At 59.1% G+C, this 53,561-nt stretch carries 59 protein-coding genes and 3 pseudogenes (2 of these 62 running past the window's edge); 37 read left to right on the forward strand and 25 right to left on the reverse strand.

What is annotated here, in order from left to right; all coding sequences use genetic code 11:
* From zwf to ACA079_RS06370, 4 genes are all read left to right on the forward strand, one after another.
* Positions 1-547: the 3' portion of a glucose-6-phosphate dehydrogenase gene (gene zwf / locus ACA079_RS06355; protein ID WP_008151108.1), read on the forward strand. It extends 923 nt beyond the left edge of the window; only the last 547 of its 1,470 coding nucleotides appear in the window; its start codon lies off the left edge, out of view; its stop codon occupies positions 545-547.
* Positions 534-1,247, forward strand: a complete 714-nt coding sequence (gene pgl / locus ACA079_RS06360) for a 6-phosphogluconolactonase (protein WP_497702936.1) — start codon at positions 534-536, stop codon at positions 1,245-1,247. The genes zwf and pgl overlap by 14 nt, the downstream gene beginning before the upstream one ends.
* 17 nt (positions 1,248-1,264) lie before the next feature.
* Positions 1,265-1,930, forward strand: coding sequence for a bifunctional 4-hydroxy-2-oxoglutarate aldolase/2-dehydro-3-deoxy-phosphogluconate aldolase (locus ACA079_RS06365; protein WP_497702937.1), 666 nt, complete (start codon positions 1,265-1,267; stop codon positions 1,928-1,930).
* 334 nt (positions 1,931-2,264) lie between these two features.
* On the forward strand, positions 2,265-2,990 hold the full coding sequence (locus tag ACA079_RS06370) for an intradiol ring-cleavage dioxygenase (RefSeq protein WP_497702938.1): 726 nt from the start codon (positions 2,265-2,267) through the stop codon (positions 2,988-2,990).
* A 2-nt stretch (positions 2,991-2,992) separates the two neighbouring features.
* Here the strand turns inward: ACA079_RS06370 and ACA079_RS06375 are convergent, their stop codons facing one another.
* Positions 2,993-4,174, reverse strand: a complete 1,182-nt coding sequence (locus tag ACA079_RS06375; protein WP_497702939.1) for an aminotransferase class V-fold PLP-dependent enzyme — start codon at positions 4,172-4,174, stop codon at positions 2,993-2,995.
* A gap of 36 nt (positions 4,175-4,210) precedes the next feature.
* The gene (locus ACA079_RS06380) at positions 4,211-4,447 is read right to left on the reverse strand and encodes a DUF3820 family protein (protein ID WP_007949456.1); all 237 of its coding nucleotides are present in this window, start codon (positions 4,445-4,447) and stop codon (positions 4,211-4,213) included.
* 203 nt (positions 4,448-4,650) lie between these two features.
* Between ACA079_RS06380 and ACA079_RS06385 the strand changes: the two genes are divergently transcribed.
* From ACA079_RS06385 to ACA079_RS06400, 4 genes are all read left to right on the forward strand, one after another.
* Positions 4,651-5,118, forward strand: coding sequence for a ferritin-like domain-containing protein (locus ACA079_RS06385; RefSeq protein WP_282377269.1), 468 nt, complete (start codon positions 4,651-4,653; stop codon positions 5,116-5,118).
* Between the two features lie 196 nt (positions 5,119-5,314).
* Positions 5,315-7,303 (forward strand): FUSC family protein, encoded by a 1,989-nt coding sequence (locus ACA079_RS06390; protein ID WP_497702940.1) that lies wholly within the window; start codon positions 5,315-5,317, stop codon positions 7,301-7,303.
* On the forward strand, positions 7,290-7,496 hold the full coding sequence (locus tag ACA079_RS06395; protein WP_008151119.1) for a DUF1656 domain-containing protein: 207 nt from the start codon (positions 7,290-7,292) through the stop codon (positions 7,494-7,496). Before ACA079_RS06390 ends, ACA079_RS06395 begins: the two co-directional genes overlap by 14 nt.
* A gap of 10 nt (positions 7,497-7,506) precedes the next feature.
* The gene (locus ACA079_RS06400) at positions 7,507-8,367 is read left to right on the forward strand and encodes an efflux RND transporter periplasmic adaptor subunit (RefSeq protein WP_497702941.1); all 861 of its coding nucleotides are present in this window, start codon (positions 7,507-7,509) and stop codon (positions 8,365-8,367) included.
* Between the two features lie 102 nt (positions 8,368-8,469).
* Here the strand turns inward: ACA079_RS06400 and ACA079_RS06405 are convergent, their stop codons facing one another.
* Together ACA079_RS06405 and ACA079_RS06410 are read right to left on the reverse strand one after the other, a co-directional pair.
* A complete protein-coding gene (locus ACA079_RS06405) occupies positions 8,470-8,940 on the reverse strand; it encodes a MaoC family dehydratase (RefSeq protein WP_046049496.1) in 471 nt (156 codons plus the stop codon).
* A 41-nt stretch (positions 8,941-8,981) separates the two neighbouring features.
* Positions 8,982-9,926 carry an alpha/beta hydrolase gene (locus tag ACA079_RS06410; protein WP_497702942.1) on the reverse strand — a complete coding sequence of 315 codons (945 nt, stop codon included), beginning with the start codon at positions 9,924-9,926 and terminating at the stop codon, positions 8,982-8,984.
* A gap of 245 nt (positions 9,927-10,171) precedes the next feature.
* Between ACA079_RS06410 and fadD2 the strand changes: the two genes are divergently transcribed.
* Positions 10,172-11,860 (forward strand): long-chain-fatty-acid--CoA ligase FadD2, encoded by a 1,689-nt coding sequence (gene fadD2 / locus ACA079_RS06415; protein WP_497702943.1) that lies wholly within the window; start codon positions 10,172-10,174, stop codon positions 11,858-11,860.
* Positions 11,861-12,207: 347 nt separating this feature from the next.
* Positions 12,208-13,908, forward strand: coding sequence for a long-chain-fatty-acid--CoA ligase FadD1 (gene fadD1, locus ACA079_RS06420; RefSeq protein ID WP_497702944.1), 1,701 nt, complete (start codon positions 12,208-12,210; stop codon positions 13,906-13,908).
* 124 nt (positions 13,909-14,032) lie between these two features.
* On the opposite strand, the gene ACA079_RS06425 is transcribed toward fadD1, so the two are convergent.
* Positions 14,033-14,410 (reverse strand): hypothetical protein, encoded by a 378-nt coding sequence (locus ACA079_RS06425; RefSeq protein ID WP_033056806.1) that lies wholly within the window; start codon positions 14,408-14,410, stop codon positions 14,033-14,035.
* A gap of 198 nt (positions 14,411-14,608) precedes the next feature.
* On the opposite strand from ACA079_RS06425, the gene ACA079_RS06430 reads away from it, so the two are divergent.
* The 3 genes from ACA079_RS06430 to def all read left to right on the forward strand — a co-directional run bounded on the left by ACA079_RS06430 (position 14,609) and on the right by def (position 16,467).
* Positions 14,609-14,800, forward strand: coding sequence for a CsbD family protein (locus ACA079_RS06430; RefSeq protein ID WP_017340413.1), 192 nt, complete (start codon positions 14,609-14,611; stop codon positions 14,798-14,800).
* 171 nt (positions 14,801-14,971) lie between these two features.
* Entirely contained in the window at positions 14,972-15,931 is a 960-nt protein-coding gene (locus ACA079_RS06435; protein ID WP_497702945.1) for a YihY/virulence factor BrkB family protein, read from the forward strand.
* Positions 15,928-16,467 (forward strand): peptide deformylase, encoded by a 540-nt coding sequence (def, locus tag ACA079_RS06440; protein ID WP_497702946.1) that lies wholly within the window; start codon positions 15,928-15,930, stop codon positions 16,465-16,467. The genes ACA079_RS06435 and def overlap by 4 nt, the downstream gene beginning before the upstream one ends.
* A 137-nt stretch (positions 16,468-16,604) precedes the next feature.
* On the opposite strand, the gene ACA079_RS06445 is transcribed toward def, so the two are convergent.
* A complete protein-coding gene (locus ACA079_RS06445; protein WP_461961012.1) occupies positions 16,605-17,021 on the reverse strand; it encodes a GNAT family N-acetyltransferase in 417 nt (138 codons plus the stop codon).
* Between the two features lie 335 nt (positions 17,022-17,356).
* On the opposite strand from ACA079_RS06445, the gene ACA079_RS06450 reads away from it, so the two are divergent.
* From ACA079_RS06450 to ACA079_RS06465, 4 genes are all read left to right on the forward strand, one after another.
* A complete protein-coding gene (locus ACA079_RS06450) occupies positions 17,357-18,298 on the forward strand; it encodes a fatty acid desaturase (protein ID WP_497702947.1) in 942 nt (313 codons plus the stop codon).
* Between the two features lie 143 nt (positions 18,299-18,441).
* Complete coding sequence (locus ACA079_RS06455) at positions 18,442-19,233, forward strand: phosphate/phosphite/phosphonate ABC transporter substrate-binding protein (RefSeq protein ID WP_497702948.1); 792 nt, start codon at positions 18,442-18,444, stop codon at positions 19,231-19,233.
* 226 nt (positions 19,234-19,459) lie between these two features.
* On the forward strand, positions 19,460-20,002 hold the full coding sequence (locus tag ACA079_RS06460) for a sigma-70 family RNA polymerase sigma factor (protein WP_497702949.1): 543 nt from the start codon (positions 19,460-19,462) through the stop codon (positions 20,000-20,002).
* Positions 19,999-21,012, forward strand: coding sequence for an ABC transporter substrate-binding protein (locus ACA079_RS06465; protein WP_497702950.1), 1,014 nt, complete (start codon positions 19,999-20,001; stop codon positions 21,010-21,012). Before ACA079_RS06460 ends, ACA079_RS06465 begins: the two co-directional genes overlap by 4 nt.
* 111 nt (positions 21,013-21,123) lie before the next feature.
* Here the strand turns inward: ACA079_RS06465 and gstA are convergent, their stop codons facing one another.
* The gene (gene gstA / locus ACA079_RS06470) at positions 21,124-21,726 is read right to left on the reverse strand and encodes a glutathione transferase GstA (RefSeq protein ID WP_497702951.1); all 603 of its coding nucleotides are present in this window, start codon (positions 21,724-21,726) and stop codon (positions 21,124-21,126) included.
* A 99-nt stretch (positions 21,727-21,825) separates the two neighbouring features.
* Between gstA and ACA079_RS06475 the strand changes: the two genes are divergently transcribed.
* From ACA079_RS06475 to ACA079_RS06490, 4 genes and pseudogenes are all read left to right on the forward strand, one after another.
* On the forward strand, positions 21,826-22,698 hold the full coding sequence (locus tag ACA079_RS06475) for a LysR family transcriptional regulator (protein WP_497702952.1): 873 nt from the start codon (positions 21,826-21,828) through the stop codon (positions 22,696-22,698).
* A 475-nt stretch (positions 22,699-23,173) separates the two neighbouring features.
* A pseudogene (locus tag ACA079_RS06480) lies at positions 23,174-23,845 on the forward strand (PAS domain-containing protein); the annotation flags it as partial.
* A gap of 111 nt (positions 23,846-23,956) precedes the next feature.
* Positions 23,957-24,388 (forward strand): annotated as a pseudogene (locus tag ACA079_RS06485) (methyl-accepting chemotaxis protein); the annotation flags it as partial.
* Between the two features lie 198 nt (positions 24,389-24,586).
* Positions 24,587-24,757: a hypothetical protein gene (locus ACA079_RS06490; RefSeq protein WP_497704410.1), complete on the forward strand. Its 171-nt coding sequence runs from the start codon at positions 24,587-24,589 to the stop codon at positions 24,755-24,757.
* A 41-nt stretch (positions 24,758-24,798) separates the two neighbouring features.
* On the opposite strand, the gene ACA079_RS06495 is transcribed toward ACA079_RS06490, so the two are convergent.
* The 3 genes from ACA079_RS06495 to ACA079_RS06505 form a co-directional block, all read right to left on the reverse strand.
* Positions 24,799-26,223: an MFS transporter gene (locus tag ACA079_RS06495; protein ID WP_497702953.1), complete on the reverse strand. Its 1,425-nt coding sequence runs from the start codon at positions 26,221-26,223 to the stop codon at positions 24,799-24,801.
* Positions 26,224-26,366: 143 nt separating this feature from the next.
* Positions 26,367-26,999 carry a glutathione S-transferase family protein gene (locus ACA079_RS06500; RefSeq protein WP_046056179.1) on the reverse strand — a complete coding sequence of 211 codons (633 nt, stop codon included), beginning with the start codon at positions 26,997-26,999 and terminating at the stop codon, positions 26,367-26,369.
* A gap of 56 nt (positions 27,000-27,055) precedes the next feature.
* The gene (locus ACA079_RS06505) at positions 27,056-27,487 is read right to left on the reverse strand and encodes a PACE efflux transporter (RefSeq protein ID WP_497702954.1); all 432 of its coding nucleotides are present in this window, start codon (positions 27,485-27,487) and stop codon (positions 27,056-27,058) included.
* 121 nt (positions 27,488-27,608) lie between these two features.
* Between ACA079_RS06505 and ACA079_RS06510 the strand changes: the two genes are divergently transcribed.
* The gene (locus ACA079_RS06510) at positions 27,609-28,481 is read left to right on the forward strand and encodes a LysR family transcriptional regulator (protein ID WP_497702955.1); all 873 of its coding nucleotides are present in this window, start codon (positions 27,609-27,611) and stop codon (positions 28,479-28,481) included.
* A 103-nt stretch (positions 28,482-28,584) separates the two neighbouring features.
* Entirely contained in the window at positions 28,585-29,199 is a 615-nt protein-coding gene (locus tag ACA079_RS06515) for a DUF998 domain-containing protein (RefSeq protein ID WP_497704286.1), read from the forward strand.
* A gap of 57 nt (positions 29,200-29,256) precedes the next feature.
* On the opposite strand, the gene gntR is transcribed toward ACA079_RS06515, so the two are convergent.
* Positions 29,257-30,288 carry an HTH-type transcriptional regulator GntR gene (gntR, locus tag ACA079_RS06520; RefSeq protein ID WP_497702956.1) on the reverse strand — a complete coding sequence of 344 codons (1,032 nt, stop codon included), beginning with the start codon at positions 30,286-30,288 and terminating at the stop codon, positions 29,257-29,259.
* A 215-nt stretch (positions 30,289-30,503) separates the two neighbouring features.
* On the opposite strand from gntR, the gene ACA079_RS06525 reads away from it, so the two are divergent.
* Both ACA079_RS06525 and ACA079_RS06530 read left to right on the forward strand, forming a co-directional pair.
* Entirely contained in the window at positions 30,504-31,037 is a 534-nt protein-coding gene (locus ACA079_RS06525) for a gluconokinase (protein WP_046049516.1), read from the forward strand.
* 82 nt (positions 31,038-31,119) lie between these two features.
* Positions 31,120-32,472, forward strand: coding sequence for a GntP family permease (locus ACA079_RS06530; RefSeq protein ID WP_497702957.1), 1,353 nt, complete (start codon positions 31,120-31,122; stop codon positions 32,470-32,472).
* A 187-nt stretch (positions 32,473-32,659) separates the two neighbouring features.
* Here the strand turns inward: ACA079_RS06530 and alaC are convergent, their stop codons facing one another.
* Positions 32,660-33,877, reverse strand: coding sequence for an alanine transaminase (alaC, locus tag ACA079_RS06535; protein ID WP_415773597.1), 1,218 nt, complete (start codon positions 33,875-33,877; stop codon positions 32,660-32,662).
* Between the two features lie 139 nt (positions 33,878-34,016).
* Between alaC and ACA079_RS06540 the strand changes: the two genes are divergently transcribed.
* The 3 genes from ACA079_RS06540 to ACA079_RS06550 all read left to right on the forward strand — a co-directional run bounded on the left by ACA079_RS06540 (position 34,017) and on the right by ACA079_RS06550 (position 35,818).
* Positions 34,017-34,679, forward strand: coding sequence for a LysE family translocator (locus tag ACA079_RS06540; RefSeq protein ID WP_497702958.1), 663 nt, complete (start codon positions 34,017-34,019; stop codon positions 34,677-34,679).
* A gap of 67 nt (positions 34,680-34,746) precedes the next feature.
* Positions 34,747-35,232, forward strand: a complete 486-nt coding sequence (locus ACA079_RS06545; RefSeq protein ID WP_497702959.1) for a GyrI-like domain-containing protein — start codon at positions 34,747-34,749, stop codon at positions 35,230-35,232.
* 97 nt (positions 35,233-35,329) lie between these two features.
* The gene (locus ACA079_RS06550) at positions 35,330-35,818 is read left to right on the forward strand and encodes a GNAT family N-acetyltransferase (protein ID WP_497702960.1); all 489 of its coding nucleotides are present in this window, start codon (positions 35,330-35,332) and stop codon (positions 35,816-35,818) included.
* Positions 35,819-35,940: 122 nt separating this feature from the next.
* On the opposite strand, the gene ACA079_RS06555 is transcribed toward ACA079_RS06550, so the two are convergent.
* Both ACA079_RS06555 and ACA079_RS06560 read right to left on the reverse strand, forming a co-directional pair.
* Positions 35,941-36,546, reverse strand: coding sequence for a pyridoxamine 5'-phosphate oxidase family protein (locus tag ACA079_RS06555; protein WP_497702961.1), 606 nt, complete (start codon positions 36,544-36,546; stop codon positions 35,941-35,943).
* Positions 36,547-36,553: 7 nt separating this feature from the next.
* Positions 36,554-37,039 carry a GNAT family N-acetyltransferase gene (locus tag ACA079_RS06560; RefSeq protein WP_497702962.1) on the reverse strand — a complete coding sequence of 162 codons (486 nt, stop codon included), beginning with the start codon at positions 37,037-37,039 and terminating at the stop codon, positions 36,554-36,556.
* A 140-nt stretch (positions 37,040-37,179) separates the two neighbouring features.
* On the opposite strand from ACA079_RS06560, the gene ACA079_RS06565 reads away from it, so the two are divergent.
* From ACA079_RS06565 to ACA079_RS06575, 3 genes are all read left to right on the forward strand, one after another.
* Positions 37,180-37,605: a YybH family protein gene (locus ACA079_RS06565; RefSeq protein WP_008151160.1), complete on the forward strand. Its 426-nt coding sequence runs from the start codon at positions 37,180-37,182 to the stop codon at positions 37,603-37,605.
* 80 nt (positions 37,606-37,685) lie between these two features.
* Positions 37,686-38,036, forward strand: a complete 351-nt coding sequence (locus tag ACA079_RS06570; protein WP_497702963.1) for a YciI family protein — start codon at positions 37,686-37,688, stop codon at positions 38,034-38,036.
* Positions 38,036-39,271 (forward strand): RNA polymerase sigma factor, encoded by a 1,236-nt coding sequence (locus tag ACA079_RS06575; protein ID WP_497702964.1) that lies wholly within the window; start codon positions 38,036-38,038, stop codon positions 39,269-39,271. The genes ACA079_RS06570 and ACA079_RS06575 overlap by 1 nt, the downstream gene beginning before the upstream one ends.
* Positions 39,272-39,390: 119 nt before the next feature.
* On the opposite strand, the gene ACA079_RS06580 is transcribed toward ACA079_RS06575, so the two are convergent.
* Entirely contained in the window at positions 39,391-40,245 is an 855-nt protein-coding gene (locus ACA079_RS06580; RefSeq protein WP_497702965.1) for a LysR family transcriptional regulator, read from the reverse strand.
* Between the two features lie 90 nt (positions 40,246-40,335).
* On the opposite strand from ACA079_RS06580, the gene ACA079_RS06585 reads away from it, so the two are divergent.
* Positions 40,336-40,773 carry a multidrug/biocide efflux PACE transporter gene (locus ACA079_RS06585; RefSeq protein ID WP_497702966.1) on the forward strand — a complete coding sequence of 146 codons (438 nt, stop codon included), beginning with the start codon at positions 40,336-40,338 and terminating at the stop codon, positions 40,771-40,773.
* 110 nt (positions 40,774-40,883) lie between these two features.
* On the opposite strand, the gene ACA079_RS06590 is transcribed toward ACA079_RS06585, so the two are convergent.
* Positions 40,884-41,642 (reverse strand): SDR family NAD(P)-dependent oxidoreductase, encoded by a 759-nt coding sequence (locus tag ACA079_RS06590; RefSeq protein ID WP_497702967.1) that lies wholly within the window; start codon positions 41,640-41,642, stop codon positions 40,884-40,886.
* A gap of 121 nt (positions 41,643-41,763) precedes the next feature.
* Between ACA079_RS06590 and ACA079_RS06595 the strand changes: the two genes are divergently transcribed.
* The gene (locus ACA079_RS06595; RefSeq protein WP_497702968.1) at positions 41,764-42,660 is read left to right on the forward strand and encodes a LysR family transcriptional regulator; all 897 of its coding nucleotides are present in this window, start codon (positions 41,764-41,766) and stop codon (positions 42,658-42,660) included.
* Between the two features lie 105 nt (positions 42,661-42,765).
* Here ACA079_RS06595 and ACA079_RS06600 read toward each other — a convergent pair whose 3' ends face one another.
* Both ACA079_RS06600 and ACA079_RS06605 read right to left on the reverse strand, forming a co-directional pair.
* Entirely contained in the window at positions 42,766-44,379 is a 1,614-nt protein-coding gene (locus ACA079_RS06600; protein ID WP_497702969.1) for an inorganic phosphate transporter, read from the reverse strand.
* Between the two features lie 199 nt (positions 44,380-44,578).
* Positions 44,579-45,601: a transporter gene (locus ACA079_RS06605; RefSeq protein WP_008145929.1), complete on the reverse strand. Its 1,023-nt coding sequence runs from the start codon at positions 45,599-45,601 to the stop codon at positions 44,579-44,581.
* 365 nt (positions 45,602-45,966) lie between these two features.
* On the opposite strand from ACA079_RS06605, the pseudogene ACA079_RS06610 reads away from it, so the two are divergent.
* Positions 45,967-46,404 (forward strand): annotated as a pseudogene (locus ACA079_RS06610) (hypothetical protein).
* Positions 46,405-46,501: 97 nt separating this feature from the next.
* Here ACA079_RS06610 and ACA079_RS06615 read toward each other — a convergent pair.
* Together ACA079_RS06615 and ACA079_RS06620 are read right to left on the reverse strand one after the other, a co-directional pair.
* On the reverse strand, positions 46,502-46,807 hold the full coding sequence (locus ACA079_RS06615) for a PepSY domain-containing protein (protein WP_095130939.1): 306 nt from the start codon (positions 46,805-46,807) through the stop codon (positions 46,502-46,504).
* Positions 46,808-46,916: 109 nt separating this feature from the next.
* Positions 46,917-48,044, reverse strand: a complete 1,128-nt coding sequence (locus tag ACA079_RS06620) for a glycerophosphodiester phosphodiesterase (protein WP_497702970.1) — start codon at positions 48,042-48,044, stop codon at positions 46,917-46,919.
* Positions 48,045-48,278: 234 nt separating this feature from the next.
* Between ACA079_RS06620 and ACA079_RS06625 the strand changes: the two genes are divergently transcribed.
* Entirely contained in the window at positions 48,279-48,605 is a 327-nt protein-coding gene (locus ACA079_RS06625) for a DUF2025 family protein (RefSeq protein ID WP_056741447.1), read from the forward strand.
* A 125-nt stretch (positions 48,606-48,730) separates the two neighbouring features.
* On the opposite strand, the gene ACA079_RS06630 is transcribed toward ACA079_RS06625, so the two are convergent.
* Positions 48,731-49,054 (reverse strand): antibiotic biosynthesis monooxygenase family protein, encoded by a 324-nt coding sequence (locus tag ACA079_RS06630; RefSeq protein WP_497702971.1) that lies wholly within the window; start codon positions 49,052-49,054, stop codon positions 48,731-48,733.
* A complete protein-coding gene (locus tag ACA079_RS06635) occupies positions 49,051-49,758 on the reverse strand; it encodes a CTP synthase C-terminal region-related (seleno)protein (protein ID WP_497702972.1) in 708 nt (235 codons plus the stop codon). The genes ACA079_RS06630 and ACA079_RS06635 overlap by 4 nt, the downstream gene beginning before the upstream one ends.
* Before the next feature lie 15 nt (positions 49,759-49,773).
* Between ACA079_RS06635 and ACA079_RS06640 the strand changes: the two genes are divergently transcribed.
* Positions 49,774-50,715: a LysR family transcriptional regulator gene (locus ACA079_RS06640; protein WP_497704287.1), complete on the forward strand. Its 942-nt coding sequence runs from the start codon at positions 49,774-49,776 to the stop codon at positions 50,713-50,715.
* 7 nt (positions 50,716-50,722) lie between these two features.
* On the opposite strand, the gene ACA079_RS06645 is transcribed toward ACA079_RS06640, so the two are convergent.
* The gene (locus tag ACA079_RS06645) at positions 50,723-51,262 is read right to left on the reverse strand and encodes a DUF1003 domain-containing protein (RefSeq protein WP_497702973.1); all 540 of its coding nucleotides are present in this window, start codon (positions 51,260-51,262) and stop codon (positions 50,723-50,725) included.
* A gap of 123 nt (positions 51,263-51,385) precedes the next feature.
* The gene (locus ACA079_RS06650; RefSeq protein ID WP_497702974.1) at positions 51,386-51,997 is read right to left on the reverse strand and encodes a TetR/AcrR family transcriptional regulator; all 612 of its coding nucleotides are present in this window, start codon (positions 51,995-51,997) and stop codon (positions 51,386-51,388) included.
* 214 nt (positions 51,998-52,211) lie between these two features.
* Between ACA079_RS06650 and ACA079_RS06655 the strand changes: the two genes are divergently transcribed.
* Positions 52,212-53,270, forward strand: a complete 1,059-nt coding sequence (locus tag ACA079_RS06655) for an MBL fold metallo-hydrolase (RefSeq protein WP_497702975.1) — start codon at positions 52,212-52,214, stop codon at positions 53,268-53,270.
* A 51-nt stretch (positions 53,271-53,321) separates the two neighbouring features.
* Here ACA079_RS06655 and ACA079_RS06660 read toward each other — a convergent pair whose 3' ends face one another.
* Positions 53,322-53,561: the 3' portion of an XRE family transcriptional regulator gene (locus ACA079_RS06660; RefSeq protein WP_497702976.1), read on the reverse strand. Its footprint extends 21 nt past the window's final position; only the last 240 of its 261 coding nucleotides appear in the window; its start codon lies off the right edge, out of view; it ends in the stop codon at positions 53,322-53,324.

A 53,561-nucleotide genomic window follows, 5' to 3' on the forward strand; every position in this document is an offset into this window, starting at 1 on the left:
GAGCGACACCGAAACCTTCGTTGCGCTGCGTGCCGATATCCGCAACTGGCGTTGGGCCGGTGTGCCGTTTTACCTGCGTACCGGCAAGCGCATGCCGCAGAAGCTGTCGCAGATCGTCATCCACTTCAAGGAACCGTCCCACTACATCTTCGCTCCCGAGCAGCGCCTGCAAATCAGCAACAAGCTGATTATCCGCCTGCAACCGGACGAAGGCATTTCCTTGCGCGTGATGACCAAAGAACAAGGCCTGGACAAGGGCATGCAGCTGCGCAGCGGTCCGTTGCAGCTGAATTTTTCCGACACTTATCGCAGCGCACGGATTCCCGATGCCTACGAGCGGTTGTTGCTGGAAGTGATGCGCGGCAATCAGAACCTGTTTGTCCGTAAAGATGAAATCGAAGCCGCGTGGAAGTGGTGTGACCAGTTGATCGCCGGGTGGAAAAAATCCGGTGATGCGCCCAAGCCGTACGCGGCCGGGTCCTGGGGACCGATGAGCTCCATTGCTCTGATCACGCGGGATGGGAGGTCGTGGTATGGCGATATCTGAATTGAAACTGCCTCAGGGCGTCAGCGCCCATGAGTTCAAAAGCCCGGTGCTGCTGGCCGAAGGTTTGGCGCTGAATGTGGCCAAGCAACTGAGTGACGCGATCGACGCGCGCGGCACCGCGACCCTGGTGGTTTCCGGTGGACGCAGCCCGGTGGCGTTTTTCCAGCACTTGGCCAAACAGGCGCTGGACTGGTCGAACGTGGTGGTCAGCCTGGCCGACGAGCGCTGGGTGCCGGTTGAACACGCCGACAGCAATGCCGGCCTGCTCAAGCGTTACCTGTTGCAAGGTCCGGCGGCCAAGGCTCAGTTTTTGAGTTTGTACAGCGCCACGGCCAACCTTGAACTGGCGGCCGAACAGGCTGATCGCCTGCTCGCGGAATTACCGTCGATCGACGTGCTGATACTCGGCATGGGCGACGACGGTCATACCGCTTCGCTGTTCCCGAACAGCCCGAACCTGGCCGATGCCTTGAAAGTCGACGGCACACGTCGTTGCTACCCGATGCTGGCGCCCACCGTGCCGCATCAGCGCCTGACCATGAGTCGTGCGCTGCTGGCCTCGGCCAAGACCACCGTTCTATCGATTTCCGGTCAGTCCAAACTGACCACCTTGAGTGCCGCATTGGCCGGTGACGATGTCGCCGCCATGCCGATTCGCGCGTTTCTGCAACCTACGTTAGAGATTTACTGGTGCCCATGAGCCAAGGAACAGCCGCTATGACAACCCTATCCCCGACCGTTTCCATGGCGGACAAAGTTGCCCTGATCGACAGCCTCTGCGCCAAGGCGCGGATCCTGCCGGTGATTACCATCGCTCGCGAACAGGACATCCTGCCGCTGGCCGACGCCCTCGCGGCCGGTGGCCTGACAGCCCTGGAAGTGACCTTGCGTTCACAGTTCGGCCTCAAGGCTATCCAGATTCTGCGCGAGCAGCGTCCGGAACTGGTGACCGGTGCTGGCACTGTGCTGGATCGCAACATGCTGGCAGCTGCCGAAGCGGCCGGTTCGCAGTTCATCGTCACGCCGGGCATCACCCGTGACCTGCTGGAAGCCAGCGTCAACAGCCCGATTCCGCTGTTGCCAGGCATCAGCAACGCTTCCGGCATCATGGAAGGCTACGGCCTGGGTTATCGCCGCTTCAAGCTGTTCCCGGCGGAAGTCAGCGGCGGCGTTGCGGCCATCAAGGCCCTCGGCGGCCCGTTTGGCGAAGTGAAATTCTGCCCGACTGGCGGCGTCAGCCCGGCCAACATCAAGAGCTACATGGCGTTGAAGAACGTGATGTGCGTGGGCGGTAGCTGGATGCTTGATCCCGAGTGGATCAAGAACGGCGACTGGGCCCGCATTCAGGAATGCACCGCCGAGGCATTGGCGCTGCTGGACTGATCGGCTTTTTACCAAACACTTCGTTGTGTGTTCTACGGCTTTACGGTGCGCTTGGTCGGTGCACCGTTTTTTTTTGCCTACGAAAAACTGTGGCTGTCGACACGCTCTTTGTAGCAGCTGGCGAAGCCTGCGTTCGGCTGCGAAGCGGTCGTGAATCCGGCTGACGCGGTCTGCCTGACGTACCACAATCTCTGGTTTTACGACTGCTACGCAGCCGAACGCAGCCTCGCAGGCTCGGCAGCTGCTACAGATCGACGTCATGCGATACATAGTTACCGCATCTCGCAGCTCGGCCAGCGTTAACCTGCGTTCTTCTTATGGAAGAGAGAACGTCATGGACGACAACACTCCGGTTTCACCCGCACCAGCGGTTTACCTGCTTTCCCCCGAACAGATCGCCGGTCCTTATTTCCGAAATCCGAAATTGATCAGAAGAAACATCAGCGAAGGGATGGATGGCATTCCCTTGGTGTTGAGGCTGGCGATCGTCGATGCAATGACGGGGCAACCGGTGACAGACGCCCTGGTGGATATCTGGCATTGCAACGCACGCGGTGCGTATTCGGGCTGGAGCAAGGTCAATCCGGACAAGGAAATCGACGCCGATGACATCGGCTCGATCCCGCGAACCGACGACGACACTTACCTGCGTGGCGGGCAATTCACGGACAAGCACGGCATCGTGCGGTTTACCACGATCTATCCGGGGTTCTACGCCGGCCGTGCCCTGCACGTTCACGTCGTGGTACGCATTATGGAAGGCAACAACTACCTGGAAGAGCGGCATGTTGCCTGGGTCGGTCAGCTCTACCTTCCCGAGGTGGCCTCGCGCTCGGTACTCAACGCCAGGGAGTACCGCGGTCGAGCCGTTTCGCCGCTGACCAACGATCAAGACTTTTTCTATGAAAGCATGGGCGGCGAAGCCTCGACCCTGAACGTTCACACCCTGGGCCGAGACTCGAAAGAAGACGGCTTTTTCGGGCACATGACCATCGCTATCGACACATTCGCGGTATCGACGCAGATCAAGCCCGAGGACTTCGACAAACACACCGTGTGACGTCAGCGCAGTTCGCTCAACGCCCGTGCCAGCAAATCCATGTCTGCAGCGGTGGTGGTGAGCCCCGGGGTTATGCGAATGCACGGACCACTCGCGGCACCACTGCGCGCCACGGTAAACAGGTTGTAGTCCTTAAGCAGCCGCTCGACCATCGCCTGTTGATCGGCATGCCGGGTAAATCGCATCGAAGTGATGCCGCAATACAGTCGCGGGTCGTCCGGGGTCATGACTTCGATCCCCGGCAACTCACGTACCGCGTTTACCCAGCGGTTGCGCAGGTAATTGAGCCGAGCGCCCTTGGCGGCGGAACCGCCCATGGCCTGATGTTCCTCGAACACCAGCGGCAGGGTCAGCAGCGCCGGGATGTTGGGCGTGCTGTACGGCGTGCGGGCGCGAATGTCGGTGACCGGGAAATGCATCTCGCCCATGTCCGGGTCGATGTCGGCCAAGCGCTCGGGGGCGATGTAAATGAAGCCCAGAGTCAGCGGTGCACCGATCCATTTGTGCAGGTTGTAGCCAGCAAAGGCGATACCCAGTTTGTCGAGATTGAACTCGAGCTGGCCGAGCGCATGGGCACCATCAAGGATCACGTCGACGCCGTGCTCTTTGGCGGCCGCAGCGATCGCCTGCACCGGCATCACCAACCCGGAGCGATGGGTAACGTGGGTCAGGGCCATCAGTTTGAGTCGCGGATAACGAACGAAAGCTTCGCGGTAAGTGGCCAGCAAACTGTCGAAACTGGCGGGGTGCGAGTGTTCGATCTCGATCACCTCGACGCCCCGATTGCGCGCCAGCCAGCGCATGGCCCCTTTGACCGTGTCGTATTCCAGATCACATATCAGCACCTGATCGCCCGGCGTCAGACGGTTGTAGTTGCGGATCAGCGATTGCAGACCGTCCGAAGCGTTGCGCGTGAGGGCGACGGTGTCGGCGGGTACGCCCATCAGCTCGGCGAGCTGTTTGCGAATCTCCAGGCTTTCGCCCTGTTCGAAGCGTTGTCGCACGTGCACCGAGTTGCTGCGATTGATCAGTTCGATGTTGCGCTGATACTCCTCGACCACCGTGCGCGACATGCGCCCGAAGTACCCGTTTTCGAGGTTGACCGGGCCGGGTTCAACCGCGTATCGGTCGGCAAAGGTACGCCAGAAGGCTTCATCACGGGCGCGGCGGGTGTTATCGGGCATGGGCTACTCAATCAGGGGCCAGGTCTGGGTGTCGGGTCAATGGCGAGGGGCGGGTTTGCCATGTTTGGCGCGTAGCGGTTCGAGCAGCTCCGACAGGCCGTTATGATCGATTTCCTGCATCAATGCCAACAAGCCGCCGAGTTCGCCGTGGGGGAAACCTTCCCGAGCGAACCAGTTCAGGTATTGGCCGGGGAGGTCGGCAATGATTCGGCCCTTGTATTTACCGAAGGGCATTTCACGGGTAATCAGCAGTTCGAGCTTTTCAGGGTTCATCAATCAGTCGTCTTGATTCAAACAGTCTGGAAAATACAGGCATTCTGCATGCAGGCCAAATGACAGATCATGCAAATAAAGCGGATACAGTTTTCGCGTTAATCGATAAGCAATTGAAATATAAGGAATAGCGTATCAATTCAAAGCTGGCATGCAGGGTGCAATACCTATTGCATCTTTCATCAACCCGCGAGGAATTGAAAATGACTGACATGAATAAAGAAGCCATCTCTGTACTCAACGACCTGATTGAAACCAGCAAAGACGGTCAGGAAGGGTTCAAGACTTGCGCTGAAGACATCAAACACCCTGAACTCAAAAACGTGTTCGTGCAGCGCTCGGCTGACTGCGCAACGGCTGCTTCTGAGTTGCAGGCCGCCGTGCGTTCGATGGGCGGCGATCCGGAAACGTCCACCAGTGTCAGCGGTGACCTGCACCGCCGCTGGGTCGACGTGAAAGCGATGTTCACCGGCAAGGATGAAGAAGCCGTGCTGAACGAAGCCGAGCGGGGTGAAGACCATGCACTGAAGGCTTACAAAGAAGCCATCGAAAAAATCAACAAACACAATCTGGTGGGCATTCGTGACCTGGTTGAGCGTCAGTACCACGGCGTGCAACGCAATCACGATCAGGTAAAAGCCCTGCGTAACCAGGCGCGCGCACGCTCGTAAGCGTTCGTTGTCTGTCAAAAACGCCAGCCAGTCTGGCGTTTTTTTGTGTCCGGGAATTAGCACTGAAATCGGCACTTGTAGGAGCTGCCGAAGGCTGCGATCTTTTGACGGTATAGAGGTCGCCGGACAGCAAGATCAAAAGATCGCAGCCTTCGGTAGCTCCTACCGTTAAATCGTCTTTCCAAGAGTCCATTACGTGCCTATCACCCTGCAGGCTTTGTTTGCGCCTGACCGCCGCGCCTTACAGTTCGCGATCAAAACCCTGATCGGTGGCGGCCTGGCGCTGTGGCTGGCATTACGCTGGGGCCTGGAGCAACCGTCCTGGGCGTTGATGACGGCGTTTATCGTCGCCCAGCCCTTGTCGGGGATGGTGGTGCAAAAGGGCCTGGCGCGGTTGCTGGGCACTCTGATCGGGACGATCATGTCAGTGGTGTTCATGGGGTTGTTTGCCCAGACGCCTTGGCTGTTTTTGTTGGCCTTGGCGTTGTGGCTGGGGTTGTGTACGGCGAGTTCGACCTTGCTGCGCAGCGCCTGGTCCTATTCATTCGTGCTGGCCGGTTACACGGTGGCGATCATCGCGCTGCCGGCCATTACTCATCCGCTGACGGTGTTCGATCAAGCCGTGGCTCGCTGCACAGAAATCTGCCTGGGCATTCTTTGCGCCACCGCCGCCAGTGCGCTGCTCTGGCCGATGCGGGTCGAACGGCAACTGGCGGATCAGGCGCGAGCAGCGTGGCAAAGCGGTATGAACGCCGCGCGTGCGACGTTGGCCGGTGATGGTCAAGCGCGTAAAGGCTTGCTGGAAATCCTCGGGAGAATCGTCGCCGTCGATGCCCAGCGCGAGCATGCCTGGTTTGAAGGTGGCCTGGGTCGGCAACGAGCGCGGGCGATCAGCGGCTTGAGCCAAAAGCTGTTGATGCTGTTGCGTATCGCCCGTTCGGTGCGCCGTCAGTGGAAGCAATTGGAACCCCAGGAAGCCGAGCAACTGTTGCCCTGGATGACCGAGGTTCAAGAGGCGCTCAACAGCCCGGATACCGCGACCCTGCAAGCGCTGCGGCCGAGGTTGCTCGACGCTTCCCACGACCCGCACATCAGCTCCGCACAGAGTTACTGCCTGGCTCGTTTCGCTTTGTTACTCGATACCGCCATGGCGGCCAGCGCCGCGTTGAACGCCGTTGAGGAGGGCAAGGAAACGGTCGATCCACCGAGAACCCTGACACCACACCGCGACCTGTCATTGGCGCTGATGTTCGGTACCCGCAGTGCGTTGGCGTTTCTGGTGGTCTCGTGCTTCTGGTTGGCGACCGCCTGGCCCGCTGCCTCCGGGGCGCTGCTGTTGACGTGCGTGGTGTGTAGTCTGTTCGCCAGCCGCGAGAATGGCGCTCAGATCGGCATGAGTTTTATGCGCGGGATCTTCCTGGCGATTCCCGCCGCGTTTATCGTCGGGCAGATTCTGCTGCCGCAATGGAGTGGTTTTGCCTTGCTGTGCATGGGCATGGGCGTGCCGTTGTTCCTCGGCGCGCTGGGCATGGCCAAACCGCAGATCGGTGCGACGGCTACCTCATTTTGTCTGCACTTCATCGTGCTGGTCTCGCCGCTCAACGCGATGAAGTTCGATGTCGCGACGTTCCTCAACAGCGCTCAATCCATCGTGGTCGGTGTCGGCGCCGCAGTGCTGGCGTTCCATTTGTTGATCCTGCGCAACCCGACGTGGCATGGCCGACGTTTGTTGGCGGCAACCCTCGATGATCTGGTGCGCCTGACCCGGCGCAATCTGCGCGGTGCCGAAAGCTGGTTTGGCGGGCGCATGGCCGACCGCTTGCTGCAATTGGCGCGGCACTACCCCGAGTTGCCGGAACCGGCGCGCAGTCGCTGGGACGATGGCTTGCTCGGCCTGGACATCGGCGACGAACTGCTGCATTTGCGTTTAAGTCTGGCGGTGGCGCAGGTGCCGGTCAGTGCGCCTCAGCGGCGTTATCTCGAACAGCTGGAAAAAATCCTCGAGCAAGGCCCGGCCGGCAGTCACGCCGAGGCGTTGGCGCAGCCGAGCGAAGAATTCTTGAAGACCTTGTACGCATTGCCCCCCAGCGATGCGGTGAAACTGGCCCAAGGCGCGGTGCTGCAATTGCAAAGCAGCTGGCGCGCCTGGTGCCGTCAACAGGAGCAAAGCCATGGGCTTGCGTGAGTGGTCGGTGGGTGGCGTGCTGCTCAGTCCGTTTCTGATTTATGTGCTGCTGGCGCTGCTCGTCACTGGAGCCTTGCGCATGCTTTTGCGCCTGACGCCGGTGGGCCGCTGGATCTGGCACGAAGCGTTGTTTGATTGCGCCTTGTACGTCTGTGTATTGACCTTGATCACCGTCGTCCTCGGACCTTTATAAGGAGTTGAAAATGCGTACACCGATACGTGTCGCGGTGACCTTGTGCCTGGTGGCGGCGGCGATATTTGCCGGCTTCCATTTGTGGCAGTACTACATGCTCACGCCTTGGACTCGGGATGCGCGGATCCGCGCCGACGTGGTGGTGATCGCGCCTGACGTCTCGGGTTGGGTGCGTGAGCTCAAGGCTTTTGATAACCAGCAGGTCAAGGCTGGCGATTTATTGCTGAGCATTGATCGTGACCGTTTCGAAGCAGCGCTGGAGAAAGCCCAAGCGGTGGTGCAGACCCGTCAGCAGCAACTCAACCTGCGTGAACGCGAAGCCAGTCGCCGCGCTGCCCTCGGTCCGCAGGCAATCAGTGCCGAGCTGCGCGAGAACGCGCAAATCAACGCCGGAATCGCCCGTGGCGAACTGCGCGAAGCCCAGGCTGAAGCCAAGGTTGCGGAACTCAACCTCGCACGCAGCCAGGTTCATGCGCCACGCAATGGTCATATCACCAACCTGCGTCTGGCCGAAGGCAACTACGTGAATGCCGGGCAATCGGTGATGGCGTTGATCGACGATTCGACTTTCTACGTGCAGGCGTATTTCGAGGAAACCAAGCTGCCGCGGATTCGTGTTGGCGATCCGGTGAATATCTGGTTGATGAGTGCGGGGGAGGCGTTGCAGGGGCATGTGGAAAGCATCAGTCGCGGGATTACCGATCGCAATACCACGCCGGATGGGCAGTTGTTGGCGGAGGTGGAGCCGACGTTTAACTGGGTGAGATTGGCGCAGCGGATTCCGGTGCGGATCAAGATTGATAAGTTGCCGGAGGGGATGAATTTGAGTTCGGGGATGACGGCGAGTGTGCAGGTGCAGGAGGGGCATTAAGATCAAAAGATCGCAGCCTCGTTTCACTCGACAGCTCCTACAGGGGGTTGCGATACCTGTAGGAGCTGTCGAGTGAAACGAGGCTGCGATCTCTTAAGGCAATCAGCCGATGCTGATTGCCGGCAGCTTAGGCAACGTCACCGTCTGTTGCTTACGCGGCGCCAGAATCTCCGCCTCGCCATCCACTACCAATTCATCGCGCTGGTTAAACACGCGAGTGGCAATCCGCACACGAAACTTCGGCAGCTTCTCGAGAATCTCCAGACGCACGGTCAGCGTGTCGCCAATTTTCACCGGTTTCTGAAAGCTCATCTGCTGACCGATATAAATAGTCCCCGGCCCAGGCAACTCGCAGGCAACGGCAGCGCTGATCAACGCACCGCTGAACATGCCGTGAGCAATGCGCTCCTTGAACATGGTGCCGGCGGCGAATTCAGCGTCCAGGTGCACCGGGTTGTGATCGCCGGACATCGCGGCGAACAACTGAATGTCGCGCTCTTCTACCGTCTTGCTGTAGCTGGCGGTCTGGCCGACTTCAAGGGCTTCGTAAGGGGTGTTGGTAACCTGGGTCATCTGTTTCAATTCCTGTCACGAATAAATAAATTCAAAAAAAACTATTCCGACCTGGGTGGCCGACGGTGGCTCAGCGCCTGGGCGATCCAGCTCAACACGTCATTGATCACTTCATCGCGGTTGCTCTCGTTGAACAGTTCATGCCGTGCCTGCGGGTAAATAGTCAGTTGCAGGCTCTGGCTGCCGGCAGCGCGTAGCGCATGGGCCAGATCTTTCAGACGCTTGCCTTCGCTCACCGGATCACATTCACCGCCGATGACCAGCAACGGCAGGCCCGGATCAATCTGAGCGAGATTGGACGCTTTGCTGATTTGCTGCAACCCACCGAGCAAATCGATCCACAGTTGATTGGTGCAGCGAAAGCCGCAGAGCGGGTCGTTGGCGTACAGATCGACCTCCGCCGGATCGCGGCTGAGCCAGTCGAACCGCGTGCGTACCGGTTTGAATTTCTTGTTGAACGAACCGAACGACAGCCATTCGATCAGCGCGCTGCGACCCTTCGGACCCTGGCGCAAACGTTCTAACCGCGCAATCTGCCGCGCTGCGCGATAGAGCGCCACCGGTTGGAAGTTCGACCCGCTGAGAACGGCTCCGTGCAGGCTGGCGCTGTGATGCAGCAGATAAGCCTGGGCGATGTAGCTGCCCATACTGTGACCGAGCAACACAATCGGCATGCCCGCATGTTGTTGGCCGATGTGCTGGTTGAGGCTCGCCAGGTCGCCGACCACCTTGCACCAACCGTCATCGTCGGCGAAATGGCCGAGTGTCCCGTTTTCGGCAGTTTTGCCATGTCCACGCAGGTCCGGCGCATACACACCGTAGCCCTGATCACAGAGTTTTTCCGCCAGACGGGCGTAGCGGCCACTGTGTTCCGCCATGCCGTGGGCCAGCAGGATCACTGCTTTTAAAGGCACGGCGGGCAGCCACTGGTTGACGAAGAGGCGGCTGCGGTCGCTCGCGGTCAGCCAGAAAGTGTCGTGGATCATGGCGGTTCCTTTGCATAGGGCTGCATGTGGCATGGGCGTCGTTGCATTGTATAGCGCATCCAAAGCGTGCCGTCTGATCAGGCCACGCCACGGCAGCAAGATTCACACGATCAATGTCGACCGTGCGCATATTTGCCTGATTCGCCATAGCTGCTAGTGTCCGTGAAGCTCCGCTTTTCGCTTTTTGTTTTGAAGAAGGACAGAAAAGCGGCCCCGGATAGGTTCAGGTAAAGAGGACAAGAACAATGCAACCTGATTTCTGGAATGACAAACGCCCGGCCGGCGTGCCCCTGGACATCGATCAAGGGGCCTATAAGTCGGTGATCGAGGTGTTCGAGCGTTCCTGCAAGAAATTTGCTGACCGCCCGGCATTCAGCAACATGGGCGTAACCCTGACCTACGCCGAACTGGAACGCTACAGCGCAGCGTTCGCCGGTTACCTGCAAGCCCACACCGACCTGGTACCGGGGGATCGCATTGCGGTGCAGATGCCCAACGTCCTGCATTACCCGATTGCCGTGTTCGGCGCCTTGCGCGCCGGGCTGATCGTGGTCAATACCAACCCGCTGTACACCGCGCGGGAGATGCGTCATCAGTTCAAGGACTCCGGTGCCCGGGCGCTGGTCTACCTGAACATGTTCGGGGCCAAAGTCCAGGAAGTGCTGCCCGACACCGACATCCAGTACCTGATCGAAGCCCGGATGGGCGACCTGATGCCCACCGCCAAGGGCTGGCTGGTCAATACGATGGTGAGCAAGGTCAAGAAGATGGTCCCGGCGTACTCCTTGCCGCAGGCCACTTCCTTCAAGAGCGCGCTGCGTCTGGGCCGGGGCCTGGGCATCAAGCCGCTGAAAGTCGGGCTCGACGACATCGCCGTGCTGCAATACACCGGCGGCACCACCGGCCTGGCCAAGGGCGCGATGCTGACCCACGGCAACCTGGTGGCCAACATGCAGCAAGTGCGGGCGTGCCTGGAGCAGTTCGGCAATGACGGCCAGCCGCTGTTGCGCGAAGGGCAAGAGGTGATGGTCGCGCCGCTGCCGCTGTACCACATCTATGCGTTCACCGCGAATTGCATGTGCATGATGGTTTCGGGCAACCACAACGTGCTAATCACCAATCCGCGAGACATCGGCGGCTTCATCAAGGAGCTGAAGAACTGGCGGTTCTCGGCGCTGCTGGGGCTCAACACCCTGTTCGTCGCGCTGATGGACCATCCGGACTTCAAGACCCTGGATTTCTCCAGCCTCAAACTCACCAACTCCGGCGGCACCGCGCTGGTCAAGGCCACCGCCGAGCGCTGGGAACAGCTCACCGGTTGCCGCATCACCGAAGGTTACGGCCTGACCGAAACCTCGCCGGTAGCCTGCACCAACCCGTATGGCGACAAGTCGCGGCTCGGCACGGTCGGCCTGCCGGTGCCGGGCACCACCCTGAAGGTCATCAACGATGAAGGCGTCGAGCAGGCGCTGGGCGAGCGCGGCGAACTGTGCATCAAGGGCCCGCAGATCATGAAGGGCTACTGGCAGAAACCCGAAGCCACCGCCGAAGTGCTGGATGCCGAAGGCTGGTTCAAGTCTGGCGACATCGCGGTGATCGACCCGGACGGATTTGTGCGCATCGTCGATCGCAAGAAAGACATGATCATCGTCTCGGGTTTCAACGTGTACCCGAACGAGATCGAAGACGTGGTGATGGCTCACCCGAAAGTCGCCAACTGTGCGGTGATCGGTGTGCCGGACGAGCGTTCGGGGGAGGCGGTGAAGCTGTTTGTGGTGGCCCGTGAAACGGGTGTCAGCCTTGAAGAGCTGAAGGCTTACTGCAAGGAAAACTTCACGGCGTACAAAGTGCCCAAGCACATCGTCTTGCGTGAGTCGTTGCCGATGACGCCGGTGGGCAAGATATTGCGGCGGGAGTTGCGCGATATCGCGTAATGAATTGTTAGCGACGCAGCATCAAAAAGGGGCGGCCAAATACGGACGCCCCTTTTTTTGTCTTCTGAATTTGGCTGTAAGCCCTGTTCTAGAGCGCTTTCTGTCTGTATAGAATTTTTGCTCTAAAAAAGACCATTAATTGGTCTTGAGTCACAAATGTGACCGTAGAGGCTGTTTTTGGCTCTAGTCGACCTCTGGCAAAGCTGCTACTCTCGGCGCGCTTTGTGACTTCTCGGCCTATATATAAAGCCAGACTCACCAACACACAGACACCAATAAAAAACACACACCAATAATAATCGCATCAAATGCGGTGATGAATTCGCGTTGCTGAGGAGTGGGCTTCCATGATCGAAGACTTTTGGAAGGATAAGTACCCTGCCGGGATTGCTGCCGACATCAATCCAGACGAGTATCCGAATATTCAGGCGGTGTTGAAGCGGTCCTGCCAGCGCTTTGCCGACAAACCGGCGTTCAGCAACCTGGGCAAGACAATTACCTACGGTGAACTGTACGAATTGTCCGGTGCCTTTGCCGCTTACCTGCAACAGCATACCGACTTGAAGCCGGGCGATCGAATCGCCGTGCAGCTGCCCAACGTGTTGCAGTACCCGGTCGCCGTCTTCGGTGCCATCCGCGCCGGGCTGATCGTGGTCAACACCAACCCGCTGTACACCGCGCGGGAAATGGAACACCAATTCAACGACTCCGGTGCCAAAGCCCTGGTCTGCCTGGCCAACATGGCGCACCTGGCCCAGCTCGTTGTGCCCAAAACCGGCGTCAAGCACGTGATCGTCACCGAAGTGGCCGACCTGCTGCCGCCGCTCAAGCGCCTGCTGGTCAACAGTGTCATCAAGTACGTGAAGAAGATGGTCCCGGCGTATCACTTGCCCAAGGCCATCAAGTTCAACGACGTACTGAGCAAGGGCCACGGCCAGCCAGTGGCTGAAGCCAACCCGGCCAGCAGCGACGTTGCCGTGCTGCAATACACCGGCGGCACCACCGGCGTGGCCAAGGGCGCGATGCTGACCCACCGCAACCTGGTGGCGAACATGCTGCAGTGTAAGGCCCTGATGGGTTCCAACCTCAATGAAGGTTGCGAGATCCTGATCACGCCGCTGCCGCTGTACCACATCTATGCCTTCACCTTTCATTGCATGGCGATGATGCTGATCGGCAACCACAACATCCTGATCAGCAACCCGCGCGATTTGACGGCGATGGTCAAGGAACTGTCGAAGTGGAAGTTCAGCGGTTTCGTCGGCCTCAATACGCTGTTCGTCGCCCTGTGCAATAACGAAGGCTTCCGCAAGCTGGACTTCTCGGCGCTGAAAGTCACCCTGTCCGGTGGCATGGCCCTGCAACTGGCCGCGGCCGAGCGCTGGAAAGCGGTCACCGGTTGCGCCATCTGCGAAGGTTACGGCATGACCGAAACCAGCCCGGTGGCCACCGTCAACCCGATCCAGAACATCCAGATCGGCACCATCGGTATTCCGGTGCCGTCGACCCTGTGCAAAGTCATCGACGATGCTGGCGTTGAACAGCCAATGGGCGCAATCGGCGAGCTGTGTGTGAAAGGTCCGCAAGTGATGAAGGGCTACTGGCAGCGTCAGGACGCCACCGATGAAATCCTCGACAGTGAAGGCTGGTTGAAGACCGGTGACATCGCGCTGATCCAGCCTGACGGTTACATGCGCATCGTCGATCGCAAGAAAGACATGATCCTGGTCTCCGGTTTCAACGTGTACCCGAACGAACTGGAAGACGTGCTCGCGACCCTGCCGGGCGTGCTGCAATGCGCAGCCATCGGCGTGCCGGACGAGAAGTCGGGCGAGGCGATCAAGATCTTCATCGTCGCCAAACCGGGCGTGACCCTGACCAAGGAGCAAGTGATGGAGCACATGCGTGCGAACGTCACCGGCTACAAGGTTCCGCGCTCCGTGGAGTTCCGCGACGCGCTGCCGACCACCAACGTCGGCAAGATCCTGCGCCGCGAGTTGCGCGACGAAGAGTTGAAGAAGCTCGGCGTCAAGAAGGTAAGCGCGTAACAAACAAAAGCCCCGCATCTGCGGGGCTTTTTGTTGAAGATCAAAAGATCGCAGCCTTCGGCAGCTCCTACATGGAATTGATGTACACCCTGTAGGAGCTGCCGAAGGCTGCGATCTTTTGCTTTTAAAGGCGGAACTGCGCGAAATTGACGTTGGTACCCGCCGGGCGCATGTCCTGGAGGTACGAGTCCTTGTCGGCGCTCAGTTCCAGGCTCAGGGCCGCTTTGCGTTTACCTTCGTTGCGCACCACCAGGCCTTCGAGCTTCTCGCGCAGGAATACCGTCGGCACTTTCAGGTGCAGCAGTTCGTCGGTATCCGGGGTGTGCATCAGCAGGTGAACCCACTCGTACTGACCAATGGCCAGGCGCGCGACCGGAATATCAAACCACCAAATGTTGCGGTTGCGGTTCAATTCGGTGAAATGGCAGTTGTTGACGCCAAGCACAGCACCGCCAAGTTCCTGGTTTCTGCGGGCAATGGCCTGCTTTTTATCGAGTTTCATAACATTCCTACGGGATTGGATCTTCAGCGCCATGGCCTGAATACGTTGCGCATTCTCGGGGGTTGGTCGGCAAACATAAAGCCCAACCTGCACTGAACGATGAAATGTCGCCGTGAAAATAAATGAAACTCCGCGCAAACGCATCCGGTCAACCTTGTGTAACGACTTTTCCGTTGAATTGTTCACAGGAGAACCACCATGAGCAGCACTGGCGATAAAGTAAAAGGCATGGCCAACGAAGCCGCCGGCAACGTCAAGCAGGGCGTCGGCAAGGCCACCGGTAACGACAAAATGCGCGCCGAAGGCGTCGTTCAGGAAAGGAAAGGTGAAGCCCAGCAAGCGGTCGGCAAAGCCAAGGATGCGATCAAGAAAGGCATCGACAAGGCGTGATCCGGCCTTTAATGAGCAACAGAAACGGCCATCCGCGGATGGCCGTTTTTGTGTCAGCCTGAACTTGCACAAGGAAATTGTTTCAAACTCGCCAAGTAGGCTACTTTGATGTAGAAAACGGCCCCTGAGTCGCCACGACTTCGACCAAATTTGCGGCGAAAGGAGACGCTAATGTTTTTCCCACACATGAAAGGCCTGCGCCTGCACCGTGTCATGGTGCGCACGATCACCGAGTTCGTCGACGACGAGATGTCGACCTATGCCTCGGCGTTGGCTTATCAGATGCTGTTTTCACTGTTTCCCTTCATTCTGTTCCTGATCGCCCTGATCGGTTTCCTGCACCTGCCGGACTTCTTCTCCTGGCTGCGCCTGCAATCGGAACTGGTCCTGCCGCCCCAGGCGCTGGAGCAGGTGAACCCGGTCATCGACCAGCTCCAGCAATCCAAGGGTGGCTTGCTGTCGGTCGGTATCGTGATTGCCCTGTGGACCGCGTCCGCCGGTGTGCGGCTGATGATGAGCGCGATGAACGCCGCTTACGACGTGGTCGAAGGCCGCCCGGCGTGGAAGCGTTTCCCGCTGTCGATTTTCTACACCATCGGCATCGCCGGCATGCTGCTGGTGGCCGCCGCGCTGATGGTGCTTGGGCCGCAGGTGATGGAATGGATCGCCTCGCAAGTCGGCCTTGAAGAATTCATCGTGACCCTCTGGACCATCGTGCGCTGGCCGGTGGTCGTGATTCTGTTGATGATGGCGGTGGCGCTGATTTATTACGTCATGCCCGACGTCAAACAGGAGTTTCGCTTCATCACCCCTGGCTCGGTGCTGGCGGTGGTGGTGTGGATCATCGCATCGCTGGGCTTCGGTCTGTACGTCAAGACGTTCGCCAACTACAACGCCATGTATGGCAGTATCGGCGCGATCATCGTGCTGTTGCTGTACTTCTACATTTCCGCCGCAGTGCTGTTGCTCGGCGCAGAGATGAATGCCGTAATCGAACACATGTCGACCGAGGGCAAGAATGATGGCGAAAAAGTCCCCGGCGAACTCGTTCACGAAGAACCCAAACAACACGTGTCGGGACTGGGTCGGGACCACTCGATCAAGCCGACCACTGACGAAGTCATCAAATGATCCGTGAAATTCTGAAAATGGGCGACGAGCGCCTGCTGCGCGTTGCCCCGCCGGTACCCGCCGAAATGTTCGACAGCCCCGAGTTGTGGCAACTGATCGACGACATGTTCCAGACCATGGAAAGTGTCGGTGGCGTTGGCCTGGCTGCGCCGCAGATCGGCGTCGACCTGCAACTGGTGATCTTCGGTTTCGAGCACAGCGAACGCTATCCGGACGCCGAAGCTGTGCCGCAGACGATTCTGATCAACCCGCTGATCACACCGTTGAGCCCGACCCTGGAAGAGGGTTTCGAAGGCTGCCTGTCGGTGCCCGGCCTGCGTGGCGCGGTGGATCGCTATCAGCACATTCGGTACGAAGGTTTCGACCCCAAGGGCAATCCGATCGTGCGCGTTGCCGAGGGCTTCCATGCGCGGGTAGTGCAGCATGAATGCGATCACCTGATCGGCCGGTTATACCCCTCGCGCATCAGTGACTTCAGCAAGTTCGGGTTTACCGAAGTGATGTTCCCGGATCTCGATCCTGCTGCAGACGACTGATTCGAAAACACCTCAAACCCCTGTGGGAGCGAGCTTGCTCGCGATAGCGGACTGTCATTCAACATCAATGTTGACTGTCAGGGCCTCATCGCGAGCAAGCTCGCTCCCACATTTGATCTTCATAAGGCTTTAGAGCGTTATCTTGCCGGTTCCAGACCCATGGCGATCATCGGTTTGCTCCGCGCATAACGGCTCAAGCGTTCCGCCATGGAGTAGGGCAGTGGCGGGTCGAAGGTAAAACCGCGACGTTCATAAAACCCGCGCAAGTCCGGATGACAAAACAGCCACACCGGACCTTCAAGCTCCTTCAGCGCCTCGGCGATCAGCGCCGCAGCGATGCCCTGTTCACGGCAGGCCGGATCGACAAACAAACCCGTCAGCCAATGCCCGTCCGCCACCGGTCGCAAACACAGTGCGCCAATGATCTCCTCGCGCCTGGCCACCCAGAGTTGAGCGTCGCGGACTGCTTTCATCGACGATTGGTGAGCGCGATAAAACTTGTTCATCAAGGGCCATAAAGGCTCGGCGAGCAAGGTGTATTGGGTGTTGGGCATGGTCTTCGACTGTCGGTGCGCAAAGCGGGCGATTATAAAAGAACGCGCGCGCAGCGATAGGTGTATACCTGATCTCACATCCCGTATGAGTGGAGTACGTATCATGGCCAAAGGCATGGATTCAAAAAAAGCGGCAAAGAAAAAACCGGCAAAAACCGCCGATGAAAAGCGCGCGGACAAGAAGGCCAAGAAGGTGGATGTGTTCGGTCATTGATCCCGTGACAAGGGAGCCCGGCCTCGGGCTCCCGCTGCTTCTGACGAAATAACCAAATAATCTGCAAGAAAACCCTGCGCCATTGCACAGAAGGGGATTGGTCCCCGATCTGAGCAACGCCATGCCCCATTACTTCGATACCGCCCACCGAGAAGAAATCGACACCCTGCGCCAACGCCTGACTGCTCGCACCGAGTGGCCGACCTGGCTGTTGCTGGTCGGCGTGTACGCTGGTTGGTTCAGCATTGTTTTGGGGAGCCATCGGCTGGGGCTCTGGTGGAGCACGGTGTTGCTGATTCCGCTGGTGGTGCTCTGGTTATCGGTGCAGCACGAATTGCTGCACGGTCACCCCACCCGCTGGACAGCGCTGAACAAGATCCTCGGCTACGCGCCGTTCGCCGTCTGGTATCCCTACACCCTGTATCGCGACAGCCATTTGTTGCATCACCGCGACGAAGACCTGACCCTCCCGGGTCGCGATCCCGAAAGCCGTTACCTGAGCGCCGAGCAGTGGCAGGGCAGTTCACTGTTCGAACAGGGTCTGCACTGGCTGAACAAAACCGTGCTCGGACGCTTCGCCCTCGGTGCACCGCTGGCCTTGCTGGCGCTGGCCCGGGAAGAGCTGCAGCGTCTGAAAACGGGTGAGCGGCAGGCCTGGTTGATGTGGTTGAGCCACGGCGCGCTGACCCTGCTGATGTTGCTGTTTATCGCCCGCTACAGCGTGCTGCCGGTGTGGCATTACCTGTTGCTGATCAGTGTGCCGGCGCTATCGATTGCGATGATTCGCTCCTACTATGAACACCGTCCCCACGCCGAGCCCGAGCAAAGGACGGTCATCAATGAAGCCGCCTGGCCATGGCGCTGGCTGTTCCTCAACCTCAATCTGCATTTGGTGCATCACGACTTGCCAGGGCTGCCCTGGTACGACTTGCCCCGCGCCTACCACGCGCGTCGCGAGCAATGGCTGGCGCGCAGCGGCGGGTTTCTGGTGCAGGGTTATGGCCAGTTGTGGCGCCGGCATGGGGTGAAGGCCATCGACAGCCCAAGGCATCCGTTCCACTGATTTTCATGATCGACACCTAACCCCTGTGGGAGCGAGCTTGCTCGCGATAGCTATTTCACATCCAACACACCTGGTGACTGATCCAACGCTATCGCGAGCAAGCTCGCTCCCACATTTGAATGTCGTTGTATTGGAAGATTTCGATGACACAACACCTCGCTGAATTACTGATGTACGTCGCCCCCGAGCCGATCCGCGAGGCCAACGAGCGCTGGCTGACGCGAATTATCGAGCGACTGGGGGCCACCCGCCGCAACGCCGAGGGCCTTTCGCTGATGGACCTCTGGCTGTCCCCGCACTTGCTGCTGACCCAAACCTGCGGCTACCCGCTGATGACCGCGTTGCGCGGTCGGGTCCGGGTCATCGGTCGTCCTCGTTATGAGCTGCCGGACGCCAACGGCGGCAACCATTGCAGCCTGTTGCTGAGTCGCGCCGATGATCCACGGCGCAGCCTGCCGGCCTTTCGCGACAGTCGTGGGGTGATCAATGGCGAAGACTCCAACAGCGGCATGAACCTGCTGCGTCACCGGCTGGCACCGTTGCATCGAGATGGGCAGTTCTTCGCCAGTGTCGGTATCAGCGGCAGCCACCGTGAAAGCTTGCGCTGGTTGCGTGAAGGGACAGCGGACCTGGCGGCCATCGACAGCGTCACCTTCGCCCATCTGGCGCGGCACGCCGAAGAAGAGGTGGCCGGCCTGCGGGTCATTGCGAGAAGTGCGTTCAGTCCGACCTTGCCGTTTATCACCGCCGCGACCGTCACCGATGAACAGGCCGAGGAGCTGCGGGAGGTGATGAACACGACGTTGCAGGAATTGCCCGAAGTCAGCGAAATCCTTGGTCTGCAAGAGGTATTGCCTGCCAGCGAAAGCGACTATCAGATTGTGCTCGACTATCAGCAAGAGGCTGAGGCGTTGGGGTTTGGGCGATTGCGGTAGGCAGAATCAAAAGATCGCAGCCTCGTTTTACTCGACAGCTCCTACAAGGATATCGGCGTACACCTGTAGGAGCTGTCGAGCGAAGCGAGGCTGCGATCTCTTGATGTTTAATTCTAAAATAGAATATAAAAATGCTTTTTAAGTATTATTAATGAATAAGGCTCCTTGCTAGGATCGCGTCACCGGATCACCGGACATTCAGCGACCCCTAACCCTTGGAGCCTCTATGTCCGGCACCGACCTTTCCCATCGCAACGACGTGGGCGGATTGTTCCGCGCGCATTACCCCTGGCTGTGCACACGGTTGCGCCGGCATCTGGGGGCCAGTTCCAGCGTCGAAGACATCGCTGCCGAAACCTTTTTACAGCTGCTCGAATCGCCGGGACTGACCCCGATCCGCGAGCCTCGCGCCTTGCTCACCACCATTGCCCAGCGGTTGATCTATCAGCTCTGGCGCCGCCGTGACCTGGAACGCCAACACCTCGATCAGTTGCAACACCTCGATCAGCAGCAAGCGAATTCGCCCGAAGAACGGGTGCAACTGACCCAGGCCTTGCATGGCCTGGATCGTACGCTTGAGCGCTTGCCGGGCAAGGTTCGCGCAACGTTCCTGTTGTCGCGAATCGACGGTCTGACCTACCCGCAAATCGCCGCCGAGTTGGGCATTTCCCAACGCTCGGTCAGCGTTTACATGACTCGCACTCAAGCCCTGTGTGCCCGGCACAGCGCCAACCAATCCTTGAATCCCCTGACCCGGAGATCCGCATGAGATCACTCAAAACCCTGCTCGGCAGTTCACTGCTGGCCCTGAGCCTTGTGGCTACCCACGTTCCCGCCGCGGAGAAAACTGCGCCGATCCATTTCGGTGACATCACCTGGGAAAGCGGCAGCCTCATCACCGAAATCCTGCGATTGATAGTCGAGAAAGGTTACGGCTACCCGACCGATACCCTGCCGGGCAGCACCGTCAGCCTCGAAGCGGCACTGGCCAAGAACGATATTCAAGTGATCGGCGAAGAGTGGGCCGGGCGCAGTCCGGCGTGGGTCAAAGCCGCCTCGGAAGGCAAAGTGTTTGGGCTGGGCGACACGGTCAAAGGCGCCACCGAAGGCTGGTGGGTGCCGGAATACGTGATCAAGGGCGACCCCGAACGCGGCATCAAACCCCTGGCGCCGGAGCTGAAATCCGTCGCCGACCTGGCGCGTTACAAAGATGTGTTCCGCGACCCGGAAGACCCGAGCCGAGGACGCTTCCTTAACAGCCCCACCGGCTGGACCTCGGAGATCGTCAACAGTCAGAAGCTCAAGGCCTATGACCTGACCGGCAGCTTCGTCAACTTCCGCACGGGTTCTGGCGCAGCACTGGATGCCGAGGTGGCTTCGTCGATCCGTCGTGGCAAACCGGTGCTGTTCTACTACTGGTCGCCGACGCCGCTGTTGGGGCGTTTCAAACTGGTGAAACTCGACGAGCCGGCCTTCGACGCCGAAGCCTGGAAGACCCTGGCCGACGCCAACAACCCGAATCCAAAAGGCACGCGTTCGATGCCGGCGAACCTGGCGATTGGGGTGTCCGCGCCGTTCAAGGCGCAGTACCCGGACCTGGTGGCGTTCTTCGAAAAGGTCGACCTGCCAATCGATCTGCTGAACCACACGCTCGGTCAGATGAGCGAAAAGCGCCTGCAACCGCGTCAGGTGGCCGAAGCGTTTTTGCGTGATCAGCCGCAGATCTGGAAGGGCTGGGTTCCCGGTGAAGTGGCCACCAAAGTGAGTGCGAGTTTGTAAATTTGTAGTGCCTGGAAAATAGCCATCGCGAGCAAGCTCGCTCCCACAGGGGATCTATGTCACGCCGAAGATCAAATGTGGGAGCGAGCTTGCTCGCGATGGTCTTGAGGCCTACACCGACTCAGCGGCCAACGCAGCCCTCACGGCTGGCCGCTGATCAACCCGCACCTGAAACCGCGCCAACGCCGGCCACTCATTCAAATCGATGGCAAACAGGTACGCCCAGCGCAACACCGTAAATAAATACGCATCGGCAATGCTGAACCCGTCAGCCATCAAATAATCCTGGCGCTCCAGCGTCTGACACAACACCGCAAACCGCTTGAACAGTTTCTCTTTGATGAGGGCTTTGACCTCATCCGGGAACTGCGAACTGAACAGCCAGCCCAGCCCGCCATGAATCTCGGTCGAGATGAAATTCAGCCACTCCTGCAATCGCACTCGCTCGAACGTCCCGCTCACGGGTGCCAGGTTCGCTTGGGGGCGCAGGTCTGCCAGGTATTGGAGGATCGCCGGACCTTCGGTCAGTATTTGGCCATTGTCCAATTGCAGTGCCGCGACGTAACCCTTTGGGTTGATGGCGAGGAAGTCATCGCCGTTGGCGGTTCGTTTGGTGGTGTTGTCGACACGGATCAATTCGAACGGCAGATCGAGTTCGCGCAGCACGATATGCGGCGCCAGCGAGCAGGCGTATGGGGCGTAATACAACTTCATCGACAGGGCTCTGGTTGGGGATTTACGCCAGTGTCATAGTGCGCGGCACCCTCGGTAAAATTAATCTTTCAGAAAGCCGCCATAAGGAAAGCTACTGCCATGATGAATCTGATGCACTGGCGAATGGTGGTGGCCGTGGCTGATACGGGCAACATTACCCGGGCTGCCGAGCGGGTCGGCATGACCCAGTCCGGTGCCAGCCAGGCCTTGGCGTTGATTGAAGAAACCCTGGGCGTTCAACTGTTCAGTCGGGAGAATCGCCAGACCTTGCCGACAGCAATCGGCCTGTCTGTGATCGAACATGCGAGAACCATGCTCGGTGCTCTGGAAACCATTCGCAGTACTGTCGATTCCACCAAAGACATTCAGCGCGGGACGATTCGCCTGGCCAGTTTCCCCATGGTGTTGGCGACTTTCCTGCCGCCGCTGCTGCGTCAGTTCAACCGGCTTTATCCCGGCATTCAGGTGGTCGCGCTGGAGGTCAGCGACGATGAAGTGGAAACGCTGCTCGGCGCCGGGCTGGTGGATGTCGGTGTGGTGTTGAACCCGGCGCCCGAGCGCAATGCCGGTCGCCTGGGACGTGATGCCTGGATGGCGGTGGTGCCCGGCGGCCATCCTTTGGCTCGCCGTTCGAATGAAGAAGGCGTCTCTCTGGCTGAGTTGGCGGAACAACCTTTTGTACTGGCCACGGGCGGTTGCTCGACCAACGCTCGCAGCCTGGCGGAGGATGCCGGACTGCAGCTGCGCGACGTTCGGGTCGAGGTCCGTGAATGGAGCAGTGCGTTCACCCTGGTGCGGGAAAACATCGGCGTGACGCTGGTGCCGGAGATGACGCTGCCGAGCCAACTTCAGGGGCTGCGCGTGGTGCCGGTCAAACCGCGTATCGATCGAGAGTTTGCTTTGGTGGCCGCAGCGAATAAGCAACCTTCGGCGGCGGTGCAGGCGTTGATAGGCATGCTTGCTGAGAAATGACGCATACCGAAGCTGAACCGATTTTGTCCTCAATACTGGCCGACTAGTGGCCTTGCTTACCTGCCTCGCCTGTCTATGCTGACTCGTAACTAACTATGTCGACCGCCATGTGAAGGCTGTCATCACGTTAAAAGTGTGCGCAACCCAAGGCACCGACGCTGAACAACACGGAGCTGTCCGGTCAATGGAATGTCTTATCAGAACGTTAGGGCTGGCCCGATTCCGGGCTATCAAGAGAAGGATGTCTTGATAAGAGCGTTGCAGCATGGACTCTCCGATTAAACATCATTGATCACCTGACCAAGTCCTTCCTGTTGAAAGACCAAAGAACTTTCATCAAAAAAAAGACCGCGCTGAAGGTGATACGACCATGTTTAACCGACGTCACAAGACTGACCTGCTGGAAATCGAACGATTCAGTTGCGCGCTGACCGAGGCTAACGCGAAGTTGGCGGCGGTCAGCCGCTCGATGGCAATGATTGAGTTCACCCCCGAAGGCATCGTGCTCGATGCCAACGACAACTTTTGCAGTGCCATGGGATACAGCGCCGAAGAAGTGCGCGGTAAGCATCACCGGATCTTTTGCGAAGAAGCGTTTTATCGAAGCGAAGCCTACGCCAAGTTGTGGCGTGACCTGGCCCGTGGCGAACCGGTGAGCGGGACCTTTTTACGCTTGAACAGGAACGGCAAGGAGATCTGGCTCGAAGCCAGCTATATGCCGGTGTTCGGCGCTGATCGTCAGGTCCGGAGTGTGATCAAAGTCGCCACTGACATCTCAGCCAGGGCCTACAAGGAACACGAAAACGAGAGCATGCTCGCGGCGATCGGTCGTTCCATGGCCGTGATCGAATTCACCCCGGATGGCAAAGTCATCACGGCCAACGACAACTTCTTGAAGACGATGCATTACTCGCTCAATGAAGTGGTTGGCCAGCACCACAGCCTGTTTTGTCATCGTGCCGAAGCCGAATCTCAGGCCTACAAAGCGTTCTGGGCCTCGCTCAATCGCGGCGAATATCACTCGCACCGTTTCGAGCGCAAAGATAAGCACGGTCATACGGTTTTTCTGGAGGCCTCCTACAATCCGCTGTTCGACGCCAAGGGTCGGTTGTACAAAGTAGTCAAGTTCGCCAGCGACATCACCGATCAGGTGACCACCCTGCAAACCGCCGCGGAGTCGGCCCACAGCACCTCGGTTCAAAACGACGCCTGTGCGCAGAAAGGTTCTCAGGTGGTGCAGCAAACGGTGCAGATCATCCAGGACATTTCCAAAGACTTGAACGAAGCGGCGCTGAGCATTGATGCCGTCAGCAAACAGTCCGACATCATCGGCACCATCGTTCAGACCATTCGCGGCATTGCCGATCAGACCAACCTGTTGGCGCTCAACGCCGCGATCGAAGCGGCCCGGGCCGGGGAGCACGGGCGCGGGTTCGCGGTAGTCGCCGATGAAGTTCGCAGCCTCGCGGCACGAACGAGCCAGGCAACGCTGGAGATCGTTGAAGTGGTGCGCAAGAACCACGATTTGTCATTGAGTGCGGTGTCGAGCATGCAGTCCAGTTTGAGTCGAACCGGGCTCGGGGTGGAGCTGGCGAATGAGGCGGGAGCGGTGATTCGGGAGATTCAACAAGGGTCGCGGCATGTGGTGGATGCGATCAGTCAGTTCAACTCGACCTTGCAGATAAGTTGATAGCGGGTCCCTCGAAGGGTAATGCCGATCAGTTAAGGATTTGAGCACCGCTATCCTTGTGGGAGCCGAGCTTGCTCGCGATAGCGGACTGGCAGACAACGTATGTGTTGAATGTAAGACCGCCATCGCGAGCAAGCTCGGCTCCTACAGGTTCTGCGGCTTAACTGATTGGCATTACCCTCGAAGGGACCTTTGTTATTGATTCCCGCGCTGTTAAAGCGAAGCGAGAAACTTGTCGACCACCTGGCTACTGCCTGTTTCGCTGCTGCTATTTTCTTTCTCGGCCTGCGCCAGTTTGATCTTGTCTTGCATGCGCTCGGCAATCTCTTTACCGATCGCCAGTTGTTTTTCTGGCAGCGGCGTCCGTGATCGGTTTGTCGCCGGGCGGCAGAGATCGACCGCACGATGGATCAGCGATGAGCGATGTTTTCCAGCGCCAGGTTGCGGGTTCGCGGGCCGAACCAGCCGATGGTGATCATCACGATCAACATGCTGCTGACAATAAACGCCAACACCCCCGGCGTGCCGAAGTGCTCGAGGAAAATCCCGATCAGCAAACTGCTGAACACCGTCGACAATCGACTGAACGAATAACAAAACCCCACCGCCCGCGCACGGATGTTGGTGGGAAACAGTTCACTTTGGTAGGAGTGATAGGCGAAGCTCAGCCAGGCGTTGCAGAAAGTGATCATCACCCCGCAGAAGATCAGGCCGAAGGCGCTGGTTTGCAGGGCGAACAGCGTGCCGAAGGTCATGGCGCCGAGGGCCGAGCCGACGATCTGCCACTTGTTCTCGAATCGGTTGGCGAACTTCACGAACAGCAACGGCCCGAGCGGGTAGGCCAGGGTGATGATAAAGGCGTACATCAGGCTGTGCGTCACGCTCACGCCCTGGCCGGAGAGCAGCGCCGGCAACCAGTTGCCGAAGCCGAAGAAACCGATGGCCTGGAACACGTGGAAGACAATCAGCATCAACGCCCGACGGCGATACGGCGGCTGCCAGATATCGGCGAAACGGCCCGTACCCTGAACATCCACCGCCGCCAGTTCCGGCTCATCCAGCGGCTTGCCCTGATCCTTCACGCAGCGGGCTTCGATGCCATCGAGAATCTTGCTGGCTTCGTCGAACCGTCCATGCTGGGCCAACCAGCGCGGCGACTCCGGTAAGCGCGAACGCAGCCACCAGATGAACAGCGCAAACACCGCGCTCGCCAACACCACCCAACGCCAGCCGGACACACCGAACGGCGCTTGCGGCACCAGCCACCACGACATCAACGCCACCGCCGGCACCGACAGAAACTGCACGAAAAACGCAAAGGCAAATGCCGAACTGCGCATGCGTTTTGGCACCAGTTCCGAGAGGTAGGCGTCAATGGTCACCAGCTCGATACCCAGTCCGATACCCACCAGAAAGCGCATGCAGATGATGCCGATGGCTGAACTCTGAACGCCCATCGCCACCGTCGCGACGGTGTACCAGATCAACGCGAAGGTGAAGATCGCACGTCGACCGAAGCGGTCGGCCAACGGGCTCAACAGACTCGCGCCAAGGAACAACCCGAGAAACGTCGCCGAGGCGAAGGCAGCCTGATCGGAAAAGCCGAACACGCCTTGGCTGCCGGTGGCGAAGATGCCGTCGCGAATCAGGCCGGGGCTGATGTAGGCCGTCTGGAACAAGTCATAGAGCTCGAAAAAACCACCGATCGAGAGCAGCGCCACCAGCCGCCAGATCGTGGAAACGGCGGGGAGTCGGTCGATGCGGGCGGAGATCTGCGCGGCCCGAACGGGGTCGATTCCATCAGGTTGAGCGAGGGCGGGGGAGTGGGCAGTCATGGGCTGATCCAATACTTATCGTTGGAGAAGCTTAGCCTGCTATCGGAAATGAATGATTGTGAATCCCGGCGGCTTTGCGTCGAGATTCACTCAGTTATTGCAATGAATGCTTACATTTTAGCGATTTGTAGCGCAGTAGCCGCTCAAGGCAGACCGTTGCAGCCATGTTTCAGGAATCCCGGGCGTTGTGCCAACCGTTGGAAATACTCATCGATGGCCGGGTAGTCGGGGCGCTCCATCGGTGTCATCAGCCAGCGGTTGATCGACAGCCCGATGACGATGTCCGCCAGCGTGAAGTGTGGCCCGGCGACATACGCTTTGGTGGCCGCGAGCTGATGTTCGAGGATGCCCATTTTCTGATTCCAGCCGTGTACACCGGCGGCAATGTGATGCGGGTCCTGGAACTCCGGATCTTTGCGTACCAACGCCGTGAACGCATAGCTCCAGGAGGCATTGAGTTCAGTCGCTTGCCAATCCATCCACTGCTCAACCCGAGCGCGGGCCGCAGGATCGTGGGGCAGCAGATCGGTGTTGTGGTGTTTGCCGGCCAGATAGCGACAGATGGTGTTGGACTCCCACAGCACGCCGGCCTCATCGATGATCACGGGCACCAGTGCGTTGGGATTGAGCCTGAGAAACTCCGGCGTGTGGGTCGACGCATAACCGCCGCCCCAGTCTTCACGTTCGTAGGCAACACCCAGTTCCTCACAGGTCCACAGGACTTTTCTGACGTTGATGGACGAGGCTTTACCCAGAATCTTCAGTGCATGTTCCATTGAGCTACTCCGTTAGCGATTCGACGCTTCAGGAATCTAACAGACATTCAGCGTTTTCAAACCGGATCCGGCAGCGCCGAAGTTGGCAAACCAAACGTGCGATCAAACAACCAGTTGAAGGCGAAGGTGTAGCACGGGATGAAAATGATCAGCGCCGCGTCCAGCAGGAAGGCTTGCACCAGGCTGATGTTCATCCACCAGGCGATCAACGGGATGAGGAACACTATCAAGGTTAGTTGAAAACCCACGGCATGGGCGATGCGCCGTTTAACGGTGCGGGTTCGCGAAGGCTGACGACTTTCCCAGCGCTCGAACAGCGTGGTGTAGATGAAATTCCAGGTCATCGCGATGGTGGTAATGATCACGGCCAACGGGCCAGTGCTGCCGGGTGAAGTGCCGGACAACAACGCCAGACCCAGGGCCGAGAAGGTCATGCCGATGACCTCGTATAGGGACACGTAGATCAGTTTTCGTTTAACGCCTTGCATGGGGATTTGCCTCTTTCTTGCGAACTTGAAGCCAGGAGCACTGGCGAAGGCGGCGAAAGATAGCTTCAATAGTGCTGACAGAAAAAGTCAGTAGCTTTCAGTTTTATTGATAGGTCGATGAATGAATTTCAACAGTGACAGCATCGAGTTGTTCCTCGCGGTGATCGAGCGCGGCTCGTTTTCCGCTGCCGCTCGGGCGCTGGGTAAAGTGCCGTCGGCGGTGAGCATGGCCATCGCCAACCTGGAAGCCGAGCTCGGTTATCCCCTGTTCGATCGCAGTCACCGTGAGCCGGTGCCGACGGCGATGGCCAGTGCATTGGTGCCTCACGCGCGATTGATCGCCGAGCAGCTCAAACAGCTGCAAGTGCATGCGGTCGAGTTGTCGCTGGGGCTGGAAAGCAAGTTGTCGATCGGGGTCGTGGCGGACATCGACAAGGGCCGCGTGATGGCGGCGATCAAGGTCATCGCCGAGCGTCATCCTCTACTGGAAATCGAAATGCTCAGCGCGCCGCAGGACGATGTGCTGGCGATGCTCCACAGCGGCCGGGTCAGCGTTTGCCTGGCGTTCGCCGGGCTGAGCATGAACGTGCTGGAGCGGTTCCAGTTCGTTGGCACCGAACGGATGATTGCCACGCTGGCGGCGGACAATCCGCTGTTTCAGGGTCAGGATTTGTATCTCGAAGATTTGGTCCACGTACGGCAAATCATCGTCGCCAGTCGCGACCTGCCGATCAGCGAAACCCGGCCACTGGTGGCCGAGTCTTACTGGCGCACCGACACCTTGGCCATGGCGCTGGAAATGGTCGAAGCCGGCTTGGGCTGGGGCAACTTTCCGCTGTCGGTGGTCCAGCCGTTGCTCGACGCCGGAAGGCTCAAGCGCCTGAGCTTTCGCAACATCGAGAACGGGTTGGTGTTGCCGGTGCATGCGGTGTGGCTCAAGAGCCAGCCGTTGCAGAAAGGGGCGTTGGCGTTTGTGGAGTTGATGGGGCGTTGACACTCGGACAGGGGTGACTTTTGTTCGAAGAGTCACTAAGTTGCTGGCCACTTGTCTGGTTCGGGCAGGGCTATCAAAGGAGTGAGGGCGCGTGAACAAGGGAATGCTCAAGTGGGGCTATGTGGCGGGTTTGTTGGCGCCGATCTGGTTGCTGATCGGTGTAGTGATTGCCGGCAGCTTGTATCCCGGATATAGCCATCTCAATCAGGCGATGAGTGAGCTGGGTGCCATCGGGGCACCGACTCATGTCCTGTCGCCACAGATCAACAACTTCCCGTTGGGTGTGTTGTTTATCGTCTTCGGTCTGGCCGCGTTCGCGACTTTCCAAACCTCGAAACTCGCTCGACTGAGCGCCGTGCTGATTGTGCTGCACGGTGTTGCCAGTTTCGGTACCGGGTATTTTTCCTGCGATGTCGGCTGTGCCCTGGCGAATCCCTCCGACAGTCAGAAGCTGCATAACCTTTCGGGCCTGGCGATGTTTCTGACGCTGTTGATCGTCAACGCGCTATGGATCTATCTGGCGTCGCGAGTATTGGGCTTGAAGTGGTTCGCCTGGTTTTCCCTGGTGTGCACGCTTGGGGCGTTGTCGGTGCTGCCATTGATGGGACAGGCCGTTGAGGCGGGGCAGGGGTTCGGTTTGTATCAGCGGATCAACTATGGGGTGTCGATCCTTTGGGTGGGCGTATTTGCCGGGGTGCTGATCAGTCGTCGCGCTTAGTAACCGATCGTTCCCACGCGGACGGTTCGACGCCTCGACGTGGGAACGATCAAAGCGTCAGGTACTTTCACGCACCTTCAACTCAAACCCCATGTCCTGCACCGGTTTCGCCACAGTGTTGCCAGCCATCAACGTCAACATCTGCTCCGCCGCGCGCCGGCCAATCGCCTCGCGCGGGGTGCTGATGCTGCTCAGGCGCGGCACCATGTGGGCCGAGGCCGGAAGGTCGTTAAAACCGAGGATCGCCACTTGTTCGGGGATCTTGATCCCGCAGCGCATGGCTTCGAGCAGTGCGCCCTGGGCCAGGTCGTCGTTGCCGAAGAAGATCGCATCGACATCGGGATGAGTGGCGAGCAGTTGCAGGAACAGTTCGCCACCAAGACCGACGGAGGAAGCGCGAGGTGTCAGCACTTCCAGATCCGGGTCATACAAACCGGCCTTTTGCAGGGATTTGCGGAAACCTTCGCCGCGCAGCAACGTGCGCTGGTCGAGTTGCGCGCCGATGTAGGCCAGGCGCTTGCGACCGCGAGACAGTAAATGTTCGGCCGCTGTCTCGCCGGCAGCGAGTTGCGAAAAACCCACGCAATTCAGGCCGGCTGCGCTGTCCAGTTCCATCATGTACACGCACGGAATGTTGCTCGCCTCGATCATCCGGCGCGAACTTTCGGTGCGGTCGAAACCGGTCAGCAGCAATCCGCGCGGTTGATACGCCATGTAGTTGCGCAGCAGGTTTTCTTCTTCATCACGTGAGTAATGAAAGTTCCCGATCAGCACTTCGAAGCCTTTTGGGCGCAAAACCTGATGAATGGCTTCCAGCGTGTCGATGAACAATAAGTTGGACAGCGATGGCACCAAAACCACCACCGAATGGCTCTGGGCCGAGGCTAACGCGCGGGCGGCAGGGTTGACCACGTAATTGAGGTCGAGCGCCGCTTTCTGGACTTTTTCCACCAGTTCGGTGGCCACCGTGCTGACCCCGCGCAGGGCGCGAGAGGCGGTGATCGGGCTGACACCGGCCAGGCGTGCGACTTCGTTCAAAGTGGGGCGGCCAGTGGTGCGCGTATTTTTATCGTTTTTAGGGGAGATCATCGGACGGCTTGCCAAACAAAATTCGAGGCACTAAGGTAGCGCTGTCTCGACGCAGCTGCAAATGCGTGAGCGGGGTTTGCCTGATCCCCGTTTTTTGGCGTTGAGAACGAACATGCTGCAACCCACAAAAATGACAAGAAGGCGTCGGCAACTTCTGCTTTTGTTCTAGTGTCATAACTGGCAAAGGTAGCGCTGTCTGCGCGCTGAGGTGTTACATGAATCATCCCATCACCGCCCTGGTCATCATGGGCGTTGCCGGTTGCGGCAAGACTTGCGTCAGCGAGGCCTTGTGCCAACTCAGCGGCGCGACCGCCATTGAAGGCGACACTTTCCACCCTGCCGCCAATATCGAAAAGATGAGCGCAGGTATCCCCCTGAACGACGACGACCGTGCCGGCTGGCTCGACAGCCTGTGCGATGAATTGCGCCGCATCGACGCCAAGGGCGAACGCCCGGTGCTGACCTGCTCGGCCCTCAAACACATTTACCGCGAACGTCTGCGCAGCGCCTTGCCGGGCCTGGGCTTCGTGTTCCTTGAACTGACCCCTGAAGTTGCCGCTGATCGTGTCTCCCATCGGCCGGGCCACTTCATGCCGTCAACGTTGATCGACAGCCAGTTCGCCACCCTTGAATCGCCCGTTGGCGAGCCCCTGACCCTGGCTCTGGACGCTTCGAACCACAGCGTCGACCAATTGGCGAAGCAAGCTCATGACTGGTGGCAGGCTCATGGCCTGAAACACGCCGTATGAGTTTTGCCAGAAGAGATAGCGCTGTCCTGTTGGCTTGCGAATTACCCGCTTTAATAACAACAACAACCAGGAGACACCCCTAATGTTTGGCATGTCCCACGAGACGTTCCTGCTGCTAGACGCAGTGGTCACGGTGATCGGGCTTATCGTCCTCATCACCAAGTTCAAATTGCACCCCTTCATCGCCCTGATCATCGCCGCCGCCTTTCTCGGGCTGACCTCCGGCATGCCGATCGGCACCATCATCAAGGCGTTCCAGGACGGCTTCGGTGGGGTGCTCGGGTTCGTCGGGATCATCCTCGCGCTGGGCACGATGCTTGGCAAAATGATGGCCGAGTCGGGCGGGGCGGATCAGATTGCCCAAACCCTGATTCGCGCGTTCGGCAAGGACAAGGTGCAGTGGGCAATGATGTTCGCCGCGTTCCTGGTCGGCATTCCACTGTTCTTCGAAATCGGCTTCGTGCTGCTGATCCCGCTGGTGTTCATCGTCGCCCGGCGTACCGGCGTGTCGATCATCAAGATCGGTATCCCGTTGCTGGCCGGTCTGTCCGCCGTGCACGGTCTGGTTCCGCCGCACCCGGGTCCGTTGCTGGCCATCGGCGTGTTTGGTGCCGACATCGGTAAAACCATTCTCTACGGCCTGATCGTTGCGCTGCCGACGGCCATCATCGCCGGCCCGATCTACGGCACGTTCATCGCCAAGTACATTCCGGGTCATCCTAACCAGGAACTGGTCGATCAACTGGCGCGCGAGCCAGAGGCGGCTGAGTTGCCGAGCTTCAGCATCACCCTGATCACCGTGCTGCTGCCGGTGTTCCTGATGTTGCTCAAGACCTTTGCCGACGTGGTGCTGCCGGAAGGCAATTTCTTCCGCTCGTTCATGGACCTGATCGGTCACCCGATCTCGGCGCTGCTGCTGGCGTTGCTGCTGTCGCTGTACACCTTCGGGCACCGTCAGGGCATGGGCTCCAGCAAGATCCTCAAGTTGCTCGACGCGAGCCTTGCGCCGACCGCCGCGATCATTCTGATCATCGGTGCCGGTGGTGGCTTCAAGCAGATGCTGGTGACCAGCGGCGTGGGTGATGTAATCGGCCACATGGCAGTGAACGCACAGATCTCGCCGATCCTGCTGGCCTGGCTGGTAGCAGCGGTGATTCGTATCGCGACCGGTTCGGCAACCGTGGCGACCATTACAGGCGCAGGCATCGTGGTGCCGGTGGTGGGGATGATTCCGGGTGTGAACCGTGAGCTGCTGGTGTTGGCCACCGGTGCCGGTTCGTTGATCCTGTCGCACGTCAACGACGCGGGTTTCTGGCTGGTGAAGCAGTACTTCAACATGACCGTGGCGGAAACCTTCAAGACCTGGACCGCGATGGAAACCATCCTGTCCGTGGTTGCTCTGGGCTTCATCTTGCTGTTGTCGCTGTTCGTCTAAGAACACTGCAGACACAAAAAAACCGCAGCGATGCGGTTTTTTTGTGGGTGAATCGACATCCCCGTAGGAGCTGTCGAGTGAAACGAGGCTGCGATCTTTTGATCTTGTTTTTTCAGATCAAGGTCAAAAGATCGCAGCCTCGTTTCACTCGACAGCTCCTACAGGGTTAGGTGTTAGGTGTTAGGTGTCAGGCGTTGGTTTTCTGAACCAGCCCATCCGCCCGGAACATCCCGCGAATCCCGCGTATGGCCTGACGAATCCGGTCCTGGTTTTCGATCAGCGCGAAGCGCACGTGATCATCCCCATACTCCCCAAACCCTACGCCCGGTGAGACGCAAACCTTGGCCTCGGCCAGCAGTTTCTTGGCGAACTCCAGCGAGCCCAAGTGCGCATAAGCCTCGGGGATCTTCGCCCAGACATACATCGACGCTTTCGGATTCTCGACCATCCAGCCCAGTTCATGCAGGCCTTTGACCAGCACGTTGCGACGCTGCCGATACTGCTCGGCGATGTCCTTGACGCACTGCTGATCGCCTTCCAGCGCCGCAATCGCCGCGACTTGCAGCGGGGTGAACGTGCCGTAGTCGTGATAACTCTTGATCCGCGCCAAGGCGTTGACCAGTTCGGCGTTGCCAACCATGAAACCGATGCGCCAGCCTGCCATGTTGTAGCTCTTGGACAGGGTGAAAAACTCCACCGCAATGTCCTTGGCGCCCGGCACTTGCATGATCGACGGGGCTTTCCAGCCGTCGTAGACGATGTCGGCGTAAGCCAGGTCGTGCACCACCAAGACGTCGTACTGCTTGGCGAGGGCGATCACTCGCTCGAAGAAGTCCAGCTCCACGCATTGGGCCGTGGGGTTCGACGGGAAACCGAGGATCATCATTTTCGGTTTCGGAATCGAGCCGCGAATGGCGCTTTCCAGTTCGGCGAAGAAGTCCACGCCCGGAATCAACGGCACCGAACGCACCTGGGCGCCGGCAATCACCGCGCCGTAAATGTGAATCGGGTAGCTCGGGTTCGGTACCAGAACGGTATCGCCCTGGTCGAGGGTGGCCAGCATCAAATGCGCCAGGCCTTCCTTGGAGCCGATGGTGACGATGGCTTCGCTTTCCGGGTCGATGTCGACCTCGTAGCGATCCTTGTACCAATTGGAAATCGCCCGGCGCAGACGCGGAATGCCCTTGGACGTCGAATAACCGTGGGTGTCTTCGCGCTGGGCGACGGTGACGAGTTTTTCGACGATGTGCGGCGGTGTCGGGCCGTCGGGGTTGCCCATGCTGAAGTCGATGATGTCTTCGCCACGACGACGGGCGGCCATCTTCAGCTCGGCAGTGATGTTGAATACGTAAGGGGGGAGTCGATCTATGCGCGCAAAGCGGCGCGGCGAACCTGGGTTAGCCATTGTTGCCTCGGATAACGTGAGCGCCCGGAACCGTCCGAGCGACGCTGGTCACTGCGGTGACCTGTGGCGGAATGTAAGGGCTGATGTGGCAAACTGTCCAGCGACTATGTAAACAAATTTGTCCGAAGGAAATCGGTTGATGGAATTTACCAGTGGCTTCTTGCTGAGCCTTTCGCTGTGCCTGGACATCGGCGTGGCCAACATCGCGATGATCACATTGGCGATGCAACGCGGCTATTTTCAAGGCTTTGCGCTGGGTTTGGGGACGTGTGTCGGCGACCTGATTTACGCGGTGCTGGCGCTGGCCGGGATGACCGTTTTGCTGCAATACGAAAGCGTGCGCTGGGTGCTGTGGATCGGTGGTTCAGTGCTGCTGGTGTATTTCGCGGCGAAGATGATCTATTCGGCGATTCACCATGAGGCGGTACTGGCGCAGACCGCAGAGGTGGGTCAGAACTCCCATCGGCGCGAGTTTTTCCGCGGGATCTTCCTCGCCATGTCGTCACCCAGCGCCATTCTCTGGTTCGCTGCGGTGGGCGGCACATTGATCGCTCGGTCCGGTGGCGGTGGCGCCCTTAGTTCGGCGCTGTTTCTCGGCGGGTTTCTCTGCGCCGGGGTGCTCTGGTGCGTCACTTTGTGCTTCGCAGCGAGTCACGGCGGCAAGTTGCTCGGTGACAAACTGCTGCGTTACTCCTATCTGGCATCGGCGGCGATCTTCTGCTATTTCGCGGTCTACGTGATCCTATCGGGTTATAACGAGTTCGTCGGTGCAGGTGCCGTCGAGCAGTTGCATGCACTGTAACTGGGCGAATTCGGTTTGGGTTCTATACTCCCAGCCGAACCCACTTTTTTGTTCCAGGAGTTGAGTCATGGATGAGCAAACAGGCGTCGAAACCGCCAAGCCACGCTTCGAGCACGGGCACTTTCTGCTCATTGCAGGGCTTGGCGGACGATTTACCACGGATACGACCAGCGGCATCCCTGATCTCTGGGAGAAATTCATTCCCGAGATTGGCAAAATTCCCGGTCAAAAAAACGAAGTGACCTACGGCATCTGTTGCAATCCAGATGGCAAGGGCGGCTTCGAATACATTGCCGGCGTCGAGATCGACAAACTCGACGACCTGCCGGATAAATACCGTTGGGTCGAGGTCCAGCCTCAGCACTACGCCGTGTTCGAGCACAAAGGCTCTCTGGATATGTTGCCCCAGACGTTTCAGTACATCTGGAAAACCTGGCTTCCGCAGTCCGGCTATCAGGCGGCGGACGCCCCGGAATTCGAACGCTACAGCGAAGACTTCAATCCGAAGCTCAAGACCGGTGTGCTGGAAATCTGGCTGCCGCTCAAACCGTAATGACTGCATCGAGAGGTGGATCGGTGATTCGCCTCTCGATGTCGTGGTGGCGCTGATTTATGATCCCCAGCCTTCCTCTCGCTGATTTCGAGCTGCCATGAACACCGTCATCCGCCACGTCACACCTGCTGATCTGGACCGCTGCTACGCCATCGAAACCGTTGCCTACGAAGGCGACGAAGCCGCCACCCGCGAGAAGATCGCCACGCGCATTGCCACCTGGCCCGAAGGTTTCATCGTGGCTGAAGTCGACGGCGTTGTAGCCGGTTTCATCAATTCCGGTGCGGCGTTTCAGGTCGAGATGTCGGACGAGGCGTTCAAGGAACTGATCGGCCACGACCCGGCCGGCCCGCACGTGGTGATCATGTCGGTGGTGGTGCACCCGGATTATCAGGGGCAGGGTCTGGCGAAACAGTTGATGGGAGAGTTCATCGAGCGGATGCGGGCGTTGGGCAAGACCAGCATCCATCTGATGTGCAAGGAGCGACACATTCCGCTGTATGCCGGGTTTGGCTTTGCCTACGTCAAGCCGTCAGCGTCTGACCATGGCGGGATGGCGTGGCATGAGATGGTGTTGGAGCTGTAAGCCCTCTGGAGATCCCCTGTGGGAGCGAGCTTGCTCGCGATGGCGGCAGCACATTCAGCATTGATGTGACTCGCAAACCGCTATCGCGAGCAAGCTCGCTCCCACATTGGTTAGTCGTTGTGTCAGTAGAGGCTGTCGCGGACCCGCGCCGGTGCTTCCCGGTCATAAGTCTCGGCATCGAACTGCCCATCGTTCAACCGCTTGTGAAAGGCACCCGCCGTCGGCAGCGCCGAGCGCTCCAGATGTTTCTCAGGGTTCCACAAGTCTGAGCGCACGATCGCTTTCGAACAGTGAAAAAACGCTGCCTCCACCGTCACCAGCATCACCGTGCGCGCCGGTTTGCCATTCACCGCGAAGCTCTCCAGCAACCCAGGTTCCGCGCTGATCTGTGCCGTGCCGTTAACCCGCAACGTTTCGCCAATCCCGGGAATGATGAACAACAGCGACACCCGCGAATCGAGCACGACGTTACGCAGCGTGTCGATGCGGTTGTTGCCCGGCCGATCCGGGATCGCCAGGGTGCGTTCATCAATGATCCGCACGAAACCCGGCGTGTCGCCCCGCGGCGAACCGTCCATCCCGTCAGGCCCCACCGAGCTGACGATCACCAGCGGCGAGGCGCGGACCATCGCCTGATAGTCCTCGTTCAGAAAAGGGATCTGCTTGCGCACGGCGCGTTCGTGAGGCTGGCCGTAGAGGGCTTCCAATTCTTCGATGCTGTTGAGCATAACCACCTCAGAAAATCAGACCCATGCGCCGTTCATAACCGATCCGGCCCCTGTAGGCTTCGCCGCTGTCGACCCAGCCGAACTTTGCGTAGAGCGCGATGGCCGATGTGTTATCCGCATCCACCGACAACTCCAGCCCCTTTATTTCCGGAAACGCCTGACGCGCCACGTCGGGCAGGGCTTGCAGACAGGCCTTGCCATAGCCTTTTCCCTGAGCCCGATGATCGACTTGCAGTGCGTGAAGGGTGGCGCTGTGTTCATCGGCCCACGCTGGCAACACGGGCGGGCGCTTGAGTAGCAGAAAAGCCACGGGAACATCCTCGACCAGCAGGGCAAATCCTTTGACGCCGGGGCCGGGTTTGGACAGCAAGGTGTGCAACGCACCGTGGATATCGCCAGAGAACTTGATTTGTTCTTTGTGAACTTCAATGGCCTCGACCTGCTGGCGCTGGAGCGCATTCAGGCTTTCGTAAGGCACGAGTCGGGCTGTCACTGGAGTGTCCTTTTTCCAACAAAATGTGTTTCGAATTCTAACGAGTTTGCGTCCATGGATTATTTTTATTTCGACTGTCGATTTGGCTTTTCGCCAGACGACTAAGGGTGTCTTCACAACAAAAACCACGGAGAACCACCATGAACGCTACCCACGAAATCCAGACCCTGATCGACACCTATCGTCAGGCGGTCATCGCCAAGGATGTCGAGAAACTCATGCCCCTGTATGCCGAGGACATCGTCTCCTACGACGCGGTCAAGGCCCTGCAATTTCGGGGCAAGGCCGCCTATCGCGCGCATTGGCAGGAATGCATGGAAATGTGCCAGGGCGCGCACAAGTTCGACTTCGATCATATGAACATCGTCGCGGACGAACACATCGCCTTCGCCCATTGGCTGGCCCATTGCGGCGGCACCAACGAGAAGGGCGAAACCCAGGCCTGCTGGATGCGCGTGACCGCCTGCTATCGGCGCGACGATGGGCAATGGCGCATCGTCCACGAACACTGGTCGGCCCCGTTCGACATGATGAGCGGCACGGTGCTGTTCAACCTGGAACCCTGAGCGTCAGGCCGATTCGTCGGGAATGTCGCGAAAGCGTCAATCAGCAGCCATAGTTGATCCGTTCGATTCAGGAGAGCCCCATGAAGTATTTATGCCTGGTCTACAGCAACGAGCACGAGTTGCACTCGCTGCCCGAAAGCCCGAATGACGCTGAATGCATGGCCTACGCCGAGGCGATCCAGGGCAGCGGCCGAATGGTTGCCGCCGAGGCGCTGGAGTCGGTGCAGACCGCGACCACGGTGCGCATGCGCAACGGGAAAATGTCGATCACCGACGGCCCGTTCGCCGAAACCAAGGAGCAATTGGCCGGCTTCTACCTGATCGATGCCAAGGACCTCAATGAAGCCCTCCAGGTCGCCGGCAATATTCCGGCGGCCCGGGTCGGCTGTGTCGAGGTACGTCCCGTTCGCCAGTTGAATCCCGACGCCTGATGTCGGCCGAGTCGGTACGGGCGCAGGTCGAGCAGGTTTACCGCGAGGACTCACGGCGGATTCTGGCGACCCTGATCCGTTTACTTGGCGATTTCGACCTTGCCGAAGAAGCCTTGCACGAGGCGTTTTTCGTCGCGGTCGAGCGCTGGCAGCGTGACGGTGTGCCGGACAATCCGCGTACCTGGCTTGTGTCCACCGGGCGCTTCAAGGCCATCGATGTGTTGCGTCGGCGCGCACGCTTCATCGCGTCGCAACCGATGTTGATCGCTCAACTGGAGGCGCTGGAGCAGGCCGACTGGAGTGACGAAGACGTGGAAGACGATCGCCTGCGCCTGATCTTCACCTGTTGCCACCCGGCACTCGCGGCGGACGCCCAGGTGCCGTTGACGCTGCGGGAAGTCTGCGACCTGACCACGGAAGAAATCGCTCGAGCCTTTCTGTCGGCACCAGCGACCATCGCCCAGCGCATCGTGCGGGCCAAGGCCAAAATCCGTGACGCAAAAATTCCTTATCAAGTGCCGACCCTGGCGGAATTGCCCGAGCGCCTGGACAGCGTGTTGCGAGTGATTTACCTGGTGTTCAACGAAGGCTATTCCGCGTCCATGGGCGCGGAACTGACCCGTGAGGATTTGACCCGCGAGGCGATTCGGCTCGGTCGTTTGTTGATGGAACTGCTGCCCGAACCCGAGGTGATGGGGCTGCTGGCGTTGATGCTGTTGCATGAGTCCCGACGCCCGGCCCGGACGTCGGCGAGCGGAGAGTTGATCGTGCTGGATGAGCAGGACCGTTCGTTGTGGGACGCTTCGATGATCGAAGAAGGTTGCGCGTTGGTAGAGCGGGCGCTGACGACTCGGCAATTCGGTCCTTATTGCCTGCAAGCGGCGATTGCGGCGTCGCATGCCGAAGCGCCCACGGCGGCGGAAACGGACTGGCTGGAGATTGTGGGTCTGTATGACGTGCTGTTGCGGGCGGCACCTTCGCCAGTGATCGAATTGAACCGTGCGGCGGCGATCTCCAAACGGGATGGGCCGTTGGCGGGCTTGGCGTTGGTTGACGGGATTCTGGGTCGAGGGGATTTGCTGGATTACCACTTGGCGCACGCGGCGCGGGCGGAGTTTTGTCGGCAGTTGGGAAGGGTTGATGAGGCGCGGGCGGCTTATGAGCGGGCGTTGGAGTTGACGCAGCAGGTGCCGGAGCGGCGGTTTATTGAGGCTCGGATCAGGGCTTTACAATAAGGTGAATTCGCCGGCCCCATCGCGAGCAAGCTCGCTCCCACAGGGATTGGTGGTGCACACAAATTTTGTGACCGCCGCGATCCACTGTGGGAGCGAGCTTGCTCGCGATGGCGGCACCGCTATTCCAGCATCTTGCTCAACAACCAACTCCCCGCCGGCCCTGGCGGATGCAGTCGCGACCACAGCGCATCGACGAACACCGGTTTCGGCCAGCCGCGCACGTCCAGTTCCTGCAACGTCCCTGGCCCAAATCGCTCCACCAGCCACCGCGGCAACGGCGCCCAGCCGAATCCGCCCTGGGCCATTTCCAGCAGCATCAGATAACTCGGCGCTGACCAGACGCGCCCCTTCGCACGGCTTTCATACGGATTGACGATCGTCGCCAGACGCAGCTCCCGGTGTTGTTGCAACACGTCTTGATCGATGTGGCTCAGCGCCGCCAACGGATGCTCGCGGGACACGAACAGAGCAATCTCGGTCCGTTCTTCCACGGTCGAACTGACCAAGTCCGGCGGGTAACTGTCTTGTTTTTCGGCGAAGGCCACATGCGCCCGACCCCGTTGCACCAAGGCCACCAGGTCATCGCACTCGGCGATCAGGCATTCAAGTTCAAGATCTGGATAACGCTGCTCGAAGGCACTGAGCGCCGCTTCGAATCGGTCGGATTGATAAGTGTCGGAAATCGCCACGGTCAGTTTTGGCTCGACCCCTTGGGACAATTGGCTGGCGGTCATTTCCAGCCGGCTGGTGGCGGCCAGGATTTCCTCGGCCCGTTGCAGCATCACGTGCCCGGCCGGGGTCAGGCTCGGTTTGCGGCTGCTGCGGTCGAACAGCGTCAGGTTCAAGTCGATTTCAAGGCTGGCCACGGCGGCGCTGATGGTCGACTGACTGCGGCCCAGTTTGCGCGCCGCGGCGGAAAACGAGCCTTGAGTCGCTGCCTGAACGAAGGCCTGCAACACTTCTTGAGAGGCCATTAACTATCGCCTTGATCGATGGTTATTGGTTATGAAGTATCGGTGTGAAGAAGGATCATGGCAACCACAGTCACTCAGAGGAGTCTGGCCATGAGCGCCAACAAATCCATTACTGAACGTATTTTCCAGGCCATTGGTTTCGAATTGCTGGCCATCCTGATCTGTACCCCGTTGCTGGCGTGGATCATGGACAAACCGATGCTCGACATGGGCGTCGTGACCATGGCTATCGCGGCACTTGCCCTGGCCTGGAACGTGGTCTTCAACGGATTGTTCGACCGTGCGCTCAAACACTACAACCTCGTACACAACGCGTGGGTACGTGTTGTCCATGCGCTGTTGTTCGAAGGCGGTCTGGTCGCGGTGGGTGTCCCGTTGATTGCCTGGTGGCTGAAAGTCAGCCTGTGGCAAGCGTTCGTGCTGGATATCGGCGTGTTGCTGTTTTTCCTGCCGTACACCTATGTCTACCACTGGGTCTATGACGTAGTGCGCGAGCGGGTGGTGATGCGCCAGGCTGTCTCGGGATAACAAGCAAAAGATCGCAGCCTCGTTTCACTCGACAGCTCCTACATTGGAATGCGATCCCTGTAGGAGCTGTCGAGTGAAACGAGGCTGCGATCTTTTGATCTCGATGGCGTTTACAAAAACATCCCGCCCGACGCTTCCACGCGCTGGCCGTTGATCCACTGACTACCCGGCGCCAGCAGCAATGCAATCGCGGCGCCGATGTCGTCCGGCTGACCGACGCGACCCAACGCGGTATTGCCGGCGACATAGCTGTTCACGTCACTGTTATCGCGCACCGTGCCACCACCGAAATCGGTTTCGATCGCGCCAGGCGCCAGGGTGTTCACGGAAATACCGCGCGCACCGAGTTCTTTCGCCTGATAACGCGTCAGCACTTCCATCGCGCCCTTCATCGCCGCGTAAGCGCCGTAACCCGGCAAGCTGAAGCGGGTCAGACCGCTGGAAACGTTGAGGATGCGGCCACCGTCTGCCATCAGCGGCAGCAGGTTCTGGGTGAGGAAGAACGGCCCCTTCAGATGGATGTTCATCAGCAAATCGAACTGGGCGACGGTGGTGTCAACGAAGGTCGCATTCAGGCCGATGCCGGCGTTGTTGAGCAAAAAGTCGAAGTGCTCGCGATCAAAATGGCTGCGCAATACATCAGCGACTTGCGTGGCGAAATCTGCGAAGCCTTCACTCTGTCCAACGTCCAGTTGCAGCATGACGGCACGAGCGCCCAGGCTTTCAATTTCTGCGACCAGTGCTTGTGCCTCATCGGCGCGGCTGTTGTAAGTGCCGATGACGTCGATGCCTTGGGCTGCCAAATGCAGGGCTGCGTTTTTGCCAAGGCCGCGGCTGGCGCCGGTGATCAGTGCGATTTTACGGTTCATGGGACTTCCTCAAGGAGCAGTGGGGGATGACGTGGAGGAAGTTTATTTATCCGTCCTATAGTGATAAACAGGCTGGAATCGGAATCACTGGTCGGTTAATCCGAACAATAAAGGTCGGCCCATGAACAAGCTGGAACTGCTGCGTACCTTCGTTCGCGTCACCGAGATGTCGAGTTTTACCCTCGCCGGTGAAAGCCTGGGTTTGCCCAGGTCCACCGTGTCCGAGCACGTCCAGGCCCTCGAAATGCTGGTCGGCACGCGGTTACTGCAACGCACCACGCGCAAGGTTCAAGCGACTCAGGACGGCCTGGTGTTGTACGAGCGCAGCAAGGACTTGCTGTCGAACATGGATGAAATCGAAGGGCTGTTTCGCCAGGACGAGGCATCGCTCGTTGGGCGGATTCGCATCGACATGCCGAACATTCTGGCCCGTCGGGTGGTGATGCCGCGTCTGCCCGAGTTCATGGCTCAGCACCCCAATCTCGAGTTGGAAATCAGCAGCACCGACCGCCGAGTCGATTTGCTCAGCGAAGGGTTTGATTGCGTGGTGCGAGTCGGCGCGCAGCCGGATCAATCGGTGGTCGCGCGTCACTTGTGCGATTTCACCATGGTCAACTGCGCGAGCCCCGAGTATCTGCGGCGTTATGGCGTGCCTGAACGGCTCGAAGACCTGACGCAGCATCGGCTGGTCCATTACGTCGGCGTGCTGGGGTCGCGGTCGGAGGGTTTTGTGTACGAGCAAGAGGGCAAGCTGCATCGAGTGCCGATGGCGGGCAGTGTCACGGTCAACAGCACCGATTGTTACGAGTCGGCGTGTCTGGGCGGTTTCGGTTTGATCCAGGCGCCGTTGATGGGCATGCAGCCCCACCTGCTCAGCGGCGAGTTGGTGGTGGTGCTGCCGCAATTCAATGCGCCATCCATGGAGGTTTCGCTGTTGTATGCCCGGCAACGGCATCTGCCGTTGCGGGTGAGAGCGTTCATGGACTGGCTCGGGCAAGTGATCCAGTCCAACGCATGACCTGTAGGAGCAAGGCTTGCCCGCGATGAACGATAACGCGGTTTCGACTTATAAACCGCGGCGTCTGCATCGCGGGCAAGCCTTGCTCCTACAGGTCTCGTGTGGTCAGAAGAGTTTGGTGAACAACCAATACAAACTACCCGACAACAGAATCGCCGCCGGCAAGGTCAGCACCCAGGCCATCAGCAGGTTGCGGATGGTCTTCATCTGCAAGCCGCCGCCGTTGGCGACCATGGTCCCAGCCACCCCCGAAGACAGTACGTGAGTGGTTGAGACCGGCAGGCCGAACATGTCCGCCGCGCCGATGGTCAGCATCGCGACGGTTTCTGCCGAGGCGCCTTGCGCATACGTCAGGTGGGTCTTGCCGATCTTCTCGCCGACCGTCACCACGATACGTTTCCAGCCGACCATGGTGCCCAGCCCCAGGGCGATGGCCACCGCGATTTTCACCCACAGCGGAATGAACCGTGTGGCGTTGTCGATCTGCTGCTTGAACAGTTGCAGCTTGCCGCTGGTGTCGGCGTCGAAGTTGCCGACCTTGTTCTTGTCCATCAGGCGAATGGTTTCGCTGGTCAGGTACATGTCGTTACGCACGTTGCCCATGGCCTCGGCCGGGACTTTCGAGAGCGAGCCGTAGCCCTTCACTTCGTTCCCGATATTGCCGGTCAACGCGGCGAGGGCGGGGATCAGTTGCGGTGTGACTTCCTTGCTGCGCACGTAATCGGACAGCACCGGACGCGGGTCGGCCGGCGCTGGCAGCGGGGCACTTTTGACCAGCGCTTGCTGGGTGACTTCGGCCACGGCGGCAAACTGCAGCGCCTGGTCGGCCGGCATGGTGCGGTTCAGCGCGTAAGCCATCGGCAGCGTGCCGACCAGAATCAGCATGATCAGGCCCATGCCTTTCTGGCCGTCGTTGGAACCGTGGGCGAAGGACACGCCCGTGCAAGTCAGGATCAACATGCCGCGAATCCACCACGGTGGCGGAGTGTCGCCCTTCGGCGCTTTGTACAGCGCACGATTCTTCACAAAAGCACGCAAGGCCAGCAGCAACAGTGCGGCAAAGCCGAAACCGATCAGCGGCGACAGCAGCAACGCGTAACCGATCTTGGTCGCCTGGGCCCAGTCCACACCGCTGGTGCCGTCGCGACCGTGCATCAGGGCATTGGCCACGCCGACACCGATGATCGAACCGATCAGGGTGTGCGACGAAGACGCCGGCAAGCCCAACCACCAAGTGCCGAGGTTCCACAGGATCGCGGCGATCAACAGGGCGAAGATCATTGCGAAACCGGCGGAGGAGCCGACTTGCAGAATCAGCTCCACTGGCAGCAGGGCGATGATGCCGAATGCCACCGCTCCGCTGGACAGCAGCACTCCGAGGAAGTTGAAGAACCCGGACCAGGCGACCGCGAAATTCGGCGGCAAGGAGTTGGTGTAAATCACCGTGGCCACGGCGTTGGCGGTGTCGTGGAAACCATTGACGAACTCAAAACCGAGGGCAATCAGCAGCGCCACGCCCAACAGCAGAAACGGCGTCCAGGTGGTCACCACCGTGCCGAGTTCGTTCATGTCGTGCATCAGGCTGTAGGCGGTGAACAACAGCCCGCTGCCCAGCACCGCGAAGAAAATCACGATGGTCAGCAGGCCGGGCTTTTTATCGAGTTGCGGTTTGGCGCTACTGGCGGGCGCCTGGGCGGCGGTGAAGGAAGGAGTAGCCATGACGGACAATCCTGAGGGGAGAAGGAGTGTCGCCCATGATCGTTGCTGAATGTTACAGAGAGGCTGCGCTGGGTCAGTGTTTGGGTTTTTAAAGGCAGAATCAAAAGATCGCAGCCTCGTTTCACTCGACAGCTCCTACAGGGTTGCGCATTCCAAATGTAGGAGCTGACGAGTGAAACGAGGCTGCGATCTTTTGATCTTAATAATCCTGCCGTTTACGAAACGCCCAACGCCCGGCAATCACGGTAAACGTCGCGACCAATGCCACCAGAATCCAGAACCCTTCCGGGTCACCGGAAAGCGGCACCCCACCGACGTTCATGCCAAAGAACCCGGCGATGATGTTGATCGGCAACGCCAGCACCGTCACCACGGTCAGGGTGAACAGTGTGCGGTTGCTCTGTTCGTTGAGGTTGGCGGCGATTTCTTCCTGCAACAGCTTGATCCGTTCGCCCAGCGCCGTGAGGTCGTTGATGATCAGCGCGAACTCCTCGGTGGACTTGCGCAGCTCCTTGACGTCTTCCTTCTGCAACCACTGCGGCGGGCGATTGAGCAGGCGCAGCAACGAGCCCGGTTCCAGCGCCAACAAGCGTTGCAGACGCACCAGCACCCGACGATTGGCGCCTAGTTCGGCGCGGTTGGTCGACAGCCGCGAGGACAGCAACTCATCTTCGATCTGATCGACACTGAGGCTGGTCTTGCGCACGATCTGGGTCAGCACTTCACCCTGATCGCGCAGCAGATGCACCAGCAATTCCAACGGCGAGCGAAAGCATTCACCGGCCTTCACCGACGAGCGCAGCTTGTCCACCGAGTGCAGCGGTTGCAGGCGTGCGCTGACGATCAGCCGACTGCGGGCGCAGACCCACAGCGTCGAAACATCGGACGAGACCATGCTGCTTAGGTTGAACACCACGTCGTTGACCACTGCCAGCAACGCCGAATCCACATGCTCGATGCGCGTCGAACGCGAACCTTCATGCAGCGCTTCGAAAAATTCGTCGGGCAATTCCAGATGGCTTTTCATCCAGCGCTCGCATGCGGCGTGGGCCAGGTTGAGGTGCAGCCAGAGAAATTCGTCGTTGTCGCCGGGTTGTTGCAGGCATTGCAACGCCTTGGCCGAATCGAGCTCGCGGCCGCGCTCGCCGGGGCGAAAACTGAAACCGTACAGCAGACCGAACAGGTCCGTATCGCGATGACTTTGGTCGATGCTGTGGTTCATGAGGTCTCACTGAAGGAGGCGCTGTCGGTCGCTTTGTGTAGCAGCTGGCGAAGCCTGCGTTCGGCTGCGCAGCAGTCGTCAAACTTGAGCACGCAGTCTTCCTATGGCAATGCACTGCCTGATTTCACGACTGCTGCGCAGCCGAACGCAGGCTTCGCCAGCTGCTACAGGTCGCGTTACGGCGGGTTTCACAGGTTCACTTGAGCCGCATCATCGCAAGGAGTTTTGACGGTTTTGTGACGGTTAGTCGATTGGCTAATGGCCTTTGTATCGGCGCTGAGACCGAGTCGGTACACAGTCGATCTCAAGTCCGCAGAGTCGATGTCGATGACCACGGTAATCCCAAATCCCAATGGAAAACCGCCATGGTCAGCATCACTTCCGTTTCGATCACCCCGATGGCCTCGACTGCTTCGAACAAGACTGCCGTCAGCGACAGCACCGAAGACTCGTCAGTTACGGCAACCGCTGAGGCGTCCAGCGACACCACCAAGGTATCCGCCGGCGGCGCCCCCGCTGAGAGCGGCAGCAGTTCCAGCAGCAGCGAAGAATCCGATACGGTGAAAGAGCTGCGCAAGCAGATCGCCGAATTGCAAAAGCAATTGCAGGAACAACAGCAGCAACTGCAAGCGGCCCAGGCCAAACAGGAAAGCGCCGAAGCAAAAGCGGCGGACGTCGCGGCGGCTTAGTCACAGATGGCGGCCACTTCAGCTTCGTTGCAGACGGCAACGGCGGCGTTGTTGCAGGCGTTGCAGGATTCCGGTTCCAGCGCTTCGGGTTCTTTGGTCAGTACGACTGCTTAAATCCGTGCGGGAAGGCTGAAGGCGCGACTTCATTGTCTGAATTTTACGTGCAAAAAAGCCGCACGATCCGAAGATCGTGCGGCTTGGTGTTTGTGCATCAGGTGTCTTGTTTGTCGCTCAGGACTTTGCCGGTGGCGGCATCGAAATCCACGTCCCACTCTTTGCCGTCAGCGGCTTTCAGTTCGACTTCGTATTCATAGTTGTTGAAATGGTTATCCAGATCCGTGTCGGTGATGGTCGCACCCGGATGCAGTTTCAGCGCAGCCTGGTTCATTTCTTCCAATGGCTTGATCTTGCCGCTTTTGACCAGCTCAGGGATCTGGTCGACGCGGACATCGGCCTGGGCCAGGCCAGCGGTGAGGGTCAGGGCAGCAGCAGTGAAGAGGGCAGTCAGGGTTTTCATGAGGTTCTATCCTTGGGTGATCTGTTTGAGTGGGATCAGGTTAACCGGCGCAACTTAATCCACCCTTAATTCTCCGAACGCGACTGAGCGAAGATCGTTCCCTCTTTCATCAGTAACCGTTGTTCTGCAGCAACTGCGCAACACTGGCCGCCGCCGGGCGTTTGTAGAACTTGAGCAGTTCGCTGGCGCGGTTGGTGAAGATGCCATCGACGCCGGCGTCCATGACTTTCTGGTAATCCACGGCATCGTCGATGGTGTACACGTGCACCAACAAGCCCTGATCGTGGGTGTACTGGTTCATCCACGGTTGCACCAGGTCCGAATAGCTCTGATCGCCACCCTTGGTCAGCGCGGCAGAAGGGCCGGTGCCGATCGCGCCCTGGGCTTTGGCGTACTCGACCCATTGCTGGAATTCAGCTTTATCCTTCGGTTGCTGTTTGGCGTAGTAAGTGGCTTTGTCCTTGTCGCCGGACTCGGCAAACGTCACCTTGGATTTCGGCTCGATACTGCCTTCACCGACCCACAGCAGGAGGATTTTCGGTACTTTCGGCATTTCCTTCTCGAGCAGTTCGAGGCTGCTCTTCTCGAAGGTTTGCAGCACGACCTTGCCTTTGCCCTGGCCAACCGCCAGGTCGCTCTTCGCCAGTTTCGAACCGGCCGGGCTCAACCAGCCGCGGTCCTGGAGTTTTTCCTTGAGGTCGCGCTCGATCCCGGGAAACTGCTTAGGCTCTTTGGTTTCGATGTACAGGCCGGGTTTGTGCAGCGGGTTGCCTTGGGCGATATCGATGATTTCGTCCAGCGTCAGAATTTTCAGACCGACGAACGCAGGACGCGCGCGATCCGGGTAGGCGGTGTTGAACCAGCTGCCGGCATCGAGGGTTTTCAGCTCGGCGATGGTGAACTCGTTGGCCGGGCGGTCCTTGCGTTCAGGGAATTTGCTGGCGACGTCGGTGGTGCGTTGCAGGTTGTCGTCGTGCAGGGCGAACAGCACGCCATCCTTGCTGCGTTGCACGTCCATTTCCAGGTAGTCGGCACCCAGATCGCGGGCCAGTTTGTAGGCTGCGGCGGTGGATTCCGGTGCATCGAAGGAGGCGCCACGGTGGGCGATCACGGCCGGATGCGGAATGCCCATGCGGGTGGCCAGTGCGGTGGGGCTTGGCTCGCTGGCGGCCTGTGCCTGGCTGAGACCCAGCATCAGACTCAGCAACAGGGCGCTCTTGGTGAAGGTAACAGGCATGGTCGAGGTCCTTTCGCAGATTTTCAAAGACGTATCTTTTAACAACTGAGCGCCGCTTGCGCTATCGCCAGACCGACATAAACGTGTTTAAAGCAGATTTTTTCAGCGCTTTTGTGCGCTTCTTTGCAGTACTCTTGGCCCCGGCAGTTACCCCGGCAGAGGGAACGCCCATTCGCTTGCCCTGCGTGTAAACCATCGATCACCGGTCTTTTGCGACCTTTTGTGAGGTTTATCATGCGCATCACTTCCGAGCTCATCTGCCAGGCCGCCGACCAACTCAAAGGCTTCGTCGGCCTCAATCGCAAGACCGGCCAGTACATTGTTCGTTTCAGCGAAGACTCCTTCGGCATGGACGTGGCTGACGACGGCATTATTCCCACCAGCGAATTCGTCTGGGCCCCAGGTTCCGCGCAGGCCATGACGCTCAAGCGTGAGTTGATTCAGTTGTTGCTGGATCAGAACATCGATGACCGGATCAACATCACCGAGCCGTTGCGGGTGTATATGAATCGGCGGGAAGTGCCGGAGATTTCGGCGGTTCGCAGTTTGGTGCAGGGCTGAGTTTTGCAGTGACTGTTCGGGCCCTATCGCGAGCAAGCTCGCTCCCACATTGGTCTTGTGATCGACACATAACCCATGTGGGAGCGAGCTTGCTCGCGATGGCGGCCCTGAGAACACCACATCATTTACTGCTTGAACGCATACGCCCGCTCAACCTTGCACACTCGCGTATGGCAAGACGAATACCAGGTCGAGCGCCCGCGCTCGCGAATCTCACTGTGCTCGGGATGATGTTTCCACGCCAGAATCGCCGCTTCGCTGGCCCAGTAGGACACCGTTATCCCGAGCCCGTCTTCACCCCGAGCCGATTCCACACCGAGGAAACCGGGTTGCTCACGGGCCAGTTCGACCATGCGCGTGGCGGCCTGCTCGTAACCCAGATCACCGTCGGTGCGCAGGGAGGTAAAAATCACCGCGTAGTAAGGCGCTGGCGGAGTCTTGGCGATCATGACTTCTGCCTCTTGCAGGCTGCGATCAACGCACGGACCAGCGGCGGCAGATTGCCTTTGAGCGCGGCGCGTTCAGGTTGGAACAGCGTCGCGACGAAGAACGGATGACCTTTGAGTTCCACCGCCCGCAAGTCGCCCGAAGAATCGTGTCCAACGGCGTACAGCTGCTGGGTCAACAACTCACGTTCGAACGCGGGATTAACGCCGTAGCGGCAGCGATATCCTTCGACAATCTCAGTGCTTTCGTACGCCTCGGCGATCAACGAGCCTTCAACCAGATGAATGCTGTCGACGGCCTCCACCAGCGAGCAGGTCAGTGGCGTGAGTAATGCTCGCGCCGCATCGGGTGAAGTCTCGCCATGTTCGGCATCGTCCCAGCCCAGAACATTTCGGGCGTATTCGAGTACGGCGTGTTGAAAACCGCCACAGGTGCCAAGGAACGGCCGTTGCTGTTCACGAGCAAAACGAATCGCCCGCAACGCACCGTCCATATCGCGGTAAGGGCTGGCGGGCACGCACCAGAAACCGTCGAAGCCCGCCAAAGGCGCATCGGCGCTGATGCGGTCGGTGGCCAACCATTGGAATTGCACGTCTGTGTTCGCCTGTTCAGCGGCCATGCCGAGGGCGATGGGGATGGCTTGGTGAGCGGTGACTTGCGGATCGTAATCGCCGATCAGGGCGATGCGGATTGGGTGGGTTTCCATGAGTGCGCTCCACGCTTGTTGATTCCTGGCACCCACTATAGATTGGCGTTCACGCACTCAATATTGGCGTTATCCCAATTGATCAATGCACTGACGCACTATCGCCTGGATTACCCCGACCTGTCCCTGATCCTCGCGCTGGTGCGCGGCGGCTCTCTGGCCCGGGCGTCGACGCTGTTGAAGGTCGACGTCTCGACCGTATTTCGCGCCGTGCGCCGACTGGAAGCCGCGCTGGGCCAGCAACTGTTCGAAAAAAGCCGCGCCGGCTACTTGCCCACCACCTTGGCGCAAACCCTGGCCGAGCAGGCTGAGCGGGCCGAACTGGCGCTGGAGGCGGCGCGCATTGGCGTGGAGCAGGGCGGTGAAGTCATCAGCGGCACGGTGCGCCTGACCTGCACCGATTCGGTCCTGCAGAGTTTGCTGTTGCCGGCGTTGGCGAAGTTCATGCCCAGCTACCCGGCGCTGACCATCGAGTTGAGTACCTCCAACGACTTCGCCAACCTCAGCCGCCGGGACGCGGATATCGCCTTGCGCCTGACTCGCACACCGCCCGAGCACTTGGTGGGTCGGCGATTGGCGGAGGTTTCCTATCGAGTCTGCGCCAGCGAGGCGTATCTGAAATCGGTCGATTTCGAAGACTTGGCTTCGCTGACCTGGATTGCCCCGGACGACTTCCTTCCCGATCACCCCACCGTCGCGTGGCGCCGTCAGCAGTTGCCCGGCGTCACTCCGGGTTATCGCTGCAACAGCATGTTGTCGGTGACTGAGCTGGTGCGCGCCGGGCTCGGTGTCGCGGCATTGCCGGACTTCCTCATCGGTGAAGGGCTGCAACCGTTGAGTGAGCCGTTACTCGGCTACGACACGGCGCTCTGGTTGCTGACCCGCCCGGACTGCCGCGCCTTGCGCTCGGTGGTGACGCTGTTCGATGAGTTGGGGCGGGCGCTTCGATTGCCTTGACCGAGCGCTAAACCTTCGGCTGATCCTTGCGCACGAAGTGCTGATGCATTTCCGAGGTCAGGCTTTCAATGCGTTCGGTGAGGGCCTTGGTCATTTCAGTGAGCCGGGTATTTTGCTCGAGCAACTCCAGCAATTGCGCGGTGTTCTGCGCCGCTTGCGCCTGACGTTCACTGTTGGCGACGGCCAGGGTTTCGCGGTGCAGGGCGTCGGCGTCGGACTGGGCTTTATCCCGCGCCGCCTGACGGGTCTGGGCCAGCAGAATCAACGGCGCGGCATACGCCGATTGCAGGCTGAACGCCAGGTTCAGCAGGATGAACGGGTAGAGATCGAAGTGCGCCACGCCAAACAGATTGAGGCAAACCCATAACACTACGATCAGCGTCTGCGCACCGAGAAAGGTCGGCGTGCCGAAGAACCGCGCGAAGGCCTCGGCGCGCAGGGCAAACTTGTCGTTGCCGAAGGTCGGCGCCAAGTGGGCGTGGGGGCGATGAAAGCGCAGATGGTCGACGGGGAGGGCGGGTTTAGTGTCGGAGGTCGTGGTGGTCATGGTGCTCTCTGCATGGCGCTGGGACTGAGGCTCACTATAGCCCCAGCGCCAGTTTCATTCTGAAACACATTTCGGTGTTTTATTCAGAGCGACCTGTGATGGTAAATCGGCAGACCTTGTCATTTATTGCAGCTGATAGCAGGCCAGAAACATGTCCAGCGCCGACTCCACCACCGTGGTCTGCATCTCGGCTGACAGGCCGGGCAGGCCCATGGAAATCTGTGGCCAGAACGCAAAGGATTTGAGCATTCCCTGAATCTGTTGTGCAGCGAATTCAGGGGCGACCGGTTTCAAACGACCGTCGGCCTGAGCGGCGCGGATCCACACGGTCAGGCCTTCTTCGTGCTCCCCCATACGGGCGACCATGTTCTGCGCGCGCTCAGGGGAATGGATGGTGGCGGCGATGGCCACTCGCGCCAGGTCGAGAAAATTGTCATCGCCCAGCATCTGCATTTTCGCCATCAGCATCAGGCGCATCTGGTCGCGCAGCGGCAAATCAGGGTGGTAGGGCGTTTCCTGTTCTGCCGTCACCCGCGCCCACAATTGATTGAGAATTTCGGCGAACAACTCTTCCTTGCTGGGGAAATGGTTGTACACCGTGCGCTTCGACACGCCAGCGGTGGCGGCGATCTTGTCCATGCTGGTGATGTCGAAACCGTTGGCACGGAATTCGGCAATCGCAGCCTGAATGATGGCTTCGCGTTTTCGGTCGGTGAGGCGCTGTGGAGCTGTCATAAGTACGCTTCGGCAGGAAGAAGTGAGAATTACACTTGGCAGTTTACTTGTGATCAGCTTTGATGCAACCTAGAAACTACACTGTGCAGTGTAATGTTTTGTTAATCCTGCGCAGTGAACAATAGAATCTCCGGCTGATGCGTGCGTGCCTTGGCCATTTATCGTCCCAAGCGGAAAACCGCGAATCATGCGGTTTTCCTGGAGTCATTCAGTCATGGCCACTTCAACTTCCCCTACGGACAACGCCTCCACGCCTGAAGCTTCCCGTCAGGCAGAAGGGCACTTCCGAAACCATGCGCCCGTGCAACGTGAAGGCTTTCGCAAAATGGTGCGCATCATGTGGAACATGATCTTCCACAAACCGCGTAACACCCGCCCGACGGCGCCTGTCCCGGTGCAAACCCTGACTCAGGCAGCGTTGATCGCTGCACCCAACCACAGCGTTTACCGCCTCGGCCATTCCACCGTACTGCTGAAACTGCGGGACAAATTCTGGATCACCGACCCGGTCTTCGCCGAGCGCGCCTCACCCGTGCAATGGGCCGGCCCCAAGCGTTTTCACCAGCCGCCGATCAGCCTTGAAGAGCTGCCGCCGATCGAAGCGGTGATCCTGTCCCACGATCACTACGACCACCTCGATTATCAAGCGGTGCTCAAACTGGCGGACAAGGCCAAGTACTTTCTGACGCCGCTGGGCGTGGGCGACACCCTGATCAAATGGGGCATCGACGCCAGCAAAGTCCGACAACTGGACTGGTGGCAGGGCACTGAGGTCGACGGCATCCGGTTCATCGCCACACCTTCGCAGCACTTTTCCGGTCGCGGTCTGTTCGATGGCAACAGCACGCTGTGGGCCTCGTGGGTGATGATCGACGGTGACACGCGAATCTTCTTCAGCGGCGACAGCGGTTATTTCGATGGCTTCAAACGCATCGGCGAACAGTACGGCCCGTTCGACCTGACGCTCATGGAAACCGGTGCCTATAACGTCGAGTGGCCTCATGTGCACATGCAGCCGGAGCAAACCCTGCAAGCGCACATCGACCTCAAAGGTCGCTGGTTATTACCGATTCACAACGGCACATTCGATTTGTCGATGCATGCCTGGTACGAACCTTTCGACCGCATTCTGGCGTTGGCTTGGGAGCGGAATGTCTCGATCACCACGCCGCAGATGGGTCAGGCATTCAATGTGATGTATCCGCAGCGGGGTGGAGCCTGGTGGTCGGAGATGGAAAATGTTGGCGATCAGGTGGAGCCTCAGAACGCTTGATAAAGTGCCGCCGGGCCGACCCGCGGGAGCGGCCCGAGTTTCACAACTAAACTAGCTGCGTTCATCCTGTAGCAGGTTTAGATATTCCGAGATTTTTGCCACGGTCAAATCGCGAAATTTTCCGCGGAGCATTTCATTCAGCTCCTCCTGAGACAGTCCGAGCTTTTGTGCCGCCTCAGCCTTACTCAGCCGACCGGTTTCGAGAAATATGCCAATCTTCATAACGTACTCAGATTTGGCCCGCATCTCACCTGCATCGGGATATCCCAGCGCCTCATAAACACAGCTGTC

Source organism: Pseudomonas sp. LBUM1645 (genome assembly GCF_059716185.1).

What these genes read in the sequence shown, in the direction of transcription:
- pgl (WP_497702936.1), top strand. Translation starts at nt 534, where the DNA reads ATGGCGATATCTGAATTGAAACTGCCTCAGGGCGTCAGCGCCCATGAG.
- ACA079_RS06365 (WP_497702937.1), top strand. Translation starts at nt 1,265, where the DNA reads ATGACAACCCTATCCCCGACCGTTTCCATGGCGGACAAAGTTGCCCTG.
- ACA079_RS06370 (WP_497702938.1), top strand. Translation starts at nt 2,265, where the DNA reads ATGGACGACAACACTCCGGTTTCACCCGCACCAGCGGTTTACCTGCTT.
- ACA079_RS06375 (WP_497702939.1), bottom strand. Translation starts at nt 4,174, where the DNA reads ATGCCCGATAACACCCGCCGCGCCCGTGATGAAGCCTTCTGGCGTACC.
- ACA079_RS06380 (WP_007949456.1), bottom strand. Translation starts at nt 4,447, where the DNA reads ATGAACCCTGAAAAGCTCGAACTGCTGATTACCCGTGAAATGCCCTTC.
- ACA079_RS06385 (WP_282377269.1), top strand. Translation starts at nt 4,651, where the DNA reads ATGACTGACATGAATAAAGAAGCCATCTCTGTACTCAACGACCTGATT.
- ACA079_RS06395 (WP_008151119.1), top strand. Translation starts at nt 7,290, where the DNA reads ATGGGCTTGCGTGAGTGGTCGGTGGGTGGCGTGCTGCTCAGTCCGTTT.
- ACA079_RS06400 (WP_497702941.1), top strand. Translation starts at nt 7,507, where the DNA reads ATGCGTACACCGATACGTGTCGCGGTGACCTTGTGCCTGGTGGCGGCG.
- ACA079_RS06405 (WP_046049496.1), bottom strand. Translation starts at nt 8,940, where the DNA reads ATGACCCAGGTTACCAACACCCCTTACGAAGCCCTTGAAGTCGGCCAG.
- ACA079_RS06410 (WP_497702942.1), bottom strand. Translation starts at nt 9,926, where the DNA reads ATGATCCACGACACTTTCTGGCTGACCGCGAGCGACCGCAGCCGCCTC.
- fadD2 (WP_497702943.1), top strand. Translation starts at nt 10,172, where the DNA reads ATGCAACCTGATTTCTGGAATGACAAACGCCCGGCCGGCGTGCCCCTG.
- fadD1 (WP_497702944.1), top strand. Translation starts at nt 12,208, where the DNA reads ATGATCGAAGACTTTTGGAAGGATAAGTACCCTGCCGGGATTGCTGCC.
- ACA079_RS06425 (WP_033056806.1), bottom strand. Translation starts at nt 14,410, where the DNA reads ATGAAACTCGATAAAAAGCAGGCCATTGCCCGCAGAAACCAGGAACTT.
- ACA079_RS06430 (WP_017340413.1), top strand. Translation starts at nt 14,609, where the DNA reads ATGAGCAGCACTGGCGATAAAGTAAAAGGCATGGCCAACGAAGCCGCC.
- ACA079_RS06435 (WP_497702945.1), top strand. Translation starts at nt 14,972, where the DNA reads ATGTTTTTCCCACACATGAAAGGCCTGCGCCTGCACCGTGTCATGGTG.
- def (WP_497702946.1), top strand. Translation starts at nt 15,928, where the DNA reads ATGATCCGTGAAATTCTGAAAATGGGCGACGAGCGCCTGCTGCGCGTT.
- ACA079_RS06445 (WP_461961012.1), bottom strand. Translation starts at nt 17,021, where the DNA reads ATGCCCAACACCCAATACACCTTGCTCGCCGAGCCTTTATGGCCCTTG.
- ACA079_RS06450 (WP_497702947.1), top strand. Translation starts at nt 17,357, where the DNA reads ATGCCCCATTACTTCGATACCGCCCACCGAGAAGAAATCGACACCCTG.
- ACA079_RS06455 (WP_497702948.1), top strand. Translation starts at nt 18,442, where the DNA reads ATGACACAACACCTCGCTGAATTACTGATGTACGTCGCCCCCGAGCCG.
- ACA079_RS06460 (WP_497702949.1), top strand. Translation starts at nt 19,460, where the DNA reads ATGTCCGGCACCGACCTTTCCCATCGCAACGACGTGGGCGGATTGTTC.
- ACA079_RS06465 (WP_497702950.1), top strand. Translation starts at nt 19,999, where the DNA reads ATGAGATCACTCAAAACCCTGCTCGGCAGTTCACTGCTGGCCCTGAGC.
- gstA (WP_497702951.1), bottom strand. Translation starts at nt 21,726, where the DNA reads ATGAAGTTGTATTACGCCCCATACGCCTGCTCGCTGGCGCCGCATATC.
- ACA079_RS06475 (WP_497702952.1), top strand. Translation starts at nt 21,826, where the DNA reads ATGATGAATCTGATGCACTGGCGAATGGTGGTGGCCGTGGCTGATACG.
- ACA079_RS06495 (WP_497702953.1), bottom strand. Translation starts at nt 26,223, where the DNA reads ATGACTGCCCACTCCCCCGCCCTCGCTCAACCTGATGGAATCGACCCC.
- ACA079_RS06500 (WP_046056179.1), bottom strand. Translation starts at nt 26,999, where the DNA reads ATGGAACATGCACTGAAGATTCTGGGTAAAGCCTCGTCCATCAACGTC.
- ACA079_RS06505 (WP_497702954.1), bottom strand. Translation starts at nt 27,487, where the DNA reads ATGCAAGGCGTTAAACGAAAACTGATCTACGTGTCCCTATACGAGGTC.
- ACA079_RS06510 (WP_497702955.1), top strand. Translation starts at nt 27,609, where the DNA reads ATGAATTTCAACAGTGACAGCATCGAGTTGTTCCTCGCGGTGATCGAG.
- ACA079_RS06515 (WP_497704286.1), top strand. Translation starts at nt 28,585, where the DNA reads ATGCTCAAGTGGGGCTATGTGGCGGGTTTGTTGGCGCCGATCTGGTTG.
- gntR (WP_497702956.1), bottom strand. Translation starts at nt 30,288, where the DNA reads ATGATCTCCCCTAAAAACGATAAAAATACGCGCACCACTGGCCGCCCC.
- ACA079_RS06525 (WP_046049516.1), top strand. Translation starts at nt 30,504, where the DNA reads ATGAATCATCCCATCACCGCCCTGGTCATCATGGGCGTTGCCGGTTGC.
- ACA079_RS06530 (WP_497702957.1), top strand. Translation starts at nt 31,120, where the DNA reads ATGTTTGGCATGTCCCACGAGACGTTCCTGCTGCTAGACGCAGTGGTC.
- alaC (WP_415773597.1), bottom strand. Translation starts at nt 33,877, where the DNA reads ATGGCTAACCCAGGTTCGCCGCGCCGCTTTGCGCGCATAGATCGACTC.
- ACA079_RS06540 (WP_497702958.1), top strand. Translation starts at nt 34,017, where the DNA reads ATGGAATTTACCAGTGGCTTCTTGCTGAGCCTTTCGCTGTGCCTGGAC.
- ACA079_RS06545 (WP_497702959.1), top strand. Translation starts at nt 34,747, where the DNA reads ATGGATGAGCAAACAGGCGTCGAAACCGCCAAGCCACGCTTCGAGCAC.
- ACA079_RS06550 (WP_497702960.1), top strand. Translation starts at nt 35,330, where the DNA reads ATGAACACCGTCATCCGCCACGTCACACCTGCTGATCTGGACCGCTGC.
- ACA079_RS06555 (WP_497702961.1), bottom strand. Translation starts at nt 36,546, where the DNA reads ATGCTCAACAGCATCGAAGAATTGGAAGCCCTCTACGGCCAGCCTCAC.
- ACA079_RS06565 (WP_008151160.1), top strand. Translation starts at nt 37,180, where the DNA reads ATGAACGCTACCCACGAAATCCAGACCCTGATCGACACCTATCGTCAG.
- ACA079_RS06570 (WP_497702963.1), top strand. Translation starts at nt 37,686, where the DNA reads ATGAAGTATTTATGCCTGGTCTACAGCAACGAGCACGAGTTGCACTCG.
- ACA079_RS06575 (WP_497702964.1), top strand. Translation starts at nt 38,036, where the DNA reads ATGTCGGCCGAGTCGGTACGGGCGCAGGTCGAGCAGGTTTACCGCGAG.
- ACA079_RS06580 (WP_497702965.1), bottom strand. Translation starts at nt 40,245, where the DNA reads ATGGCCTCTCAAGAAGTGTTGCAGGCCTTCGTTCAGGCAGCGACTCAA.
- ACA079_RS06585 (WP_497702966.1), top strand. Translation starts at nt 40,336, where the DNA reads ATGAGCGCCAACAAATCCATTACTGAACGTATTTTCCAGGCCATTGGT.
- ACA079_RS06590 (WP_497702967.1), bottom strand. Translation starts at nt 41,642, where the DNA reads ATGAACCGTAAAATCGCACTGATCACCGGCGCCAGCCGCGGCCTTGGC.
- ACA079_RS06595 (WP_497702968.1), top strand. Translation starts at nt 41,764, where the DNA reads ATGAACAAGCTGGAACTGCTGCGTACCTTCGTTCGCGTCACCGAGATG.
- ACA079_RS06600 (WP_497702969.1), bottom strand. Translation starts at nt 44,379, where the DNA reads ATGGCTACTCCTTCCTTCACCGCCGCCCAGGCGCCCGCCAGTAGCGCC.
- ACA079_RS06605 (WP_008145929.1), bottom strand. Translation starts at nt 45,601, where the DNA reads ATGAACCACAGCATCGACCAAAGTCATCGCGATACGGACCTGTTCGGT.
- ACA079_RS06615 (WP_095130939.1), bottom strand. Translation starts at nt 46,807, where the DNA reads ATGAAAACCCTGACTGCCCTCTTCACTGCTGCTGCCCTGACCCTCACC.
- ACA079_RS06620 (WP_497702970.1), bottom strand. Translation starts at nt 48,044, where the DNA reads ATGCCTGTTACCTTCACCAAGAGCGCCCTGTTGCTGAGTCTGATGCTG.
- ACA079_RS06625 (WP_056741447.1), top strand. Translation starts at nt 48,279, where the DNA reads ATGCGCATCACTTCCGAGCTCATCTGCCAGGCCGCCGACCAACTCAAA.
- ACA079_RS06630 (WP_497702971.1), bottom strand. Translation starts at nt 49,054, where the DNA reads ATGATCGCCAAGACTCCGCCAGCGCCTTACTACGCGGTGATTTTTACC.
- ACA079_RS06635 (WP_497702972.1), bottom strand. Translation starts at nt 49,758, where the DNA reads ATGGAAACCCACCCAATCCGCATCGCCCTGATCGGCGATTACGATCCG.
- ACA079_RS06645 (WP_497702973.1), bottom strand. Translation starts at nt 51,262, where the DNA reads ATGACCACCACGACCTCCGACACTAAACCCGCCCTCCCCGTCGACCAT.
- ACA079_RS06650 (WP_497702974.1), bottom strand. Translation starts at nt 51,997, where the DNA reads ATGACAGCTCCACAGCGCCTCACCGACCGAAAACGCGAAGCCATCATT.
- ACA079_RS06655 (WP_497702975.1), top strand. Translation starts at nt 52,212, where the DNA reads ATGGCCACTTCAACTTCCCCTACGGACAACGCCTCCACGCCTGAAGCT.